At 63.1% G+C, this 57,671-nt stretch carries 49 protein-coding genes (2 of these 49 only partly in view); 28 read left to right on the top strand and 21 right to left on the bottom strand.

The features are described from left to right. The 3 genes in view from L0F51_RS02355 to L0F51_RS02365 are tightly spaced (at most 39 nt apart) and all read left to right on the top strand, a layout consistent with a single transcriptional unit that may run on beyond the window. Nucleotides 1-238, top strand: partial view of a phytoene desaturase gene (locus L0F51_RS02355; RefSeq protein ID WP_234627780.1) — the 3' portion only. The gene continues 1,256 nt to the left of window position 1, outside the view; the window shows 238 of its 1,494 coding nt (coding positions 1,257-1,494); the start codon falls outside the window, past its left edge; it ends in the stop codon at nt 236-238. Then, complete coding sequence (locus L0F51_RS02360) at nt 204-1,277, top strand: phytoene/squalene synthase family protein (protein ID WP_234627781.1); 1,074 nt, start codon at nt 204-206, stop codon at nt 1,275-1,277. Before L0F51_RS02355 ends, L0F51_RS02360 begins: the two co-directional genes overlap by 35 nt. 39 nt (nt 1,278-1,316) lie before the next feature. Continuing rightward, nucleotides 1,317-1,475 carry a hypothetical protein gene (locus L0F51_RS02365; RefSeq protein ID WP_234627782.1) on the top strand — a complete coding sequence of 53 codons (159 nt, stop codon included), beginning with the start codon at nt 1,317-1,319 and terminating at the stop codon, nt 1,473-1,475. Nucleotides 1,476-1,715: 240 nt separating this feature from the next. Here L0F51_RS02365 and L0F51_RS02370 read toward each other — a convergent pair whose 3' ends face one another. Continuing rightward, on the bottom strand, nt 1,716-2,639 hold the full coding sequence (locus tag L0F51_RS02370) for a carotenoid 1,2-hydratase (protein WP_234627783.1): 924 nt from the start codon (nt 2,637-2,639) through the stop codon (nt 1,716-1,718). Beyond that, nucleotides 2,579-4,120 carry a 1-hydroxycarotenoid 3,4-desaturase CrtD gene (crtD, locus tag L0F51_RS02375; RefSeq protein WP_234627784.1) on the bottom strand — a complete coding sequence of 514 codons (1,542 nt, stop codon included), beginning with the start codon at nt 4,118-4,120 and terminating at the stop codon, nt 2,579-2,581. Before crtD ends, L0F51_RS02370 begins: the two co-directional genes overlap by 61 nt. A 110-nt stretch (nt 4,121-4,230) precedes the next feature. Here crtD and L0F51_RS02380 point away from each other — a divergent pair, with 110 nt between their 5' ends. From L0F51_RS02380 to L0F51_RS02440, 13 genes are all read left to right on the top strand, one after another. Continuing rightward, nucleotides 4,231-5,103 carry a polyprenyl synthetase family protein gene (locus L0F51_RS02380; RefSeq protein WP_234627785.1) on the top strand — a complete coding sequence of 291 codons (873 nt, stop codon included), beginning with the start codon at nt 4,231-4,233 and terminating at the stop codon, nt 5,101-5,103. A 39-nt stretch (nt 5,104-5,142) separates the two neighbouring features. After that, complete coding sequence (locus tag L0F51_RS02385; protein WP_234627786.1) at nt 5,143-6,288, top strand: acetylserotonin O-methyltransferase; 1,146 nt, start codon at nt 5,143-5,145, stop codon at nt 6,286-6,288. 93 nt (nt 6,289-6,381) lie between these two features. Further along, on the top strand, nt 6,382-7,320 hold the full coding sequence (bchC, locus tag L0F51_RS02390) for a chlorophyll synthesis pathway protein BchC (protein ID WP_234627787.1): 939 nt from the start codon (nt 6,382-6,384) through the stop codon (nt 7,318-7,320). After that, a complete protein-coding gene (locus L0F51_RS02395) occupies nt 7,317-8,330 on the top strand; it encodes a chlorophyllide a reductase iron protein subunit X (RefSeq protein ID WP_234627788.1) in 1,014 nt (337 codons plus the stop codon). The genes bchC and L0F51_RS02395 overlap by 4 nt, the downstream gene beginning before the upstream one ends. Before the next feature lie 159 nt (nt 8,331-8,489). Further along, nucleotides 8,490-10,016 (top strand): chlorophyllide a reductase subunit Y, encoded by a 1,527-nt coding sequence (bchY, locus tag L0F51_RS02400; RefSeq protein WP_234629311.1) that lies wholly within the window; start codon nt 8,490-8,492, stop codon nt 10,014-10,016. Continuing rightward, nucleotides 10,016-11,473 (top strand): chlorophyllide a reductase subunit Z, encoded by a 1,458-nt coding sequence (bchZ, locus tag L0F51_RS02405; protein WP_234627789.1) that lies wholly within the window; start codon nt 10,016-10,018, stop codon nt 11,471-11,473. Before bchY ends, bchZ begins: the two co-directional genes overlap by 1 nt. 81 nt (nt 11,474-11,554) lie before the next feature. Beyond that, nucleotides 11,555-11,785, top strand: coding sequence for a hypothetical protein (locus L0F51_RS02410; protein WP_092814997.1), 231 nt, complete (start codon nt 11,555-11,557; stop codon nt 11,783-11,785). A 131-nt stretch (nt 11,786-11,916) separates the two neighbouring features. Further along, on the top strand, nt 11,917-12,141 hold the full coding sequence (pufB, locus tag L0F51_RS02415; protein ID WP_234627790.1) for a light-harvesting antenna LH1, beta subunit: 225 nt from the start codon (nt 11,917-11,919) through the stop codon (nt 12,139-12,141). Nucleotides 12,142-12,153: 12 nt separating this feature from the next. Continuing rightward, nucleotides 12,154-12,339, top strand: coding sequence for a light-harvesting antenna LH1, alpha subunit (gene pufA, locus L0F51_RS02420; protein ID WP_092814991.1), 186 nt, complete (start codon nt 12,154-12,156; stop codon nt 12,337-12,339). Nucleotides 12,340-12,465: 126 nt separating this feature from the next. Continuing rightward, nucleotides 12,466-13,290, top strand: a complete 825-nt coding sequence (gene pufL, locus L0F51_RS02425; protein WP_234627791.1) for a photosynthetic reaction center subunit L — start codon at nt 12,466-12,468, stop codon at nt 13,288-13,290. Nucleotides 13,291-13,305: 15 nt separating this feature from the next. Then, the gene (gene pufM / locus L0F51_RS02430) at nt 13,306-14,286 is read left to right on the top strand and encodes a photosynthetic reaction center subunit M (protein WP_234627792.1); all 981 of its coding nucleotides are present in this window, start codon (nt 13,306-13,308) and stop codon (nt 14,284-14,286) included. After that, nucleotides 14,283-15,635, top strand: coding sequence for a photosynthetic reaction center cytochrome PufC (gene pufC, locus L0F51_RS02435; protein WP_234627793.1), 1,353 nt, complete (start codon nt 14,283-14,285; stop codon nt 15,633-15,635). The genes pufM and pufC overlap by 4 nt, the downstream gene beginning before the upstream one ends. Nucleotides 15,636-16,346: 711 nt before the next feature. Next, a protein-coding gene (locus tag L0F51_RS02440; RefSeq protein ID WP_234627794.1) for an IS630 family transposase occupies nt 16,347-17,295 on the top strand; the annotation gives its coding sequence in 2 pieces (ribosomal slippage) (nt 16,347-16,682 and nt 16,684-17,295; 948 coding nt in all). A 336-nt stretch (nt 17,296-17,631) separates the two neighbouring features. Here the strand turns inward: L0F51_RS02440 and hemA are convergent. Genes hemA through bchF form a run of 14 tightly spaced genes read right to left on the bottom strand, consistent with a single transcriptional unit; the run spans nt 17,632 to nt 33,212 of the window. Then, entirely contained in the window at nt 17,632-18,843 is a 1,212-nt protein-coding gene (gene hemA, locus L0F51_RS02445) for a 5-aminolevulinate synthase (RefSeq protein ID WP_234627795.1), read from the bottom strand. A gap of 54 nt (nt 18,844-18,897) precedes the next feature. Beyond that, complete coding sequence (gene puhE, locus L0F51_RS02450) at nt 18,898-19,797, bottom strand: putative photosynthetic complex assembly protein PuhE (RefSeq protein ID WP_234627796.1); 900 nt, start codon at nt 19,795-19,797, stop codon at nt 18,898-18,900. Nucleotides 19,798-19,809: 12 nt separating this feature from the next. After that, nucleotides 19,810-20,877 carry a magnesium-protoporphyrin IX monomethyl ester (oxidative) cyclase gene (gene acsF, locus L0F51_RS02455; protein ID WP_234627797.1) on the bottom strand — a complete coding sequence of 356 codons (1,068 nt, stop codon included), beginning with the start codon at nt 20,875-20,877 and terminating at the stop codon, nt 19,810-19,812. Then, complete coding sequence (locus tag L0F51_RS02460; protein ID WP_092814973.1) at nt 20,874-21,179, bottom strand: hypothetical protein; 306 nt, start codon at nt 21,177-21,179, stop codon at nt 20,874-20,876. The genes acsF and L0F51_RS02460 overlap by 4 nt, the downstream gene beginning before the upstream one ends. Further along, nucleotides 21,176-21,637 carry a photosynthetic complex assembly protein PuhC gene (puhC, locus tag L0F51_RS02465; RefSeq protein WP_234627798.1) on the bottom strand — a complete coding sequence of 154 codons (462 nt, stop codon included), beginning with the start codon at nt 21,635-21,637 and terminating at the stop codon, nt 21,176-21,178. The genes L0F51_RS02460 and puhC overlap by 4 nt, the downstream gene beginning before the upstream one ends. 9 nt (nt 21,638-21,646) lie before the next feature. Continuing rightward, a complete protein-coding gene (gene puhB, locus L0F51_RS02470) occupies nt 21,647-22,312 on the bottom strand; it encodes a photosynthetic complex putative assembly protein PuhB (RefSeq protein WP_234627799.1) in 666 nt (221 codons plus the stop codon). After that, entirely contained in the window at nt 22,309-23,073 is a 765-nt protein-coding gene (gene puhA / locus L0F51_RS02475) for a photosynthetic reaction center subunit H (protein WP_234627800.1), read from the bottom strand. The genes puhB and puhA overlap by 4 nt, the downstream gene beginning before the upstream one ends. A gap of 22 nt (nt 23,074-23,095) precedes the next feature. After that, complete coding sequence (locus L0F51_RS02480; RefSeq protein ID WP_234627801.1) at nt 23,096-24,529, bottom strand: BCD family MFS transporter; 1,434 nt, start codon at nt 24,527-24,529, stop codon at nt 23,096-23,098. Next, nucleotides 24,526-25,227, bottom strand: a complete 702-nt coding sequence (gene bchM, locus L0F51_RS02485; RefSeq protein WP_128293894.1) for a magnesium protoporphyrin IX methyltransferase — start codon at nt 25,225-25,227, stop codon at nt 24,526-24,528. Before bchM ends, L0F51_RS02480 begins: the two co-directional genes overlap by 4 nt. Then, nucleotides 25,227-26,129, bottom strand: coding sequence for a ferredoxin:protochlorophyllide reductase (ATP-dependent) iron-sulfur ATP-binding protein (gene bchL, locus L0F51_RS02490; RefSeq protein WP_128293895.1), 903 nt, complete (start codon nt 26,127-26,129; stop codon nt 25,227-25,229). Before bchL ends, bchM begins: the two co-directional genes overlap by 1 nt. Beyond that, nucleotides 26,126-29,851, bottom strand: a complete 3,726-nt coding sequence (locus L0F51_RS02495) for a magnesium chelatase subunit H (protein ID WP_234627802.1) — start codon at nt 29,849-29,851, stop codon at nt 26,126-26,128. Before L0F51_RS02495 ends, bchL begins: the two co-directional genes overlap by 4 nt. Then, on the bottom strand, nt 29,826-31,409 hold the full coding sequence (gene bchB, locus L0F51_RS02500; RefSeq protein ID WP_234627803.1) for a ferredoxin:protochlorophyllide reductase (ATP-dependent) subunit B: 1,584 nt from the start codon (nt 31,407-31,409) through the stop codon (nt 29,826-29,828). Before bchB ends, L0F51_RS02495 begins: the two co-directional genes overlap by 26 nt. A 1-nt stretch (nt 31,410) precedes the next feature. Continuing rightward, a complete protein-coding gene (locus L0F51_RS02505) occupies nt 31,411-32,694 on the bottom strand; it encodes a ferredoxin:protochlorophyllide reductase (ATP-dependent) subunit N (RefSeq protein ID WP_234627804.1) in 1,284 nt (427 codons plus the stop codon). Next, nucleotides 32,691-33,212, bottom strand: a complete 522-nt coding sequence (gene bchF, locus L0F51_RS02510; RefSeq protein ID WP_370642294.1) for a 2-vinyl bacteriochlorophyllide hydratase — start codon at nt 33,210-33,212, stop codon at nt 32,691-32,693. Before bchF ends, L0F51_RS02505 begins: the two co-directional genes overlap by 4 nt. A 338-nt stretch (nt 33,213-33,550) precedes the next feature. Between bchF and L0F51_RS02515 the strand changes: the two genes are divergently transcribed. Then, a complete protein-coding gene (locus L0F51_RS02515) occupies nt 33,551-34,378 on the top strand; it encodes a B12-binding domain-containing protein (protein ID WP_234627806.1) in 828 nt (275 codons plus the stop codon). Between the two features lie 34 nt (nt 34,379-34,412). Beyond that, complete coding sequence (gene ppsR / locus L0F51_RS02520) at nt 34,413-35,861, top strand: transcriptional regulator PpsR (protein ID WP_234627807.1); 1,449 nt, start codon at nt 34,413-34,415, stop codon at nt 35,859-35,861. Nucleotides 35,862-35,909: 48 nt separating this feature from the next. On the opposite strand, the gene L0F51_RS02525 is transcribed toward ppsR, so the two are convergent. Next, nucleotides 35,910-36,965 carry an alpha/beta fold hydrolase gene (locus tag L0F51_RS02525; RefSeq protein ID WP_234627808.1) on the bottom strand — a complete coding sequence of 352 codons (1,056 nt, stop codon included), beginning with the start codon at nt 36,963-36,965 and terminating at the stop codon, nt 35,910-35,912. Between the two features lie 126 nt (nt 36,966-37,091). Between L0F51_RS02525 and chlG the strand changes: the two genes are divergently transcribed. The 5 genes from chlG (at nt 37,092) to argC (ending at nt 42,024) form a co-directional block, all read left to right on the top strand. Continuing rightward, complete coding sequence (gene chlG / locus L0F51_RS02530; RefSeq protein ID WP_234627809.1) at nt 37,092-38,000, top strand: chlorophyll synthase ChlG; 909 nt, start codon at nt 37,092-37,094, stop codon at nt 37,998-38,000. Nucleotide 38,001: 1 nt separating this feature from the next. Continuing rightward, nucleotides 38,002-39,369 carry a BCD family MFS transporter gene (locus tag L0F51_RS02535; protein ID WP_234627810.1) on the top strand — a complete coding sequence of 456 codons (1,368 nt, stop codon included), beginning with the start codon at nt 38,002-38,004 and terminating at the stop codon, nt 39,367-39,369. 2 nt (nt 39,370-39,371) lie between these two features. Next, nucleotides 39,372-40,610, top strand: coding sequence for a geranylgeranyl diphosphate reductase (locus L0F51_RS02540; RefSeq protein ID WP_234627811.1), 1,239 nt, complete (start codon nt 39,372-39,374; stop codon nt 40,608-40,610). Nucleotides 40,611-40,631: 21 nt separating this feature from the next. Then, nucleotides 40,632-40,895, top strand: a complete 264-nt coding sequence (locus L0F51_RS02545; RefSeq protein WP_234627812.1) for a hypothetical protein — start codon at nt 40,632-40,634, stop codon at nt 40,893-40,895. 76 nt (nt 40,896-40,971) lie between these two features. Then, on the top strand, nt 40,972-42,024 hold the full coding sequence (gene argC / locus L0F51_RS02550) for an N-acetyl-gamma-glutamyl-phosphate reductase (RefSeq protein WP_234627813.1): 1,053 nt from the start codon (nt 40,972-40,974) through the stop codon (nt 42,022-42,024). Nucleotides 42,025-42,107: 83 nt separating this feature from the next. Here argC and L0F51_RS02555 read toward each other — a convergent pair whose 3' ends face one another. Beyond that, nucleotides 42,108-44,756 carry a ribonuclease E/G gene (locus L0F51_RS02555; protein ID WP_234627814.1) on the bottom strand — a complete coding sequence of 883 codons (2,649 nt, stop codon included), beginning with the start codon at nt 44,754-44,756 and terminating at the stop codon, nt 42,108-42,110. 476 nt (nt 44,757-45,232) lie between these two features. Between L0F51_RS02555 and L0F51_RS02560 the strand changes: the two genes are divergently transcribed. From L0F51_RS02560 to prfB, 3 genes are all read left to right on the top strand, one after another. Further along, nucleotides 45,233-46,447, top strand: coding sequence for an N-acetylmuramoyl-L-alanine amidase (locus L0F51_RS02560; RefSeq protein ID WP_234627815.1), 1,215 nt, complete (start codon nt 45,233-45,235; stop codon nt 46,445-46,447). Nucleotides 46,448-46,596: 149 nt separating this feature from the next. Further along, the gene (locus tag L0F51_RS02565; protein ID WP_234627816.1) at nt 46,597-49,026 is read left to right on the top strand and encodes a penicillin-binding protein 1A; all 2,430 of its coding nucleotides are present in this window, start codon (nt 46,597-46,599) and stop codon (nt 49,024-49,026) included. 86 nt (nt 49,027-49,112) lie between these two features. Then, nucleotides 49,113-50,238, top strand: a protein-coding gene (prfB, locus tag L0F51_RS02570; protein WP_234627817.1) for a peptide chain release factor 2 whose coding sequence is annotated in 2 segments (ribosomal slippage) — nt 49,113-49,181 and nt 49,183-50,238 — 1,125 coding nt in all. Because the reading frame shifts where the segments join, the coding sequence is not laid out codon by codon here. Nucleotides 50,239-50,306: 68 nt separating this feature from the next. On the opposite strand, the gene L0F51_RS02575 is transcribed toward prfB, so the two are convergent. Both L0F51_RS02575 and bcp read right to left on the bottom strand, forming a co-directional pair. Next, nucleotides 50,307-51,659 (bottom strand): M23 family metallopeptidase, encoded by a 1,353-nt coding sequence (locus L0F51_RS02575; protein WP_234629312.1) that lies wholly within the window; start codon nt 51,657-51,659, stop codon nt 50,307-50,309. A 101-nt stretch (nt 51,660-51,760) separates the two neighbouring features. Further along, nucleotides 51,761-52,237, bottom strand: a complete 477-nt coding sequence (gene bcp, locus L0F51_RS02580; RefSeq protein WP_234627818.1) for a thioredoxin-dependent thiol peroxidase — start codon at nt 52,235-52,237, stop codon at nt 51,761-51,763. 197 nt (nt 52,238-52,434) lie between these two features. Between bcp and L0F51_RS02585 the strand changes: the two genes are divergently transcribed. Beyond that, nucleotides 52,435-55,686 carry an AsmA-like C-terminal domain-containing protein gene (locus L0F51_RS02585; protein ID WP_234627819.1) on the top strand — a complete coding sequence of 1,084 codons (3,252 nt, stop codon included), beginning with the start codon at nt 52,435-52,437 and terminating at the stop codon, nt 55,684-55,686. Nucleotides 55,687-55,741: 55 nt separating this feature from the next. On the opposite strand, the gene tyrS is transcribed toward L0F51_RS02585, so the two are convergent. Next, nucleotides 55,742-57,004, bottom strand: a complete 1,263-nt coding sequence (gene tyrS, locus L0F51_RS02590) for a tyrosine--tRNA ligase (RefSeq protein WP_234627820.1) — start codon at nt 57,002-57,004, stop codon at nt 55,742-55,744. Nucleotides 57,005-57,072: 68 nt separating this feature from the next. Here tyrS and L0F51_RS02595 point away from each other — a divergent pair, with 68 nt between their 5' ends. Beyond that, a protein-coding gene (locus tag L0F51_RS02595) for an anhydro-N-acetylmuramic acid kinase (protein ID WP_370642295.1) crosses the window boundary here: on the top strand, nt 57,073-57,671 show its 5' portion. It continues 517 nt past the right edge of the window; only the first 599 of its 1,116 coding nucleotides appear in the window; the start codon lies at nt 57,073-57,075; its stop codon lies beyond the right edge, outside the window.

Raw genomic sequence — 57,671 nt, forward strand, 5'->3', positions numbered from 1 at the left:
GCGCATGACGACGCCTTTGGACTTCCGCAATCGGCTCCTGTCGCTCAATGGCGCTGCCTTCGGGCTGGAACCCGTTTTCACGCAAAGCGCCTGGTTCCGTCCTCACAACAAGAGCGAAGAGGTGGACCGGCTTTATCTCGTGGGTGCAGGTACGCATCCGGGAGCCGGACTGCCGGGTGTTCTCTCTTCCGCCCGAATTCTCGATGAGGTCGTCCCTGATGCTGCCGCACTGGCCTGAGCAACGCCTGGCCACACCCGCCGATCACGCCGCCTGTCGCGAGCTCATTCGCACGGGCTCGCGCACGTTCTTTGCGGCATCGCTTCTTCTGCCTCCGGCGGTGCGCGCACCCGCTTATGCGCTGTATGGCTTCTGCCGCCTTTCCGACGATGCCGTGGATCTGTCGAACGGCAAGGCGGAGGCGCTCGACCGTCTGCGCGCCAGGCTCGATGCGGCCTATGCGGGCCGCCCCGCGGCCGTTCCGGCGGACCGTGCCTTTGCCGAGATGGTCCTTTGCTATGGCCTGCCGCGCGCCCTGCCGGAAGCGTTGCTCGACGGTTTCGCTTGGGACGTCGAGGGGCGCCGTTACGAGACGATCGGCGAACTCAACGCTTATGCGGCACGTGTCGCCGGCACGGTCGGCGCCATGATGACGGTGCTGATGGGCGAGTGCGATTATCCGGTCCTGGCGCGCGCCTGCGATCTCGGCGTGGCAATGCAGCTCACAAATATCGCCCGCGATGTCGGCGAGGATGCGCGCGCAGGCCGCATCTATCTGCCGCTCGAGTGGATGCACGAGGCCGGCATCGATCCCGATCTCTGGCTGGAAAATCCAGGCTTCTCTCCCGAGCTCGGCAGCGTCATTCAACGGCTCCTCGACTATGCCGACGTGCTTTACCTGCGTGCTGCGAGCGGTATCGCACGGTTGCCGTGGCGATGCCGGCCCGCCATCAGGGCTGCGTGTTATCTTTATGCCGAGATCGGACGTGAGCTCGAGCGCAGGGGTCTCGATTCGGTGTCGAGCCGCACCGTCGTTCCTGCCTCCCGAAAGGCCTTTCTGCTCGCGTGCTGTGCGGCCGGCCGATCGGCACAGGAGCATCTGGTGTTCGCGCCGCTTCCGGAGACACGCTTCCTGGTGGAAGCAGCCGCTGCCTCGTCAGCCTATCCATTCCGGGAGATGCCGGTACGGCGGCGTGGCTTTGGCGAGCAGGCAGAATGGGTGATCGACCTCTTCGCTCAGCTCAACGAAAGGGAAGCGGCAGGCCGGATTCACCTCTAGGGCAGCTGCGGCTGTCGATCTTTGCCTCGGGGGGAGAGCATGGACGCAACGACGATCGTCTTGATCGAACTCATCTTTTTCTTCGGTGGCGTCCTCGTTTTCGGCCTTTGGCAGATTGTCTCCGTGCGTCGCGCGGACAGGCAAGCGAAGCTTGAGGAAGAGAGCAAGCAGGCACTCGACCGGCGGCCGCCGCGCTGAGCGATATCAGCCGCTGTTCCCCGCGTGCGACAGGCCTTTGGTGAAACCTTCACGAAGAGCAGGGAGAGGAAAATGGGTGAAATGGCATTGTTGCCGTCGCTGACGTTGATGACGCTCGGCGGCCTGATCGCGCTGGCGATCGTCTTCGTCGTCTACAAAATGAAGAGCCGCCGGCCGCGGTAGGCCGTATCGGTAGTGCCGGCGACGAGCTGGTCGCCGGCGCCTTTTCTTTGCTGAAGCTCAGCGCAGCCGCGGCATGCGGAAGGGCAGCAGCATCTTCACCCATCGGGTTTTGAAGCGGTCGAGCGACAGGCTTTCGTGCACGGCTTTGACCGGGGCGCCTGCCAGATGCGTCGCCACGAGAGAGCGCGTGTAGAACGGCGTGTCTTCGAACGTGTCGAGCACGCGCGCCTCGCTGCCGACTTCGCAGTGCGTGCTGCGCGCAACGCGCCAAAGCGTCGAAGGCAGCGGAGCCGGGGCAGGAACGTCGAAATCCCGGGCATTGCCTTCACGGTCAAAGAGCAGCGCCAGCGTCTTGTTGCCTCCCTGCCGCCGCTGCATGTCGTAGAGGATCGCAGCGCCTTCTGGATGCGCGGAGCGCGACCAGTCCCACTGGCGAAAACCGTCTTCCAGCGGTTCGCTGCCCCAGTTGGAATCGAGATAGGCCTCGCCCTGCCAGACGCGCGACGGCTTTTCCATCGCCACCTCCGCATGGCCGCAAGGTCCGATGGGCCACCAGAAATGCTTGCCCGCCTCGTCGAGCTGATAGGGGCCCGGGGTCACCGCATGCGGGGTGATTCTCAGCGTACCCTTCAGGCTTGTGGGGATCGGCACGGTGGTCTCGTCGATGCGAATGGTGAGCGTTCGCCCGTCCCAGGACAGCGCGCTCGGTCCGATGACGAGTGCATCAGGACCCTGCTGCAGGCGTCCGCGGCCGCGTTCGGTGAGCGACCAGCGCTTGCCGCCGTCGCCGTACAAGGCGACGTTCAATCCGCAATGATCTCTGGGATCCGTCTCGCCGCGGTCCCGCGCCCAGGCGTAATAAGGTGAGAAGACGGAGCCGATGAAGGCGATGATGGTCAGCCCCTGGCGACCATCCTCGCTCAGCGCATCGACGTACCACCAGCGATAGCCGCGGGGCGGGACCGTCGTGTCGAAGCACAATCGTCCATCAGGCTCGTGGCGGCGATCTTGCCCGACAGCGCCGCCATCGGAACGCCCGCTCCCGGATGCACGCTGCCCCCGGCCAGATAGAGCCCCTTCAGCTTGGTTCGTGCCCCCGGCCTCTCGAACGACGCCTTCCACCCGTGTGACGCCTGGCCGTAGAGGGCTCCCCCCGTCGCCGGGAAAAGTCGATTGAATCCCTGTGGCGCCGTGATCACCGTCGCCTCTGCGCTGTGTTTGATCGTGAGGCCGCATTTTTCCATGAGTTGGAACGTCTGTGTCTCGCATGCCGCGATCTCGCTGTCAGTGAGGGGCGCGCTGTCGCCGCGCGCTGGTGCGTTGATGAGGCAAAACAGGCGCTCAGGTCCAGTCGCGACAGAGGCCGCGTTGTCGTCGCGGTCTTGAGCGCAGAGATAGACCGTCGGAACGTTCGGTGGCCGCCCGGCTTTGAAAATACGGTCGAACTCGCCCTCGTAATCGTTTGAAAAGAATACGTTGTGGCGAATGAGGGGGAAGCCCGCCGCCTCCGCTGTCATCGCCCAGGTGATGGCGGAGAGGGAGCGCTCGGCCGAGGCAGGGAGGCTGATGGCGCGGCGAGAGGCCTCACCGGCGAGCCCTGCCGCAAGAGCTGCGACATCGCCGTTGAAGATGACGGCATCGGCTTCCAGGCGTTCGCCCGACGCAAGAGCGACCCCTGTCGCTCGTCCTCCGGCGGAAAGGATTTCCGTGACCGTCTCCCCATAGAGGAAACGCGCGCCCCTGGCCTCCGCGAGGCGGGCGAAGGTCTCGGCCACTTCGTGCATGCCGCCATCGACCATCCACACACCTTCCTGTTCGACATGGGCGATGAGCATCAAGGTGGCGGGTGACGAAAACGGCGAGGAGCCGCAATAGGTGGCGTAACGGCCGAAGAGCTGCTTGAGGCGCGGATCTTTGAAGTAGTCACCGAGTGCCCGCCACATCGTCGTAAACGGGCTGATCTGCATGAGCCCCGGCAGACCGAAGAGACCGACGCCGCGTACGAGACTTTCGACGCTCGGCCGTGGCGTGCGGATGAACGGTTCGTCGAGCGTTTCGAAGATGCGTTTGGCCCGCTCGCAAAAGCGGCGATAGCCGCGCCCTTCTTCGGGGCCGGCAAAAGCTGAGATCGCTTCGGCGCTTTCGTCGATGTCGGCGAAGAGGTCGAGACGCTCCTCCGCGCTCCAGGCGTGACGGGCGAGGATCGACAAGGGTTTGAGCGAAAGCGCATCGCCGAGATCGACACCGGCATCCGCGACGATCTCCTCGAAGAGACCTCGCATCGTGAACACGGTCGGACCTGCGTCGATCCGGCGGCCTCCGGCTGCGACTTCTCGCATCTTGCCGCCCGGCGCGTTTTCTTTATCCACGACCGTCACGGCGCAGCCTTTGGCAGAGAGGATGAGGGCCGCCACAAGGCCCCCGATCCCGGCCCCGACGATCACCACCCTCTCGCTGCCCACCGCGACATTTACTCCTACAGGACTTTGTTGACTTCAGGCTAGCATCTGTCCATCGTAATTGACACTCCCTGTGACAATAGGGACTTACAGACAGCGCGAAGGGGGGCGTTATGGAAGCCTTGGTCCGCATCGAGCAGGCGCTCGACATGGCTGTGGCCTATGCCGAAGCACCAGGGGCCCCGCCACAATTGGCGCAGGCGATGCGCTATTCTGTGTTTCCGGGCGGCGCACGTATCCGTCCGCGGCTTTGTCTTGCCGTTGCGCATGCCTGCGGGGACGACGAGCCTGATCTTTCCAATGCGGCGGCAGCGGCGATCGAGCTCTTCCATTGCGCGTCGCTCGTTCACGACGACCTTCCTTGCTTCGATGATGCAGAATTGCGGCGCGGCCGTCCTTCGGTCCACCGTGCCTTCGGCGAGCCGCTGGCGGTTCTTGCTGGCGACGCTCTCATCGTGCTTGCTTTTGAGACGCTGGCGCGGGCAGGAGCCTGCGCCCCTCAGCGGCTCGCCGGTCTCACTTTGACGCTCGCCCGTTCGGTCGGCATGCCGGCCGGCATCATCGCCGGTCAGGCGTGGGAAAGCGAGCCGAGGGTTTCCGTCTCCGATTATCAGCGGGCGAAGACGGGGTCGCTCTTCGTGGCCGCGACCGCCGCTGGCGCTCTCGCCGCGGGGGCCGATCCGGCGCCATGGCGCGCGCTCGGTGATCGTCTTGGGGAGGCCTATCAGGTCGCCGACGACATTGGTGATGCCGTCGCTGCCGAGGAAGACAACGGCAAGCCGGTCGGTCGAGACATCGCGTTGGGACGCCCGAGTGCGGTCGTCCAGCTCGGTCTCGCCGGTGCCATGGAGCGCCTGCGTGATCTCGTGAAGGGCGCGGTCGCCTCGATCCCGGAGTGTCAGGGATCCGACGAGCTCAAGGCGCTCGTGATGTCGGAATCGACACGGCTCGTACCGAAACAGCTCTCCGATCGCGTCGCCGCCTGAGCCGGCGGAAGAATCGGGGGCAACCGGGTCGGCCGCAAGATGAAGGCCTCGAAACTGCGTGCATCGGTGCTCGACCGGATCTACGCCCTGCGGGATCGTCTGGTTGGGAGCAAGGAGTTTCGCGAGCGGGCTTCGCGCAATCTTCTGACGCGCCCGGTTGCACAGCACAATGCGCGTTCGCTTTTCGATCTCTGTGCGGGGTTCGTTTATTCGCAGGTCCTTTTCGCCTGCGTGCGGCTCGACCTGTTTCAGATTCTCTCCGAGGGACCCCAGGATCTCGCAACGCTCGCCAGACGGTTGAAGCTCGAGGAGAGCGAGGCGCGCCGGCTTCTGCGGGCCGCCGCTTCTTTGGGGCTCGTCTCCGTTCGGGGAGAGGGGCGCTATGGCCTTGGCACTCTCGGTGCGGCGATGGTCGACAATCCGGGCGTTGCCGCGATGGTCGAGCACCACGCGCATCTTTATGCCGACCTCGCCGATCCGGTGGCTCTGTTGAGGGGCGAGGCGCAGGAGAAGCGGCTTGCCCGATACTGGGCCTATGCCGAAGCCGAAGATCCGCGCGCGCTGCCGGCGGAGGCGATCGACGAATACACGGTGTTGATGGGAGCCTCCCAGGCCATGGTCGCTCAGGAGGTGCTGGCGACGAACGCGCTCGCGACCCGGCGGCGTCTTCTCGATGTCGGTGGAGGCGACGGCACATTCCTCATGGAGGTGGCCAAGCGGGTTCCCGATCTTCAGCTGATGCTTTTCGACCTGCCGAGCGTCGCCGCCCGAGCCGAGGTGCGTTTTGCCCAGGCGGGGTTGAGCCAGCGCGCGGCCGCCGTCGGCGGGGATTTCCTGCGCGACCCTCTGCCGCTTGGCGCCGATGTCATTTCGCTCGTACGCATCCTGCACGATCACGACGATGCGTCGGTGATGACGCTTTTGCGCGCCGCGCACGCTGCGCTGCCGCGCGATGGCATGCTTCTGATCGCCGAGCCGATGGCGCCGGTCCCGGGCAGGGATGCCGCTGCGGAGGCTTATTTCGGCTTCTATCTGCTTGCCATGGGCAGCGGTCGGCCGCGCTCTGTCGGCGAGCTTCAGGCCATGTTGCGGGAGGCGGGGTTTGTGCGTTCCCAGCAGCTTGGAACACCGACTCCAGTCCTGGCGCGCGCTTTGGTCGCCTTCCGTGGCAGGGCGTCTGTGTAAATCTAGCTTGACGTATCGGTGGGTCAAGTTAGACTTACACTCCATAAATCGCGCCAAAACAGAAGCGTGAACACACATTTAGGAGAGGCCGGTTTGAACACTCTCGCCGTCGTTCTGGAACAGCCTGAGCATCTTGCTCTCAAGGAAGTCGCGCTTGTGACGCCTGGCGCGGACGACGTGGTCGTGGATGTGGAATGGAGCGGCATCTCGACGGGAACGGAGCGTCTGCTCTGGTCGGGGCGGATGCCGGACTTCCCGGGCATGGGATATCCGCTGGTGCCCGGATACGAATCCGTTGGACGGGTGAGTGATGCAGGCGAGGGGGCTCGCGCCAGAATCGGCGAGCGGGTCTTCGTGCCGGGATCGCGTAGCTTTTCGGACGTACGCAGTCTTTTCGGTGGCGCCGCCAAGCGGCTGATCGTGCCGGCGGCGCGGGCCATCACCATCAAGGAAGATCTTGGCGAGCGGGGGACGTTGCTTGCCCTGGCCGCGACCGCATATCACGCGATCGCGGCCGACGGGGCGAGAAAGCCGGATCTGATCATCGGCCACGGGGTTCTCGGGCGTCTTCTGGCGCGCGTGACCGTCGCGCTCGATGCCGAGCCGCCCGTTGTCTGGGAGCGCAACGCCGAACGCGCGGAGGGTGCGCTCGGCTATGTCACCATCGATCCGGACAAGGATGTCCGGCAGGATTATCGCGCGATCTATGACGTGAGCGGCGATTCGACGATCTTGGATCGGCTGATTGCGCGTCTTGCGCCCGGAGGCGAGATCGTCCTCGCCGGTTTCTACTCTGCGCCGCTGTCTTTCACCTTCCCGCCTGCATTCCTGCGCGAGGCGCGACTGCGCGTCGCGGCCGAATGGCGTGAGCCGGATCTGGTGGCGGTCAAGGAATTGGTGGAAACGGGGCGCCTGTCGCTCGACGGTTTGATCACGCATCGCTGCCCGGCACAGGACGCCGACGGCGCCTATCGAACCGCATTTGGCGACGCCGCCTGTCTCAAGATGATTCTGGATTGGAGAGCTGCATGACCCTTGACGTCAACGCGCCAGGCTTCAACCGCCGTGGAATGCAAGACTATCTGCGGGACGAGGCGGCGATCGAGCCTGATCCGGTTGCGACGGGTCCCGTCACGCGCGAGACCCAGATCATCGCCATCTACGGCAAGGGCGGCATCGGCAAGAGTTTCACGCTCGCCAACCTCTCGTACATGATGGCGCAGCAGGGGAAGAAGATCCTCCTGATTGGCTGTGACCCGAAGAGCGACACGACCTCGCTCCTGTTCGGTGGGCGCGCCTGCCCGACGATCATCGAGACCTCGGCGGTCAAGAAGGCCGCCGGCGAAGAGGTCAAGATCGGCGACGTCTGCTTCAAGCGTGATGGCGTCTTCGCGATGGAGCTGGGTGGTCCGGAAGTCGGGCGTGGCTGCGGCGGTCGTGGCATCATCCATGGCTTTGAGCTTCTGGAAAAACTCGGCTTTCACGATTGGGGCTTCGATTACGTCCTGCTCGATTTCCTGGGCGACGTGGTCTGCGGCGGCTTCGGTCTGCCGATCGCGCGCGACATGTGCCAGAAGGTCATCGTCGTCGGCTCCAACGATCTGCAATCGCTCTACGTCGCCAACAACGTCTGCAATGCGGTCGATTACTTCCGCAAGCTCGGCGGCAATGTCGGCGTGGCCGGCATGGTGATCAACAAGGATGACGGGACCGGGGAGGCGGCCGCCTTTGCCGAAAAGGTCGGCATCCCGATTCTTGCCGCCATCCCTGCGGATGAGGACATCCGGCGCAAGAGCGCTGCCTATCAGATCGTCGGACGCCCCGGCACGCAATGGGCGCCGCTTTTCGAAGGGCTCGCGACCAATGTCGCCGATGCGCCTCCGATGCGGCCGGACCCGCTCAGCCAGGAGGATCTTCTCGGTCTCTTCAAGAGCGACGAGGTCGGGCGCGACGTGGTCTTGGAGCCTGCCACCATGGAAGACATGTGCGGCAAAGCTGCCCAAGAGAAACCGTCGCTCGAAGTGATATACGACACAGTGTGACAGCCGTCTTGGGGGGCTAAGACGATGGCAGATACCGAAGACCGGAAAGGTGGGGACCGCAAGACGACGGAAGTTGTCTACGACGGTGCCGCTGCCACGCCGATGGCGAATGATCTCGCCGCGGCGTCCGGGACCGGTATGCCCGCTCCAGGTGAAAGCATGACGAAAAGCCCCTCGAACGCTCCGTCTCCAGAAGGGGACGGCCTTGGTTGCCATGGCGGTCAGGCCGAAATGCGCGCTGCGGCCGAAAAAGCCGGCCAAAGCGAGATTTTGGATCGTTACGCTGCCGATTATCCGAAGGGTCCCCACGACCAGCCGCAATCGATGTGCCCGGCCTTCGGCTCGTTGCGCGTCGGTTTGAGGATGCGTCGTACGGCGACGGTTCTCTCAGGTTCTGCCTGCTGCGTGTATGGCCTGAGCTTCGTCTCGCACTTCTATGGCGCGCGGCGGACCGTCGGCTACGTCCCCTTCGATTCGGAGACGCTCGTCACCGGCAAGCTCTTCGAGGACATTCGTGAAGCCGTCCATAAGCTCGCGGACCCCGAAAAATACGATGCCGTCATCGTCACCAATCTCTGCGTGCCGACGGCCTCCGGCGTGCCGCTCAGGCTTTTGCCGAAAGAAATCAACGGTGTGCGCATCATCGGCATTGATGTGCCGGGATTCGGCGTGCCGACCCATGCAGAGGCGAAAGACGTCCTCTCTGGTGCCATGTTGCGTTACGCGCGCACCGAGGCCGAGCTTGGTCCTGTTCAGGCGCCGCGTGCTGGGCCGAGCGACAAGCCGACCGTTACGCTCCTGGGCGAAATGTTTCCGGCCGATCCGGTGGGGCTCGGCATGATGTTGGAGCCGCTCGGTCTTGCCGCCGGCCCGGTCGTGCCGACACGTGAATGGCGCGAACTCTATGCCGCGCTCGATTGTGCCGCGGTCGCCGCGCTTCATCCGTTCTATACGGCGAGCATCCGAGAGTTTCAGGAAGCCGGGCGGCCGATTGTCGGCTCCGCACCGGTCGGCCATGATGGAACGGCCGCCTGGCTCGACGCGATCGGCGAGGCGTGTGGCATTTCCCGCGACTGTGTCGACCAGACGAAGAATCGCTTCCTGCCGATGATCAAGGGAGCGCTGGCGAATGCTCCGATCAAAGGGCGCGTGACGCTTTCCGGCTACGAAGGCTCTGAGCTTCTCGTCGCGCGGCTTCTCCTCGAGAGCGGGGCGGATGTGCCCTATGTCGGCACGGCCTGCCCGAAGACGCCTTATTCGGCTGCCGACTGCGATTGGCTCGAAGCCCGAGGCGTTCACGTCGAATACCGCGCGTCGCTTGAAAAGGACATCGCCGCGGTCGAGGAATTTCGGCCGGACCTCGCCATCGGCACGACACCGGTCGTGCAGAAGGCGAAGGAGATGGCGATCCCGGGTCTCTATTTCACCAACCTCATTTCGGCGCGGCCGTTGTTCGGTGTCGCGGGCGCGGGCTCGCTTGCGCAGGTCGTTAATGCTGCGATCGGCAACAAGGCCCGCTTCGACGAGATGCGTGAGTTCTTTGAGGGCGTCGGCCACGGCGATACCGCCGGCTTGTGGGAAGAGATCCCCGCCGACCATTCAGATTTCCGTCGCAAGGAACTTGCCAAGGCGGAGAAAGCTCGGAAGGCCGCAGACCCGAAACGGGTCGCGGAATCGGTGGTCTGATGCTGGTCCTCGATCACGATCGCGCCGGCGGCTATTGGGGCTCCGTCTACGTTTTTACCGCGATCAAAGGGCTCCAAGTTGTCATCGACGGCCCGGTCGGCTGTGAGAACCTGCCGGTCACCTCGGTCCTGCATTACACCGATGCGTTGCCGCCGCACGAATTGCCGATCGTCGTCACCGGGCTGTCTGAAGAAAATCTCAACCAGACCGGCACGGAAGGCGCGATGCGCCGGGCGCATGAAACGCTCGATCCCGCGCTCCCTGCCGTCGTGGTGACAGGCTCGATCGCCGAGATGATCGGTGGCGGTGTGACGCCGGAGGGGACGAATCTCCAGCGCTTCCTGCCGCGTACGATCGATGAAGATCAATGGCAGAGCGCCGACCGCGCGATGACGTGGCTCTGGAATCAGTTTGGCGCCAAGAAGGGCAAGATGCCGAAGGCGCGCGCCCGCAAGGAAGGCGACAAGCCGCGCGTCAACATCATTGGTCCGATCTACGGCATGTTCAACATGGCCTCCGACCTCGCCGAAATCAGGCGGCTGGTGGAGGGAATCGGTGCCGAAGTGAATATGGTTTTCCCGATGGGCAGCCATATCTCCGAGGTCGGCCGGCTTGTCGACGCGGACGTCAACATCTGCATGTACCGCGAGTTCGGCAGGCTCCTCTGCGAGGCGCTGGAAAAGCCCTATCTGCAGGCGCCGATCGGGCTGCATTCGACGACGAAGTTCCTGCGCGCCCTGGGCGAGCTTCTGGGTCTTGACCCGGAGCCCTTTATCGCGCGCGAAAAACACACGACGATCAAGCCGATCTGGGATCTGTGGCGCTCCGTCACTCAGGATTTCTTCGGCACGGCGAGCTTCGCCATCGTCGCGAACGAGACCTATGCGCGGGGCGTGCGCCACTTCCTCGAATCGGAAATGGGCCTGCCTTGCACCTTTGCCTTTTCGCGCCGTGCGGGCGTCAAGCCCGACAACGAATCAGTGCGCGAATCGGTCAAGGAGAAGACGCCGCTCGTTCTGTTCGGCAGCTACAACGAACGCATGTATCTGGCCGAAATCGGCGCACGCAGCGTCTACATTCCGGCCTCGTTCCCGGGAGCCATCATCCGGCGGCACACAGGCACGCCGTTCATGGGCTATTCGGGTGCGACGTATCTCGTTCAGGAAGTGTGCAATGCGCTTTTCGACGCACTCTTCCATATTTTGCCCCTGGCAAAAGACCTTGACGAGATCGATGCGACGCCCTCGCGGCTCCACGATGAGCTGCCGTGGGATGACGATGCCAAGAAGTCATTGGATTCATTGGTAGAATCGCAGCCGGTTCTGATCCGCATCTCTGCAGCGAAGAAGCTGCGCGATCAGGCTGAGCGCGAAGCCAGGCGCGTCGGCACGCCCCGCGTCACCATAGCATGTGTTCGTAGGGCTGCGACCGGTTTAGAAGAAGATGAGCTCGTATGACGGGGGGTCATCCGCAGCACGAAATCTTAACCGGACTGGCGCGGGGGCGCGCTGTCCGAAGAGTTTGATGTGGAGAGGCATATGGCTGCAATCGAAAAATCGAACGTAGCGCTGCTGCGATCCAAAGAAGAGCGCGATTTCCGTCTCATCGTGATGGTGAGCTTCGCCTTCTTCTTGGTGGTTTGCATCATTGCGCGGCTTCTGCCGCCGCAATGGCGTCCCTTCCCGCCGGGACCGAATGGTCGCCGGTCGGTGATTGAAGAGGCGCGCGTCGCGGCCAACACGACGATCCCATTCGCTTTTATGCGCTGAGGCGCATTCGCTGGAATTCGTCCGGCATTGCTGGGCGGAGATGTGTCACGGCCTTCGTGTCGTGACCATTCCCTGCCGCGCGGGAGGTGCGCGGTAACGGCCGAAAGGCTGATTTTAACGAGGGTAGATCAATGGCTGAAATCGATAGGCCGGTCTCGCTGTCGGGTCTGACGGAAGGCGAGGCTCGCGAATTTCACGGTGTGTTCATGACCAGCTTCATGGTCTTCATCGCCGTGGCAATCGTCGCTCACATTCTTGCTTGGATGTGGCGTCCTTGGATCCCGGGGCCGGAAGGCTACGCGTTCCTTCAAGACCTGCCGACGACCGCTTCGGCGTTCCTGTCAACTCTCGCATAGGGGGAGAGAGAAATGTGGAAAGTTTGGCTCCTGTTCGATCCGCGTCGCACGCTGGTCGCGCTGTTCACGTTCCTGTTCGTTCTGGCTCTGCTCATTCACTTCATTCTGCTGAGCACCGACCGGTTCAACTGGATGCAGGGCGCCCCGACGGCCCCGGCGCAGACCAGCCAGGTCGAGCTGATCACGCCGCTCGCCTAATCGACGAGACGGAAGGTTTTGCGAATGGCAGCGGACTGGGTTCCAGTCCGCTGGGATTTCCAGCCCGCTGCCATCTTCACGCAGGAGCGACTTCGCTCCTCGTCTCGTTGACCGGAGGATTGAGCAATGGCGATGCTCAGCTTTGAAAAGAGGTATCGCGTTCGTGGCGGTACGCTAATCGGAGGGGATCTCTTCGATTTTTGGGTGGGGCCGCTTTACGTCGGCTTTTTTGGCGTAACGACGGTCTTCTTCTCAGCGTTGGGCACCGGGCTCATTCTCTGGGGCGCGGCGCTGGGACCAACCTGGAACATCTGGCAGATCAGTATTGCTCCGCCAGATCTTTCATACGGCTTAGGCTTGGCGCCGCTCCGCGAGGGCGGGCTTTGGCAGCTCATTACCATATGCGCCTTGGGCGCATTTGTTTCCTGGGCACTGCGTCAGGTCGAAATCTCCCGCAAGCTTGGCATGGGCTATCATATTCCTATCGCCTATAGCTTTGCGGTCTTTGCCTACTTCACGTTGGTCGTCATCCGGCCCGTGTTGATGGGTGCGTGGGGGCACGGTTTTCCTTATGGCATCATGAGCCACCTCGATTGGGTGTCGAACGTCGGGTACCAGTACCTGCACTTCCACTACAATCCGGCTCACATGATCGCCGTCAGCTTCTTCTTCGCGACGACGCTCGCGATGGCGTTGCACGGAGGCGTGATCCTTTCCGCCGTCAACCCGCAGCCTGGTGAGGCCGTCAAAGGCCCGGAGCACGAGAACACCTTCTTCCGTGATGTGGTGGGCTACTCCATCGGTTCGCTTGGCGTGCATCGTCTGGGATTGTTCCTGGCGCTGTCGGCAGCGTTCTGGAGTGCCGTCTGCATCGTCATCAGCGGTCCGTTCTGGACCCGCGGATGGCCCGAGTGGTGGGGATGGTGGCTCAACCTCCCGATCTGGAGCTAGGGCAGGGGGACTATTATGGCTGAGTACCAAAACATCTTTAACCGGGTGCAGGTCCACGGACCTGTTTACGCCGGTGTCCCGGTCGCTAGCTCTGCTACCGGTCGGGCAGGACAGCCGATTGTCTCCTATTGGCTAGGCAAGATCGGCGACGCACAGATCGGACCTGTCTATCTCGGACTGACCGGTGTCGCTTCGTTGATCTTCGGCTTCCTGGCCTTTGAGATCATCGGTCTCAACATGCTGGCCTCGGTGAACTGGAGCCCGATTGAATTCGTGCGCCAACTGCCGTGGCTTGCGCTTGAGCCGCCGCCTGCCGAGCTTGGTTTCTGCGTGCTTTGCCCGCTCGACCAGGGCGGCTGGTGGCAGATGGCCGGCTTCTTTATGACGACGTCGGTTCTTCTGTGGTGGGTGCGCACGTACCGCCGGGCTACCGCGCTCGGTATGGGCACGCACGTTGCCTGGGCGTTCATGGCGGCGATCTGGCTGATGATTGTGATCGGCTTCTTGCGCCCGCTGCTTCTCGGCAGCTGGTCTGAGGCTGTTCCGTTCGGCATCTTCCCGCACCTTGACTGGACTGCGGCTTTCTCGATCCGCTACGGCAATCTGTACTACAACCCGTTCCACATGCTCTCGATCGTCTTCCTTTATGGCGCGACGCTTCTGTTCGCCATGCATGGTGCGACGATCCTGGCTGTGAGCCGCTTCGGTGGCGACCGGGAAGCTGAACAGGTCGTGGATCGTGGAACTGCAGCGGAGCGCGCTGCGCTCTTCTGGCGCTGGACCATGGGCTTCAATGCCACCATGGAATCCATCCATCGCTGGGCCTGGTGGTTTGCGGTTCTTTGCCCGATCACCGGCGGTATCGGCATGCTTCTCACGGGTACGGTTGTCGACAACTGGTTCCTGTGGGGCATCAAGCACGGGCTCGTTCCCGCCTATCCGCAGGTCTTTGACGCCATCCAGGATCCGGCTCTTATGTCAGGAGGGGCGCAATGACCTTCGCGATGAAAATGGCCGTCGCATTCTGCGTGCTAGTTGGCGGCCTCCTGCTGTTCACCCTTAATCTGCCGCAGCCGGATCATATCTGGCCTCTGGCACAGGGTACGCAGCTGGGTTATCGGGGCACCGGCATGCAGCAGGTCAAGTCTGTCGAGGACCTGCGCAAGGCGGCGGACCAGATTCCCGATCCGTTTCCAGCGGTTTCGGCTGAAGGTCCCCGCGCTTCGGAAGTCTACCAGAACGTCCATGTTCTCGGTGATCTTTCGGAAGAGCAGTTCCTGCGCATCATGACCGTGATCACGGAGTGGGTGTCGCCGGAACAGGGCTGTGCCTACTGCCACGATGAAAACGACCTGGCCGCCGAGCGGCCTTACACCAAGATCGTGTCGCGTCGCATGCTTGAGATGACGCGCCACATCAATTCCGACTGGACGAGTCACGTCGCCCAGACGGGCGTGACCTGCTACACCTGCCACCGCGGCAATCCTGTCCCGACCGAGATCTGGTTCAAGGACGAGGCTCCCACGAAGGCAGTCTATGCGGGCTACAGCCCGAACGGGCAGAACCATGCGAACGAAGTTGCCGGCCTCACCTCGATGGCCTCCAACCCGTCGGATGTGTTCCTGACCGGTCCGTCCAATCCTCGTATCGTTCCGACGACCGCTCTTCCGGCTAAGGGCAGCGGCCTCGGCGCGAGCATCAAGGATACGGAAGACACCTATGCGCTGATGATCCATCTGTCTGACGCGCTTGGCGTGAACTGCACCTACTGCCATGACAGCCGGTCGTTCATGTCTTGGAATGAGAGCAGCCCGCCGCGGCTCACGGCCTTCCACGGCCTGGACCTGGTGCGCGATCTCAATGCGAACTACCTCGTGCCGCTGCAGCCTGAATATCCGGCGATGCGCCTCGGCCCGACGGGAGACGCTCCCAAGGCGAACTGCGCGACCTGCCATCAGGGCGAGCCCAAGCCGCTTGGCGGTGCGCCGATGGTCCAGGACTATCCTGAGCTGATTTCCGCTCAGGTTTCCCCTGACCAGGCCCCGGCCGAGCAGCCGCAGGCTCCGGCAGCGCAGCCAGAGGCTCAGCAGCCGGCCCAGCCTCAGGCTCCGGCTCAGCAGCCCAAGGCTCAGCAGCCGAAGGCCCAGCAGCCGGCTCAGCCGAAGGCTCCGGCTCAGCAGCCTCAGGCTCAGAAGCCTGCCCAGGCTCCGGCCCAGCAGGCTCCGTCTGGCGAAATGTCGCCGCAGCAGCAGCTGATGCAGCAGCAGATGCAGCTGATGCAGCAGCAGATGGAGCAGATGCAGCAGATGCGCCAGCAGATGGAGCAGATGCAGCAAAATCAGTAAAGACGGCGGCGTCTTCGGACGCCTCCTCAACCTCGATCCGGGAGATGTCTCATCTCCCGGATTTTTTTTATCCCGGTTTCCGGTCGGCCCGGGTGTGCGGCGAAATGCGCAGCTCGAGCTCGATCGACGTGAGGATCGGGACGAGAGCGGCATAGAGCGGCATCGTCCCCCGTCTTCGTGGCCGTTGTGGAACCCGCAAGAATTGCCGAAGCCGTCGCCCGCGTTGGCGAGGATCCCGGAAATTGCAACGTCAGTCGGAGACAGCTGGCGACCGCACCCCGCCATCGCGCGTGAGGCCCATGAGCGGCGCTTTGGGGGCGGGGCGCCGAACCGCGTCACCCTTGAGAGGTGCCGTCATGTGGGGCGCAGCTACAAAAAGACGGGGCTGAGTGTTGCGCGGCGGCTGCACGTGAGGCGTTTTGCGCAAACGCGACAATTCTGGCGGTCGGACCGCAGGCGCTGACGCAGCTTTGGATGAGGCGTCTCGTTGCATGCATTCGTGGTCGCAGGTGCCGTGTCAGGAAACGGCGAACCGTGCGGATTGCCTGCCGGATCGCACGAGGGGCACGGCTTGGCGCGAGACACGTCACTTGAATCAATCGTTGAAGTTCGTCCCCTAGAGCATGTCATTCGGGTTCTGAATCGGAATTGGGATTCCGTTGAGGAAGCAAATCTGATTCAAGCTGCATGCTGGGTCGGAGGCCGGCATGCATGACCAGAGCTTATTCCATTGATCTGCGTGAACGTGTCGTTGCGGCTGTGAAGGCGGGGGAAGCGGTTCGATCTGTCGCCGCCCGCTTCGATGTTGCCGTCTCCTCGGTGGTGAAGTGGCATCAGCGCTATCGGGCGACCGGCTCGGTGGCTCCGTCCCGGCGTGAGGGGCCCCGCGTGTTCGTCCTCGACGCGCACCGCGCTGTGATCCTGGATGCGATCGCCACGACACCGCATCTGAGCGTGCGCAAGCTGCAGGCGATGCTGGCCGATCGGGGCGTGTCGGTCTCCCACCATGCGGTCTGGCAGTTCCTGAAGCGCGAGGGGCTGAGCTTCAAAAAAAACGCTGTTCGCCCTGGAGCAGGCGCGAAGGGACATCGCCCGCCGGCGTGAGCGCTGGAAGAGCTGGCAGGCCCGGCTCGATCCGAAGCGCCTGGTGTTCATCGACGAAACCTGGATCAAGACCAACATGGCTCCGATCCGGGGATGGGGGCCGAAGGGCAAGCGCCTGCGCGGCTATGCCCCGCACGGCCACTGGCGCACCATGACCTTCCTCGGGGCCTTGCGCTACGACGGGCTCACCGCACCCTGCGTCTTCGACGGCCCGATCAACGGCACCTCGTTCCGCGCCTATGTCGAGCAGGTGCTCCTACCTACCCTCCGGCCCGGCGACATCGTCGTCATGGACAACCTCGGCTCCCACAAGGCCGCCATCATCCGCCAGACCATCAGGTCTGCTGGCGCGCGCCTCTGGTTCCTGCCGCCCTACTCCCCCGACCTCAACCCGATCGAGCAGGTCTTCTCAAAGGTCAAACACTGGATGCGCATGGCCCAGAAACGAACCATCGACGACACCTGGCGCCACATCGGACACCTCGTTCAGACCATCGCCCCTCAAGAATGCGCCAACTACCTGCGCAACACCGGATACGCTTCCGTCACAAAATGACAGGGTCTAAGCGGCACAGAGAACGCGCCAGGGGCGTCGCCAAACGTGAATCAAGACGTGAGCGGTTCCGGGCAAGTGATTCTTCAAAAAGGGTAACCACGGCATCAAAAGCTGCGGACCGGGGCGTGGGCGACGACCCGGAGCACGGTCCGGTCCAGAGGTGCAACTGTCCAATCGGGTGAGGGCAAGCCTCAGATGGCGGGGCCGCGACCTGCGAGAGCGTGCCGAAAGAGCGGGTGTACGGCTTGCTCTTGTGCGGCAGCTGAGATCTCGTCCGGCCGCAAAAAAGCGCCGGCGAGGGGCCGGCGCTTTGACAGACTTGCGATAAGGAAAAGGTCAGGCGGCGCGTTCGAGGCCGATCTCGGACCATATCGCCTTCAAGGCGTTGATGAGGCGGTCGACGTCCCAATCGGAATGAAGAGGCGAGGGCGTCACACGCAGCCTCTCGGTGCCGCGCGGGACGGTCGGATAGTTGATCGGCTGCACATAGATCCCGTACTGCGTGAGAAGCCGGTCGCTGATCTGCTTGCACAAAACGGCGTCGCCCACCATCACCGGAACGATATGGCTCTCGTTCATGAGATGCGGCACGCCGATCTCGTCAAGGCGCCGTCGAACGGTCGCGACGCGCTCCTTCTGTCTGTCGCGTTCGGCCTCGCTCGCCTTCAGATGCCGGATGGAGGCGAGCGCACCCGCCGCGACAGAGGGCGGCAGAGCGGTCGTGAAGATGAAGCCGGAGGCAAAGCTGCGAATAAAGTCGCAGAGTGCTGTCGAGGCGGCGATATAGCCCCCCATGACGCCGTAAGCCTTGGCGAGGGTGCCCTCGATGACGGTCAGACGATGGGCAACCTCGTCACGCTCGGAGATGCCACCGCCGTGCGGGCCGTAGAGGCCGACGGCGTGGACCTCGTCGAGATAGGTCATGGCACCATGCGCATCGGCGACGTCGCAGATTTCGGCGATCGGCGCGATATCGCCATCCATCGAATAAACGGATTCGAAAGCGACGAGCTTGGGCCGCGCCGGGTCGATCTCGGCGAGCTTGCGGTTGAGATCTTCCGGATCGTTGTGCGCAAAGATCATGCGGTCTGCGCGGCTGTGGCGGATGCCCTCGATCATCGAGGCGTGGTTCTTGGCGTCTGACAGGACGACGCAGCCCGGCAGCTTCGCGGCAAGCGTGCAAAGCGTGGCCCAGTTGGAGACGTAGCCCGAGGTGAAGACGAGGGCGCTCTCCTTGCCATGAAGGTCGGCGAGCTCGTTCTCCAAAAGCACGTGATAGTGGTTGGTGCCTGAGATGTTGCGTGTGCCGCCGGCACCCGCGCCGCAGCGATCGAGTGCGAGATGCATCGCATCGATGACCAGAGAGTTCTGGCCCATGCCGAGATAATCGTTGGAGCACCAGACGGTCACCTCGGCGCGGCCGCGTTCGCGATAATGTGTGGCACGCGGAAACTCGCCCGCATGACGCTCAAGGTCGGCGAAGACGCGGTAGCGACCTTCGTGGCGCAACGCCTCGAGTTCCTGCCGAAAGAAATTTTCGTAATCCATGGATCGCCTCCCCAAATCCGCGCTGACCTCGCGTGCCATCCCGATCGCTCCCGATTATTCCCGCGGCGGTGACGCGCCATACGTGCTCAAGGCCGGCTGCGCGCGCAATCGGCTGCCGGGTAATGCTGCGGCTGTCCGCGCTGAAAAGGGCGTCGACGGCCGTGCCTGTGAAGTCTGGTCATTGGGCTGCTGCACCTCATGGGTCCGCAGCCCCCATTTCCAAAGCGCTTCAGCCGGCAGCGGCAGCACCATGAACCAGTGCTCCAGGACGGCGAGCGCCATCAGTGTGGCGAGGAACGTATAGGCGGTTGCTTCGAACGGGCTTGCCACATCGGCGATGGCGCGCTGCGCAAACAGCACGGTGATCACGGTTGCAACCGTAATGGAGATAGGGAAGAGCGGATTCATGGACTTCTTGACCATGAAGCTTTTCAGATAGGCGAGGCTGTCCGGCAGGAACTGCTCGGAGAGATTGCGCACCCCGAGGAAGAGGTTGAGCTTGGCGCTGGCCCTCATGCCCCACAAGAGAAAGAAAATGCCGGTCCCGAGCTGATTGGGGCCTCCCCAGGTGAGGGCGACGATCACGGCCGCCGAGAGGAAGATGGCGAGCTCGTGATAGAGGATCGTTTGGACAGCGAAGAGGAAGCGCTTCCAACCTGAAATGTCGCTCGGGCACAGGCTCTTTCTCGGCCCGGTCACGTACCCCATGAGGAAGCTGATCTCATGCCAGCCCCAAGCGGTCAGGCCGCAGGTGAAGGCGACAAAGGCGCCCGAGACGCTCGCATCCCGACTGGAGACTGCCAGGCCGTAAAAGGCGGCGCCGAGCAGAACCGTCGCGCCGGCGAGACTCCAACGAAACGTCCGCCGGGGCAGGCCGTCGAGATACAGAATCGCCCCCGTCGAGAACCACCAGGTAAACAACGCAAAGACGATGGGCAGAGCGTAGAGCGACACTCTGATGCCTCCCTACCAGGCCGGAACGAGCCGGCTCTCGGCCGGCGGGGCATTGTCCTTGACCGGCAGGAAATAAAGACGGGCGATGGCGACCCCTGCGCCGGCGCCGTAGAAGAGCTGCTGTAGGCCGCCGACGAGGCCGCCCTTGCGTTTGGCTGCCGCCATTCTCTCGCTCGCCTGCCGCAGCCTTTCGAGGCCGGCGCGAAAGCGGGGATTGTCGATGTCGAGCGTCAGCGGGAAGACCTGCTTGCTGATTTCCGACGTGATCCGAAAGACGGTGAAATCATATTCCGTCGGGTCGATGTCGAGAGCCTTGTGGAACGCAGGGCGTGCATGGTCGCGCACATACATGGTCGCGAAAACGGCGAGCACGAAGAAACGGACCCAGTACTTATTGAGGCCCCGCGTGACATGTGGGTTCGCACGCATCAGGAGAGCGAAGGCCTCGCCGTGCCGGAACTCGTCGTTGCACCATTGCTCGAACCACTTGAAGATCGGGTGGAAGCGCTTTTCCGGGTGCTTTTCCAGATGCCGGAAGATCGTGATGTAGCGCGCATAGCCGATCTTTTCGGAAAGATAGGTGGCGTAGTAGATGAATTTCGGGCGAAAGAAGGTGTACTTTTTCGTGCGCGTCAGAAAGCCGAGATCGACGCCGATATCAAAATCCTTGAGCGTGTCGTTGATGAAGCCCGCATGGCGCGCCTCGTCGCGGCTCATATAGCGGAAGAGCTCGCAGATATCGGGGTTGTTGCCGCGCTTCTTCATTTCCGAATAGAGCACGCAGCCCGAAAATTCCGCCGTGAGCGAACTCACCAGAAAGTCGACGAACTCCTTTTGGAGATCCTCTGGCAGATCGGAGAGTTTCACGTCGTCCCACGCTTCCGTGCGCTTGAAGTGGCCCTTGTTGGGGTCGCTCTTCATCTCTGCGATGAGCGCGTCCCACTCCAGGCGAATGTGACTGACATCGATGGCGTCAAGCTCATCGAAGTCCGTCGTATAAAAGCGCGGACTCAAAACCGTGCTTTCTTGAGCCTTGAGGGTGGTGTCGTTCGGAGAGAGGGAGAGGGTCTCGATCGTCATAGCCTGCTTTCGGAAGAGAAGCTGAACTCAAGGAGCTCCATGAACTCCATGTCACCGGTCATGCGTGTCCAAAGCCGCTCCAAAGCGGTCGCCCGCACCACCGTCGCGCGGCGGCGAAACGTGGCCGTCTCGCCGTAGGGGACGGTGATCGGCTCACCATGGACCCGCACCGCATCGCCCGGGCGGATTTCGATGCCACCATCGAGATCCACATGAGCGTGCAGGCTTTCGAAGGTGTTTTGCACCTCGATGGTGCACTCCACTTCGATCTCTTCGCGTCCGCCGACCCAATTGCCAATCATTGCGCCTGCCTCGTCTTGGAGAGGAAGCGGGCGAAGACCTGCGCGTTGGTCGGTCCGAAAGCTTCAAGTGCGACGAGCCGGCCGGTCGAGGGATCCTCGAGCGACAATTGTCCGTCGTCCCAATAGGTCAAACGAAAGGGGCTGTCGGGGCTGATGCCGCGACGTTCCCGTTCGTGTGCGAGGCCGCGCAAGGTTGCGCGCAAAAAACCATTCGTGCCGGGAGCGGCAACGGCGATCTGGCTGCCGTCGGAGGCGTCGAAAATGCCGACGCCCCCGTTGGCCAGATCTTTGAATTGCAGAAGACGCACCTCTACGGCCGTCGTCCCCGGCATCGCGGTGCTGTGGTCTCTACGGTCAAATGCGCTCACGGCTGCGAGGACGATCGAAACCGTCAGCAGCGCCGCGACGGCCAGAAGGGGGCCTCGCGGAAATGGCGCAGTGTTCGTAAAGCCGCTCACCTTGATCTCCTATGCCACCGCACTCGCGTGCGATGACCATTGTGCGTGCGTATCCGTCTCTGCCTCGGGGGCAGCTTCGCCCGCCTGGTCGCCACGTCCGGCCGTTGCTGCGAGCGCACCTGCCAGGATCTCCGCGACGCGCTCTGCATCGGCAACAGACCTCAGCATGGGCTCAGGCTGCTTGATTTTCCAGGGCCGAGCGTGCGGCCACAAAGCGTAATAGGCAACACGGTGGTTGGGAGAAAGAACGAGCGGAATGTCGCCAATTCCCTGCCCGTAGAGCCGCAATGCGGCCGATTCCACCGCCACGAAAGGGATGTTGAGCGTCATCGGCAAGACGACACCGCTGCGGATGACGAGACGCTTCTCCGTGATCGTGTAGACCGTGGTGCGGGCGATCAGCCAGCCATAGACGGTGAGAATAACGACCGCGAGAGCGGCGACCGGCAAAAGCCAGGTCGCCGACAGGATCGCGTCTTTGACTGTTCCCCCCGCCGAGAGAGCCAAAATGGCCCGCAGGGCGAGAAGAACAGCAAAATAGACGACGAGGGTTGGAAGGTGGAAAAGGCGCCGGGCAAGACTTGCCCAGCGCGGTTCCCCCTGCCAGAGGATCCGTTCCCCCTTCGGCAAGCGCTGAGGCAGGCCGCGGATAGGCTCGGATTCGTATTCGTTCACAGCAGCGGCTCCTGCCGTGCCGGCGTCGCATAAAGATTGCCACCGGCGAAGTAGCCCTGGATACGGTCTTCTTCCACCATGGTGATGCTCCTCGGGCTGGTCGTGCGCGGCGCGTCCGCGAACTGCTTGCCGATCAGCGCGTTCACGCGGATCTGACGCTGGCGAGCGTTGAGGGTCGCCATCACGAACGGAACCAGCACAGTGCCGGCGCCATCGAGCGCGACCTCGAGATAACGGATCATCACGTCGGAACGATCGACCCAGACATCTTCAACGCTACCCACGACTTCACCGTCGGCGGCGATGACGAGCATGCCCCGAGGATCCGGATCCTTCGGATCGAGATAGAAGCTCTCGTCGCTGGAGAGCGGCACGATCTTCGGATCGCCGTCGAGCGTCAGCTCCGGCTCATGGGCACGATCGGCATAGGCGGCCGGGCCAACGCCATCGACCAGCGGATTGCCGACGGGACGGAACGGTGCGCCGTTCGACGGGCCGGCCGGCGTCAGACGCACGTCGCGGTCGTCGCTGCGGCCGGACTGTGCCGTGCCACCGCCATGAAGTTTGAAGTATTTCGGTGCCGGTGCGTCGGGGAACCCGACAATCCGGTCATTGGTCTCACCGCGTTCCGCAACAAGCGGATAACCTTCGCGCTTATCTTCGCGACGAAGGTAGATGATGAGACCGGCAAAAAAGATCCAGAACGCATAAAGCGTCATCTGGGCCACATCCATATACCCTGTAAGTGCTCCGGCGGGCATTGATAACCTCCATTGACAACGGCTAGCCGGGAAACTCGGCTAGACCGAAGGACGATGATGGATCGGAGCGTGTTCGCCCCCCCGACCCCACGAGCGGCCCGATCGCCACGAGCGTGACGGCGAGCAGCGCGATTTCGAAATGGTAGACAAAGCTGTAACCGGTGGCCGGGCCCGTCAGAGCCGACCCGAGAACGCCTTGTTCTGCCAATGTGGAGAAGGTGTCGCGAACGACGCCACCGAGCGCGATCGAAAGACCCGCGGCGGTCGCCTGAACGGCGCCCCAGGCGCCGAGGGCGAGACCGCTCTGCCCATTCTCCGATAATTCCATAGCGGCTGTGAGCGTGCCGACCGAGAAGAGGCCGCCGCCGAAGCCGATGATGATGGTGCCTGCCCGGAACAGCATCGCCGATTCCAGGGGCGCGGCGAAGATCACGGCGACGAACGCCAGGACGCCGGCAAGCGCGCCATAGGCTGCAAGCTTGTGCGGATCCTGGCCGCGTCCGAGACTGCGGGCGGCGAGGGCAAATCCGACGAGCGAGCCTCCAGCGAGGAGAGCCGTCAATGTTGTCGTGCCGCTCACGGTCAGGTGCAGGACTTCGCCGCCGTAAGGCTCGAGCAGAATGTCCTGCATGCTGAAGCCTGCCGTGCCGAGGCCGACAGCGACGAGGAGGCGGCTTGCGCGTCCACCTTTGGCGAAGGAGCCCCAGGCTTCACGGAAGCTGGTTCTCGGCGCGTCTTTTGCGGTGAGCGCGGGATTGCGCGCCTCCTGCTTCCACAAGGCGACGACGTTCAAGACCATCGTCAGGAAGGCGGCACCCTGAATGACCTGGATGAGCCGGAACGGGCTGAAATTGTCGAGAACCACACCGAAGACGAGGGCACTCACCATCATGCCGAGAAGCAGCATGACATAGAGCAGCGCCACGACGCGCGGGCGGGATTCGGCCGGCGCGATGTCGGTGGCCAGAGCAAGTCCGGCTGTCTGCGTTGTGTGCAGGCCAGCGCCGACGAGCAGGAAGGCGATGGCAGCCCCGACCTGACCTGCGATGATCGCCGGGCCCTGGCCTTCGGAAAGAACCAGAAGCGCAAACGGCATGATCGCGAGACCGCCGAACTGGATCAGCGTGCCCATCCAGATATAGGGCACACGCCGCCAGCCGAGCAGCGAGCGATGGGTGTCCGACTTGAAGCCGATCAGAGCACGGAACGGCGCGAAGACGAGCGGCAGCGACACCATCAAGGAAACGAGCCAGGCATGCACGCCCATCTCGACGATCATGACGCGGTTCAAGGTGCCGTTCAAAAGCACCACCGCCATGCCGACGGAGACTTGGAACAATGACAAACGCAAGAGGCGGCCGAGCGGAAGCTCGGCCGTTGCAGCATCCGCAAACGGCAAAAAGCGGGGGCCGAGACGGCTCCACGCTGCGCTTACCGAATTGTTCAGCCGCTTCATGCGGGCACGAGCTCCATAGCCTGTGACGTGTAAAATCCGCTTACGATACGACGGCTTCGACCCGGCCGCCATGCCGTTAGCTCAGGTGTCGCAGCGACCAGCTGGCGCAGCCGCGCTTCGCTGATCGGTTCGATGGAAGGTGCGCGGTCGCTGCGCGGAAAAAACCGCCCCGCCATGTGCATGGCCGCGAGCAGCGCTGTGCGGGGCGCGAAGGTGAAAACCACCCCCTGCCGGGCCCGCGTCGCCATCCGGGCGAGAATATTCGCGAGGTCCTGATCACGGTAATGGATGAGCGAATCCATGCCGACGATGAAGTCGAAATCACCGAGCGCGGGATCGAGCATGTCTCCGACGTGGAAATCGATCTTCTGTGCCTCCGGCTCGTCCTTGGTGCGCTCCTTGGCGAGTGCGACGAGCGACGGCGACAGATCGATTGCGACGATATCGCCGCCGCGGCGCGCCGCTTCCAGGGACAGCGCACCGGTTCCGCAACCGGCATCGAGGAGCCGCAGCCCAGAGAGGTCGTCCGGCAGATAGCTCAACAGGGTCGCCCGCATCTGGTCGCGGCCGGCGCGCACGGTGGCCCGAATACGGCTCACCGGCGCGTCGGACGTGAGTTTGGACCAAGCATCGGCCGCGGTGCGGTCGAAATAGGTCTCAAGCTCTCCGCGGCGCTCCAAATACGAGGCTGTTGGCATCAATCGAATCCCAGAAAGTCGAAGATCTCGCGATCTTTCATCGGTGTCGCTGCAAGCGGTTCGACGCCTGCCCAGAGCTGAGCGGCAAGGCGCAGATATTCGTTCTGCACCTGCTCCAGTTCCGGGGAGGGTTCCATTTCAAAAAGCGTCGACTTCTTCAGACGGCTGCGCCGGATCGCATCGAGATCGGGCAGATGCGCCAGACGCTTCAGTCCTGTCGCTTCGTTGAAGCGGTCGATCTCGTCGGTTCCAGCGCTGCGATTGGCGATGACGCCGCCGATCCGCACGTCGTAGTTCTTCGCCTTGGCGAGGATCGCCGCGGCAATCCGGTTCATCGCGAAGATGGAATCGAAATCGTTGGCGGTGACGATAAGCGCGCGCTCGGCATGCTGCAGCGGCGAGGCGAAGCCGCCGCAGACCACGTCGCCCAGGACGTCGAAGATCACGACATCTGTGTCTTCCAGGAGATGATGCTCCTTGAGGAGCTTCACGGTCTGGCCGACGACATAGCCACCGCAGCCTGTGCCGGCAGGCGGTCCGCCGGCCTCCACGCACATGACGCCGTTATAGCCTTCGTAGACGAAGTCTTCGACGCGCAGCTCTTCGGAATGGAAGTTCACAGACTCCAAAACGTCGATGACCGTCGGCACGAGGCGCTTGGTCAAGGTGAAGGTCGAATCGTGCTTCGGGTCGCAACCGATCTGCAGAACCCGTTTGCCGAGCTTCGAAAAAGCCGCCGACAGGTTCGACGAGGTCGTCGACTTGCCGATCCCGCCCTTGCCATAGACGGCGAACACTTTCGCCGTTTCGATATGGATCGACGGATCGAGCCGAACCTGAACGCTGCCTTCTCCGTCCTCGTTCTTCGCGATCGGTGGCATCGGTCTCAGAGGGATGTTCATGCGGCTCTCTCCACGGGTATGCCTTCGAGCTGGTCTTCCAGTTCTTCACCCGCCTGCCGCAGGGCTTCCACCACGGCCTCGTCGGGTTGCCAGTACTGGCGCTCATGTGCCTCCAGAAGCCGGTGCGCGACCTTTGCCGACGCGACCGGATTGAGGGCGGCCATGCGCTGCCGCATTTCCGGATCAAGCACGTATGTCTGCGTGATCTGCTGATAGATCCAAGGCGCGACCTGACCTGTCGTGGCCGACCAGCCCATCGTATTGGTGACCGCGGCCTCGATCTGACGCACGCCTTCGTAACCGTGCTTCAGCATGCCTTCGTACCATTTCGGGTTGAGCATGCGGGTGCGGGTTTCGAGTGCGACCTGCTCCGACAAAGAGCGAACCATGCCTTCTGAACGGGTCTGGTCGCCGATGTAGACGGGAATCTCGCCGCCCTTGGCCTTGCGCACCGAGCGGCTGATTCCGCCGAGCGTGTCGAAGTAGTGATCGACGGTGGTCACGCCGAGCTCGACCGATTCGAGGTTCTGGTAGGCGAGTTCCACATCGCTGAAGATCGTCTGCAGAAGAGCGGCCTGCTGCTTGGGCGCGCCCTGGCGTCCGTAAGCGAAGCATTTGCGCTTTGCGTAGGTGTCGGCGAGCTCGTCCTCGTCCTCCCAGCGCCCGGAATCGAGCAGCATGTTGACGTTGGAGCCGTAGGCACCGTCGGCGTTGGAGAAGACGCGCAGCGCGGCCGTCTCCAGGTCGCATTGATGCTCTTCCTGATAGCGCAGGGCGTGCTTGCGCACATAGTTCATTTCAAGCGGTTCATCCGCCGTGGCGGCAAGATAGGCGGCCTCGGCGAGCAGCTTGGTCTGCAACGGCAGGAGGTCGCGGAAGATGCCCGACAGCGTCATGACGACGTCGATGCGCGGCCGACCGAGATCTTCCAGGCGGATGAGAGCAGCCCCACAGAGACGACCGAAGCTGTCGAAACGCGGCCGCGCGCCGAGCAGCGCCAAAGCCTGGGCGATCGGACCGCCTTCGCTCTTCAGATTGTCGGTCCCCCACAGGACCATCGCCACCGATTCCGGGATTGGATGTCCGTCTTCGACATAGCGGTCGAGGAGGCGCTTCGCCTGGCGCGCCCCATCCGTAACGGCGAAAGCGCTCGGCATGCGGAAGGGGTCGAAGCCATGCACATTCCGGCCCGTTGGCAGGATCGCCGGCGTGCGCAGAAGATCGCCACCGGGGGCAGGGCGCACGAAGCATCCGTCGAGCGCGTGGATGAGAGACGGGAGTTCGTGGTCCTCCGACAGGAGCTTGTTGGTCGAGGCGAGCTCATCGAACAATTCGATGTTCGCGTCGTTCTCGTCCATTCCGCCAACGACCAGAGCCTGCCGCGGCTGCCGCCCGGCGACGAGCGCCTCGACAGCGTCCTTCTCCGGCTTGGTGCCGAAACGGGCTTCAGCCACCGCGAGGAGGAGATCGGCACGCTCTTCCGCCGAAGGTGGCTCGCCGATGACGTGCAGGCCGTGCGGGATGAGGCTGTATTCGAGGTCGAGAATGGCCTCGCTCAGCTTCGCCGTCTCTGCTGCGGGATCCTCCCAGGCGGGCTCCGGAGCCGCCAGGTCGAGCTCCGCCGCCTGAGCCTGAATGAGCGGGGCGAGCTGCTCGCGCTCCTTCGTCTCGTCCGGTGGCAAAGCCCGCCAGCGGTCGAGAGAGGCTTTGAGATCGAGAAGGCCGCGATAGAGCCCGGCACGGGCCACGGGAGGCGTGAGATAGGAAATCAGTGTTGCTGCGGAGCGCCGCTTGGCAATTGAGCCTTCCGACGGATTGTTGGCCGCATAGAGATAATAGTTCGGCAGATCTCCGATCAGCCGGTCGGGCCAGCAGGCATCCGATAGCCCCGTCTGTTTGCCCGGCATGAATTCGAGCGCGCCGTGCATGCCGAAATGCAGAACCGCGTCGGCACGGAAATCTTCGCGCAGATAGCGGTAGAAGGCGGAGAAGGCGTGCGTCGGGGCAAAGCCCTTCTCGAAGAGAAGCCGCATCGGATCGCCTTCATAGCCGAAGGCCGGCTGCACACCGACGAAGACATTGCCGAGCTGAACACCGAGCACGAAGATCGAGCTGCCGTCGCTTTGTTGCCGTCCGGGCGCCGGGCCCCACTGCGCTTCGATGTCCTTCAGATAGCGCTCGCGCCTCACGTGATCGTCGGTCGCGATCCGATCATGCACATTGGCGTCCGTGCCGTAGCGGCTCGCATTGCCCTTCAAAATCATGTCGCGCAGGGCATCGACGCTTTCAGGCACGTCGACCGTATAACCCGCTTCCTTGAGGGATTTCAGCGTGTTGAAAAGCGAATGATAAACCGAAAGGTAAGCCGCAGTGCCGGTGCTGCCGGCGTTCGGCGGGAAATTGAAGAGAACGACGGCGAGCTTGCGCTCCGCGCGCTTCGTGTGACGAAGCCTGACGAGCTTGTCGACACGCGAGGCGAGCATTTGGGCGCGTTCTGAATGCGCCTGCATATCGCGCGTCTGTTCGGCATTCTCCGAACGACCGCCGAAGAGCATCGGCCCGGTTGCCCCGTCGAGCTCCGGGATCGCGACCATCATGGTCGTTTCGACGGGAAGGAGGCCGCGGTCGGAGCCCTCCCATTGCTCGAGCGTCTGGAACTCGACAGCCTGTGCCGAAATGTAAGGGACGTCGAGATGCGTCAGCATCTCTTCGGCCGCCTTGGCGTCGTTGTAGGCGGGGCCGCCGACGAGCGAGAAGCCCGTCAATGACACGACGGCATCGACAACCGGGCGTCCGTTCGGCGTGAAGAAAGCTTCAACCGCAGGCCGGCTGTCGAGACCACTCGAATACGCCGGCACTGCCTGCAGGCCATGGGCCTCCAGCGCGTCGATCACGGCGTCGTAATGCGCCGTGTTTCCGGCAAGCACATAGGACCGCATGATGAGGAGGCCGACACGGCCCTTGCGCTCCTTCGACGGGGAGGGCAGGGCTTCCAGGCGCTCCGTGATGCGTCCCTTGAGTCTCGGATGATAAAGCCCGACCTCCGGATAATTGACCGGCGGCTTGGCCTTCAAATGGTGGCGCAGCTGTTTGCGCGGGCCCTCGGCGTAACGCTCGATGAGAAGCCGCACCATGTTGACGATATTGTCTTCCGAACCGGCGAGCCAGTACTGCAGAACCAGGAAGTAGGCGCGCACATCCTGGGCTGTGCCGGGGATGAACCGCAGGAATTGCGGGATCCGGCGCAGCATCGCCATCTGCTTGGCGCCCGAATTGGCGGCCTGCTTGGCGCCTTCCTTGTCGCGCTTGTCCGAGCCTCGAAGCCGCTTGAGAAGTGCGAGCGCGCCACCCTGCGAGCCGTCCATCTTGAAGCGGCCGATGCGGGTGAGGCGGATCACTTCGCCCGCCGACATGAAGCCGACGATGGCGTCGCATTCGTTCTGCCGCGCCTTCAAGGCGGGCATCACCGCCTGAATATGGTCTTCCATGAAGAGCATATTGGCGAGGATGATATCGGCCTCGGCGATGTCGGCCTGGCAGCGGCCGAGTGCGGTTGCATCGTCACCCCATTCGGTGGCGGCGTGCAGATTGAGGATGAGACCGGGGATCTCTTTCTGGAGAATCGGGCGTGCGCGCTCGACTGCGCTCGCCAAATGGCTGTCGAGTGTCACGATGACGACGCGCAGAGGCGTCGCGTTATCGGCCGAAATGGGCTTTGGCATCGTAGAGTGTCTCAACTGTAATCGTCGCTAAGCCGCGTTCTTCGGCGAAGCGTTCGGTATTGCGGCGCGCCTTGCCGCGGACGAAGAACGGTATTTTGCGCAGTTCCTGCTCCGCTTCTGCCGCCCAGGTGACAGCTTGGGCGACACTGGCAATCTCAGCCTTTTCGATCTCCGTTTCTTTGATCTGAGTCTGGTCTTGCGCCGGTGCGGCGCCGTGCCCCAGATGCGATGGCTGGACCTCGTCGTGGAACTCGAAATCGCCGCGGAACATGCCGAGAAGGTGCTCTTCGAGGCCCATCATCAACGGATGCACGAAGGTGTCGAAGATCACATTGGCGCCTTCGAAGCCCATCTGCGGCGAATAGCGTGCCGGAAAATCCTGGACGTGGACCGGCGCCGAGATGACGGCGCACGGCACACGCAGCCGCTTCGCGATATGCCGCTCCATCTGCGTGCCGAGAACGAGCTCGGGATGAAGCTCTGCCACCTTCTCCTCGACTTCGAGATAGTCGTCGGTGATGAGCGCTTCGACGCCATAGCTTTCGGCGGCGGCGCGCACGTCGCGGGCGAATTCCCGCGAATAGGTGCCAAGGCCCACGACCTTGAAGCCGAGCTCCTTGTCGGCGATGCGCGCGGCTGCAACGACATGCGTCGCATCGCCGAAGATGAAGACGCGCTTGCCGGTGAGATAGGTCGAATCAACGGAGCGCGAGTACCACGGAAGACGCGATGGCGCGCCCGCGAGAACGGCGGTGGGATCGACGCCTGCGATCTCGGCGACTTCTTTGATGAAGTCGATCGTCGCGCCGAAGCCGATCGGGACCGTTTTCGTTGCCGGCTGGCGGAACGTGCGGGTGAGCCAACCGGCGGCCGTTTGCGCAATTTCCGGATAGAGCACGACGTTGAAATCGGCCTCTCCGAGCCGCGCGATATCGGCCGGAGTGGCGCCGAGCGGCGCCGTCACGGCGACATCGATGCCGAGGCGGTCGAGAAGGCGGGTGATCTCCGCCACGTCGTCGCGGTGCCGAAAGCCGAGAGCGGTCGGTCCGAGCAGATTGCACCGTGGCCGGCGGCCCGCATCCCGTTGCGGTCGTTCCGTGCCGGGCGCCGGCGCATGCGGGCCGGCGAGGGCCCGAACGAGATGATAGAAGGTCTCCGACGCGCCCCAGTTTTCCTTCCGCTGATAGGACGGCAGTTCCAGCGGAACGACCGGGATCGGCAGGGCCAGTGCTTTGGCAAGGCCGCCCGGATCATCTTGAATGAGCTCGGCCGTGCAGGACGCGCCGACCAGCATCGCCTGCGGCTGAAAGCGCTCGTAGGCCTCGCGTGCCGCGTTTTTGAAGATTTCGGCCGTATCTGTGCCGAGGTCGCGCGCCTCGAACGTCGTGTAGGTGACCGGTGGGCGCTTGTTGCGCCGCTCGATCATCGTGAACAGGAGATCGGCGTAGGTGTCGCCCTGCGGTGCGTGCAAGACGTAGTGGATTCCTTCCATGGCGGTGGCGATGCGCATCGCTCCGACATGCGGCGGTCCCTCATAGGTCCAGACGGTGAGCTGCATCTCACACCTCCAGCCGGGCGGCGCGGTTGAGCGGGCGGGCGAAGAGCTCGGCGAGATCGCCAGCCTGCTCGTAGCCCTGGATCGGCGTGAACACGAGCTCGATCGCCCATTTGGTCGTCAAACCCTCCGCCTCCAGCGGATTGGCGAGGCCGAGCCCGCACACGGTCAGGTCCGGGCGCGCGGCCCGCGCCCGGTCGAGCTGCCGGTCGACGTCCTGGCCTTCGGACAAAACGGCGCCTTCCGGCAGCAGATCAAGCTCTGCCGCGAGATTCTGGCGATGCAGATAGGGGGTGCCGATTTCGGCGATCCGCATCGACAGCTCCCGCGACAGAAACCGTGCAAGCGGTATCTCGAGCTGAGAATCGGGGAAGAAAAAGATGCTCTTGCCGGCGAGCTGCTCCTGATAGTGCGACAGCGCGCGTTTGGCGCGTTCGCGGCCAAGCGCCGTGACCGCCGTGAACCGGCTCTCGTCGACGCCGAAGCAATCCGCTGCAGCTTTCAGCCAAGCGGTGGTGCCTTCGGCGCCGAAAGGGAAGGGCGCCTGCAGGGCCTTTGCCCCGCGGCTCTCCAGGATCCTCCGCGTGTCGGCAAGATAGGGCTGAGCCATCAAAAAACGGGTGTTCGGACCGACCTCGGGCAGCTCTGTCGACGATCGCGGCGGCAGGAAGCCGACTGGCCCTACGCCGAGATCGTCGAACAGCCGCCGGAACTGGTCTTCCACCACGTCGGCGAGTGAGCCGACGACGAGGAGGGAGGCGGGCGCCTGTGCAGACGCTTCGGGCATCTGCGGGACAAGTGCGGCGAGGCATGCATCCTCGCCCTGCGTGAAGGTGGTCTCGATGCCGCTGCCGGAATAATTCAGGATGCGGGTCGTCGACGCGAATTTCTCGTTGAGACGATCCGCGGCCCGCGACAGATCGAGCTTGATGACTTCCGACGGGCAGGAGCCGACCAGGAACAGAAGCTTGATCTCGGGACGACGCGCCAGAAGCTGCGTGACGACGCGGTCGAGCTCTTCGTTGGCATCGGCCATGCCGGCAAGGTCGCGCTCTTCGATCACAGCCGTCGCAAACCGCGGCTCGGCGAAGATCATCACACCCGCCGCCGACTGCATCAGATGCGCGCAGGTGCGAGATCCGACGATCAGGAAGAAGGCGTCCTGGATCTTGCGGTGCAGCCAGATGATGCCGGTGAGGCCACAAAATACCTCACGCTGGCCGCGCTCCCGCAGGATCGGCGCTTCACTGCAGCCCGTCGTGACGCGTGCGACGCCGGCTGGGTTCATCGTGCGAACTCCATATCCGTCTTGGACGCGGCCGCCGCATCGCGATTCGCCTGCTCCTGCAGCCGCGCGGCGCGCAGCTTCAGAACGAACTGTGTCGCGTTGATTACGTATGCGAGATAGGCGGCGAGCGCCAAGATCATCTGCCCCCAAGCATCCAGGAAACCGGTCCAAAGCGCGCCGAGATAGGCCGTGTGAAGGGCCAGAACGAGCATCGAGAAGACGTCTTCCCAGAAGAAGGCTCGTGCGAAGAGATAGCGGCCGAAGACCACCTTCTCCCAGATCGAGCCCGTGATCATGATCGTATACAGGACCGCGGTTTTGACGACGATGGAGGCAGTTGCGACAAAATACCCTTGGCCGGTCGTCAAATACCGGATCACAAGGGCTAAACTGATGAGAAATACGAGGAATTGAATCGGCGCCAGCACACCCTGAACCAACGTCCAGGAGGTCGTGTCACGCCGCCGACGTTCTTCCTCCGTATAGAGAGAAATGATTGTTTTATTTGGCGTTTTCACCGCGCCCCGTCTCCCCAACCGGCACAACGTAGAACCGACTCTAGGGCTGCGGCTCGGCTACTGTCAACAACACTAGACGTAAATCTTACTTTACATTTTCACGGGGTGGGGCGTACGCTCCAGCTCTATCGCGGAAGGTCCGAAAGTGCTTAAATTCGCGCGTCGACCGGCAGAGGTATGGGGCCTCGGCCGGGATTCAGCCGCCCGCAGGTGAGGCGGCTCACGAGCCGTTTTGGCCAGTTTGAGCTCGGGGGGTGCGAGAGATGGTCGACCTTAGGCAACACACTGAGGACCGCTGCGGAAGCTGGGACGGGAAAGGGCCGTGGGACGATGTCTCCATGCGCTCGATCCAGGTTTCGGACATTGAGGCGGCGTCCAGCCAGAGCGCCTGGAGTGGTCGCATTCTCACGACGATCGAAGGTGAGATCATCCCGCGGTTGATGCTGGCCCATCGGGTCGGGTGGGGAGAGCCCCATCTCAATTGCGTCGAGGGGACCGGCGTCGACGCGGTCGATATCGACGAATTCGCCCGTCTTTTGCTGGCGCGTGATGCGAGCGTCGCCTTCGCTTATGTGGATATGGCACGCGCGCGCGGTGTCGGGCTCGAGGCACTTCTGCTTGAGCTGATGGCGCCTGCAGCAGCGCGGCTTTGGGATTTCTGGAACGATGATCGCTGCGATTTCGCCGAGGTGACCATCGGTATGTCGCGGCTTCAGCACCTTTTGCGGGAGCTCGGCCCGGCCTTTTACAGCCAATCGGCCGATTGCGGCGACGGACGGCGCATCTTGCTCGCCTCTGCACCAGGCGAGCGGCATTCCTTCGGCATCTTCTTGACGGAGGCTTTCTTCCGTCGCGGTGGCTGGGATGTATCTGTGGAACTGGACGCGAACACCGCCGATCTTGTCGGAATCGTCAAGCGCGAATGGTTTTCGATGGTCGGGTTGTCGCTGTCGAGCGCGCGGGGGATCGACGAGCTGGCGGCGACGATAAAGGCGATCCGCCTGGAATCTCGTAACAAATCCATCGCTGTAATCGTTGGTGGACAGATCTTTATGGAGCATCCGGAGCTTGTGGCATCGGTAGGTGCCGATGTAGGAGCGACGGATGCGCGCAGTGCAGTGTCTCAGGCCGAGCGTATGCTCGGGCTCCTAGCTATGCGTTGCTGATGATTCACGCCTGATGCGGGACTAAGTGCAACAGATGGACGGCTTGGTTACAAAATCAGCCCCAAGCGAGTTTGCGGTCCCGCATAAGTCGGTCGGAGACCTGGACGCCGAGATCGCCGGAAAGCTCATCGCCCACGCGGCAGACATTGCCCTTGTCCTGGACAAGGAGGGCGTCGTTCAGGATCTCGCCTTCGGCGACGAAGAATTCTCTCACGAGGGTGTTTCGGACTGGGTCGGAAAAGCGTGGCGCGATCTCGTCACGCCCGACAGCGAAAAAAAGGTTGCGGCTCTGCTGAGCGAGGCGGGCGCAAAAGGCGTTTCGCGCTGGCGTGAGGTCAATCACCCTTCAAACCGTGGCCCCGATGTAGCCGTCCGTTATTTCGCCATGCAGGTGGGCGGCGGTGAGCGTTACATCGCGATCGGCCGCGATTTGCGTCCGGTCTCCGCGCTGCAGCAGAGGCTGATCGAAGCGCAGGTGGCGCTGGAGCGTGAATATTCGCGCCTGCGCCAGGCGGAGACACGCTACCGGCTGTTCTTCAAGATGGCCTCTGAGGCCGTTTTGATCGTCGATGCCAACAGCCAGAAGGTCGTCGAGGTCAATCCCGCCGCCAGCCGGCTGCTCGACCAGTCCCCGGAACAGCTTGTCGGTGCACCGCTGCGCAGGCTCTTTGCCGACGAATCGGAGCGCGGCGTGCAAGCACTGCTCGCGATGGTGCGGGCTGCCGGGCATGCGGAAGATGCGCGCGTGCGGCTTCCCTTCAGCGAGCAGGAATGCGTTCTCTCCGCTTCGCTTTTCAGGCAGGAATCCTCCGCCCATTTCCTCATCCGCCTGTCGCCGGTCGACGGCGAGAGAGTGAGGCAGGATGCCGGGACGACCTCGCTTCTGGTCGATATCGTGGAGCATCTGCCCGACGCCTTCATCGTGACCGACCCCGACCGGCGGATCCTGGCGGCCAACATCGCTTTCCTTGATCTGGCGCAGACCGCGAGCCTCGAGCAGGTTCGTGGAAAGCGCTTGGAACGTTGGGTCGGGCGGCAGGGGATCGAACTCGACGTTCTCATCGCCAATCTGCGCGAACACGGTTCGGTTCGGCATTTTCGGTCGATCCTGCGCGGCGAATACGGCTCTGTCGTCGATGTCGAGGTTGCCGCGGTCTCGGTGCTCGAGGGGGAGCAGCCCTGCCTCGGTTTCGTTCTTCGCGATGTCAGTGCGCGGGTGGAAAGAGAGCGCCCGGCGGCGAGGCAGTTGCCCCGCTCGGTCGATCAACTGACGGAACTCGTCGGCCGCGTGCCTCTCAAGGATCTCGTTCGTGAAACCACCGACGTGATCGAGAAGCTCTGCATTGAGGCGGCCCTCGAGCTGACCGGCGACAACCGCGCCTCTGCCGCCGAAATTCTCGGTCTCAGCCGGCAAAGCCTCTATTCGAAGCTTCGCCGGTACGACCTAGTGGACTTCACGCCGGAAAACGGCAGCGACCACTGAACTTCATTGCGGTCTTGGGCCGGGCCTGAGACGCCTGCGCGAGACGCCTCAGGCTTTTGCGGACGCCAGAAATTCTTCGAAGCTCGCGAGGAAGGCCTCCGGCTGCTCGAAATAAACCATCGCACCGGTCTTGAACGGCTTCACCGTCCAGTTGGGTTGTGCGCGCAGCCAATCGACCTCGGAGAAATCCTGAAAATCCCCGCGGGTGCCATGCGCGAGGAAGATCGGCAGGGTGAGCTTCTCGTAGATGCGCCTGATATCGTTGGCGAAGAGGCATCCCGAAACGAAGGCATACGGCGCGTGACGCGCCCCGTCCTGATGCGTCGTCTCATAGGCGTAGTTGAAAAGCCCCTCGTCGATGTCCTTGCTGCCGAAGGTTTTTTCCAGGAAGAAGCGAATGCTCGGGCGGGTGGTGAGAAGGCGAAAGGCCCCCTTGCTCCAAAGCGGCACGTTGAGCGTTTCGTAGAGAAACGGCACCTGCCGTGTCGAGCCTTCGGGGCCACGACGTTTGCTCGACCCTGTCTCGAAGCCGGTTGGCGTGACGAAGGTGAGGGTGCGAAGACCCTCCGGCCGTTCGGTCGCGGCGCGCGCCAGAAACTCGGACGACAACGACAGGGCCATGGTGTCGATGGCGTGCGAGCCGGTTTCCGCTTCGATGAGATCGAGCATGTCGTGGACCGCGTCGACGAACAGCCGAATATCATACGTGCGGTCGGAGCGATCTGAAAATCCGAAACCCGGAAGATCGACGGCATAGACGCGGTGGCGCGCCTGTGTGTGCATGAAAACCGGCCGCACGTCGTAGGCAGAGCCTGCGGCGTTGATGCTGTGGATGAGGAGGAGGGGGCTCCCTTCGCCTGCGACATAGTAGGAGAGGCGGCCGGCGCGTCCCGTGATCTCGCGCCGTTCGGCGGGAAAGGCCTCAGGCAACGAGGGCATCGGCGCGGCAGGTCGGCTGTCGCTGACCGGCGAGACGCTTTTCGCGGCGGGCTCGGGGCGCATGTGGGCGCCATTTCCCAATGCTGCGCTGCCTTCAGTTTCGTTCTGCGATGTCATCGCCTTGTCCTCGCTCGTCATCCGCTCCGCCGTTTTGCTCTGCAACATTCGGGATGCTCTCGCAACGTCCGGCAGTGACGCGGGTTCCCCGCCTCTGGGGGCGCGAGATTCCGCCGCGGGGGCGAGTGTAAAGTTGAGTTGACGGTGCGCGAGGCGGCCAATACTGTCCCGGCCATGTCTCGTTCGGCTTCGATTGCATCCGATACTTTAACCCGCCCGAAACCGGCGGCCGTGCTCGAATTGTTGAAGCCGATCACATGGTTCGCACCCATGTGGGCGTTCGGCTGCGGCGTCGTCTCCTCAGGCGTTCCGATCTCTGAGCGCTGGCTGGTGATGCTGGCCGGCATCGTGCTTGCGGGACCGATGGTCACGGCGACGAGCCAGGCCGCGAACGACTGGTACGATCGCCATGTCGACGCGATCAATGAGCCGAACCGCCCGATCCCGTCTGGACGCATCCCGGGCCGTTGGGGCCTTTATATCGCACTCATTTGGACGGCTTTGTCGCTCGTCCTCGCAGCGTTTCTCGGCATCTGGGTGTTCTGGGCGGCGGTGGTCGGCCTCATTCTCGCCTGGGCCTATTCGGCGCCGCCGTTTCGGCTGAAAAAGAACGGCTGGTGGGGCAATACGGCGGTGGCCGCCTGCTACGAGGGGCTTCCGTGGTTCACCGGCGCTGCTGTCATGGTGGGCGGGCTGCCGGACTGGCGGATCATCACGCTTGCCGCGCTCTACAGCCTCGGCGCCCACGGGATCATGACCCTCAACGACTTCAAGGCGGTCGAGGGCGACCTCAAGATGGGGATCCGGTCGCTGCCGGCGCAATTGGGCGTCGCGCGCGCCGCAAAATTCGCCTGCTTCGTCATGGCTTTCCCGCAAGTCATTGTGATCGCACTCTTGTTTTCGTGGGGAAAGCCGATCTATGCGGCCGCCGTCTGCGTCTCCTTGCTGGTGCAGTTCGTGCTGATGGCGCGCCTGTTGCGTGAGCCGAAAGAGCAGGCCGCCTGGTACAATGCCACCGGCACCACGCTTTACGTTCTTGGCATGCTGATTTCGGCTTTCGCACTGCGTACGATTGGAGCGTGACATGCAGACAGCCACGTTGGGCTGGGTCAGCATCGTCCGTCTCGGACTGGTGCAGGCGGCGCTTGGAGCGATCGTTGTCCTGACGACGTCGACTTTGAACCGGGTGATGGTTGTCGAGCTTGCGCTCCCGGCCACTTTGCCCGGCGCTCTGGTCGGCGTCCATTATGCGGTGCAGATGCTGCGCCCGCGCTGGGGTTATGGCTCGGACATCACCGCGCGCAGAACGCCGTGGATCATCGGAGGCATGGCTGTCCTCGGGGGCGGCGGCTTCCTGGCCGCGGTCGCGACCGCCTGGATGAGTGTCAATCTCGCCGGTGGTATCGCGCTTGCCGTCATAAGCTTCTTTGCAATCGGCATCGGCGTCGGCGCGGCCGGCACCTCGCTTCTGGCCTTGCTTGCCGCAAAGGTCGATCCCGGCCGTCGCGCGGCGGCAGCGACGCTCGTCTGGGGGATGATGATCGTCGGTTTCGTGGTGACGGCGACATCGGCCGGCCATTTCCTCGATCCGTTTTCTCCGCAGCGACTCGTTGCCGTGACGGGAGGGGTCGCTCTGGCGGCTTTCCTGGTGACACTCGCGGCCGTCTTCGGCGTCGAAAAGCGCGTTGCCCGGCCCGATGATGCGCATCCCGCGGGGAAGGACTGGGCGGAGGAAAAGCCCGCATTCCGCCAGGCGCTGAAAGAGGTCTGGAGCGAGACGACGGCCCGTCGCTTCACCATCTTCATCTTCGTGTCGATGCTCGCTTACAGCGCCCAGGATCTCGTGCTTGAGCCTTTCGCGGGCACGGTCTTTGGAATGACGCCGGGCGAATCGACGAAGCTCGCCGGCGTCCAGCACAGCGGCGTCCTTGTCGGCATGCTGCTGGTCGGCGCTCTCGGCAGCAACGTGATCGGCCGGCGCATCGGCACCATGAAGAGCTGGACCATCGGCGGCTGCTTCGCCTCCGCTTTGGCGCTCTTCGGGCTGGTCGCGGCAGGCTTCTGGGGCCCCGGTTGGCCGATCAGGGGCTCGGTCTTCTTTCTGGGTGCGGCAAACGGCGCCTTCGCTGTGGCCGCCATCGCGTCGATGATGGGTCTTGCGGGTGCCGGGCGCGAGCGCCGTGAAGGTGTGCGCATGGGCCTGTGGGGTGCCGCGCAGGGCGTGGCTTTCGGCCTTGGTGGATTCCTGGGCACGGTAGCCATCGATACGACGCGCACGATCTTTGCTTCGCCGGTACCGGCCTATGCCATGGTCTTTGCGATCGAAGGCGTGTTCTTTGTGATTTCGGCCTGGCTTGCATACCGGGTCGATCGCGCGGGGGAGGTGATCTCGGCCCCGCTGGATGTGACGGCCGTGGGCGAGGAGACGCTCGCCGGTTTAGGGGGACGGTAATCATGCCTGAGAGCAAAACGTACGATGTGGTCGTCGTCGGGGGTGGCCCGGCGGGTGCGACGGCTGCAACCGATCTTGCCTCCAAGGGGCATTCGGTCCTGCTGCTCGACAGGCAGGGCCGCATCAAGCCGTGCGGTGGCGCGGTGCCGCCACGTCTTTTGCGCGATTTCAACGTCCCGACCTCGATGCTCGTCGCGCAGGTCTCCTCCGCGGAGATCGTCTCGCCGACGGATCGGCGCGTGAACATGCCCATCGAAGGCGGCTTCGTCGGCATGGTCGATCGCGAACATTTCGATGAATGGCTGCGTCAGCGCGCGGCGGAGGCCGGCGCTGAGCGCTGTGCCGGCACGTTCGAAGCTTTCGACCGCGACACCGACGGGGTGGCGCGCATCCATTACCGGCCGAAAGACGGCGGACGCGACGCGTCTCTCGAAGTCGTGCGCGCACGCGCCGTGATCGGCGCGGACGGGGCGAATTCCGCCGTCGCGCGCGAGGCCGTGCCGCGGGCTGGCCGGGTGCCGTACGTCTTCGCCTATCATGAGATCGTTCGCTCGCCGCAAGACGGCGCCGCGCATTTCGATCCGAAGCGCTGCGATGTCTATTACAATGGCCGCATGTCGCCGGACTTTTATTCCTGGGTCTTCCCCCATGGCGACACGACGAGCATCGGTACCGGTAGCGCCAACAAGGGCTTTTCGCTGCGCAACGCCGTCGCCGATCTGCGCGGCATCACGGGCCTCGACGCGGCCGAAACGATCCGCAAGGAAGGTGCGCCGATCCCGTTGAAGCCGCGCCGGAAATGGGACAACGACCAGGATGTGCTTTTGGCGGGTGATGCCGCCGGTGTCGTGGCACCGGCTTCCGGCGAGGGCATCTATTACGCCATGCTCTGCGGCCGCTTCGCCGGAGAGGCTGTCGAGGAATTCCTGCGCACCAACGATGCGAAGGCGCTCGCGGGTGCACGCAAGCGCTTCATGAAAGAGCATGGGCGCGTCTTCTGGATCCTCGGGATCATGCAGTACTTCTGGTACAAGAACGACAAACGGCGCGAACGCTTCGTGTCCATGTGTGCCGATCCGGACGTGCAGCGGCTGACCTGGGAAGCCTATATGAACAAGAAGCTCGTGCGTGCCCGCCCGGGAGCGCATCTGCGGGTCTTTTTCAAGGATGTGGCGCATCTTCTGGGGCTCGTGCAGCCGGACGAGGCGAGCAAGCTCGGCCCCCGTCGCGGCGTTTCCTAAGCCCTTTCGAGAGCCGCGCTCATGGCCGGTCTCATCGAAAGCGGTCGGATCGCCGACCTCATCCTTCTGCTCGTGCTCGCGGAGGCTGTCGGGCTCGTCTACTTTTATCGGCGGACCGGGCGGGGCGTTCGCCCGCTCGATCTTCTCGTCAATCTTGCCGCGGGCGCGACGCTGATTCTGGCGTTGCGTGCCGCACTGGTGGGGGCGGAGTGGCAGGCGATCGCCTTCTTCCTGGCGCTCGCGGGCCTTGCGCATCTCGGGGACCTCGTCCGCCGCTGGCGTTGAGCGGCTCTGCATCGGCCTTCGTTGACTTCGCCTCGGCCTGACGGGTAAAGCCGGCGGCTTGAAGCGAGGGTTTGATATGCACGAGAAGATTCGCATCGGCGTCCTTGGCGCCTCCGGCTACACCGGCGCCGATCTGGTGCGTCTCGCGGCGCGCCATCCGCATGTCGAGATCGCTGCGCTGACCGCCAACACCCATGCCGGCAAGGAGATGGGGGCGGTGTTTCCGCACCTCGCAATCCTCGATTTGCCGCGTCTCAAAGCCTGGGAAGAGGTCGATTGGAGCGAGCTTGACGCCGTTTTCTGTGGCCTCCCACACGGGACGACGCAGGAGATCACGGCGGCGGTTTTGAGCGCCAATCCGAAAGCGCGCATCATCGATATGTCGGCCGATTTCCGTCTCCGCGACGCGTCCGTCTATGCCGAGTGGTACGGCCATGAGCATCAGGCGCCGGAGCTTCAGGAGGAGGCGGTTTATGGCCTGACCGAGCACTACCGCGCTCTCATCAAGGATGCCCGGCTGATCGCCTGTCCCGGCTGCTACCCGACCGCCGTGCTGATGGCACTCCTGCCGCTCGTGCGCCAAGACATGATCGATGCGAGCGATCTCATCATCGATGCGAAATCGGGCGTGACCGGTGCCGGCCGCGGTCTCAAGCAGAACACGCTCTTTGCCGAGGCGGGCGAGGGGCTGTCACCCTATTCCGTCGGCAAGCATCGCCACGCGCCGGAGATCGAACAGGAAATCGGCGTTGCCGCGGGGATGCCCATCACCGTGAATTTCACGCCGCATCTCATCCCGATGAGCCGGGGCGAGCTCGTCACCTGCTACGTGCGCCTTGCCGAAGGCGTGACGGCGGGCGATCTTCGCCAACGGCTCGTGGAGGATTACGCGCCGGAGCCGTTCGTGCACGTCCTGCCGGAAGGGGGCATTCCCCAGACGCAGAATGTCCGCGGCTCCAACTACGTGCAGATCGGCGTTTTCCCTGATCGCATCAGCGGGCGCGCCCTGGTCATTGCCGCAATCGACAATCTCGTCAAAGGCTCCGCCGGCCAGGCCCTGCAGAACATGAATGTCGCTTTCGGCTTCGAAGAAGGCGAAGGCCTCTTGCAGCTGGCGCTGTTTCCTTAAGGCGTTCTTTTCCGCGAGACGAAAAGAGCCCGTCCGGGTGTCCCGGGCGGGCTCTTTTTTAGCTCAACGAGCGATCGCTATGTTCAGAGGAATGAACGACGCTGCCACCAGCCGACGCGCTTCGGCCGGTTCGGGTCGTCCTTCGGCTCGTCGTCCCTGGCCTTTTCGGCAACGTCCGCCTGTGCCGAAGCGGTCTCATCGGACTGCCGCTCTTCCGGCGTGCCGCTCGAGGTAGCGCCGCTTTCCGCTGCCTCCGGTTCGGCAGGCATTGCCGCTTCCGCCACGCGATCGGCGTTCTCGTCCTTGGCTTCTTCGTAGCTGGAACGGTTTTCGTCTTCTTCGGCAGCTTCTTCGCCGGCGTCCGAGCTGGTGTCAGATTGCGCCTTCGGCTCGCTCTCAGCGCCCGTTCCGACCTGTTCTGACGCGGCCGGGAGCGGAGGCTGCTCGACCGCCGTCTCCTCGGAAGGCTCGGCCGTCGCGGTTTCCTGCATCGCTTCGACGGCCGGAGAGGTCTGCTCCGCCGATGGGGCTTCCGCAGTTTCCGAGGGGCTTGCTACTTCGTTCTGCTCTTCGGTCTCGGGCCGGCGTGCATCTGCGCGATCGTCGTCCTCATCGTCGTCATCGGAGCGCGAACCGCGATCTTGCCCATTGTCGCCATTCGCTGCGCCTGCATCCTGCTGCTCGTCCCGATTGCGACCGCGCCGCCTTCCGCCACGGCGACCACGGCGCCGCTTCTTCGGCTTCGTCTCGTCGCCATCGTCGTCTTCTGAGTTGTCGTCCCGCCGGCTTTCGCCGCCATTGGCCGCGGCGGCTTCCGACGTGGCGGCCTCCGTCTCCGAGCGGTCGCTTTCGGCTCTCTCGCCCTTCGGACGACGACGCTTGCGCCGCCGGCCTCCGCGGCGGCCACCATCCTCGCCGTCCTCATCTGCGCTCGCTTCGCTCTCGTCTTCGACTTCAGCCGGAGCCGGCTCGTCGAGGTCAGACACGTCGAGCATCGCAACGGCGGCCGAGTGCGGCGGCTCCTCTTCGGAGAGGTCTGCGCGATCGATGGTGAAGCCCGAGGCCGCATCTGGGGCATCCCCGGCGACGCTGATCGAAACCGCGAAGCGGCGTTCGAGGTCGGCGAGATGCGAACGCTTCTGGTTGAGCACGTAGAGCGCAACGTCTGGACGCGTCGACACTTCGAGATTGCGGCTGCGGTCCTGAATGAGGTGCTCTTCCAGCATACGCAGGAGCTGCAGCGCGAGAGAGGCGACGGAGCGAACCTGGCCGGTGCCATGGCAGGCATGGCAGAGCGCCGTCGAACTCTCCAAGACGCCGGTCCTGAGGCGCTGCCGCGACATCTCCATCAGACCGAAATGCGAGATGCGCCCGAGCTGAATGCGCGCCCGATCGAAGCGCAGGCAGTCCTTCAGCTTGCGCTCGACCGCCCGGTTGTTGCGCTTCTCCTCCATGTCGATGAAGTCGATGACGATGAGGCCTGCCAGATCGCGCAGCCGCAATTGACGCGCGACCTCTTCGGCCGCTTCGAGGTTCGTTCGAACCGCGGTGTCTTCGATCGAATGCTCGCGCGTCGAACGGCCTGAATTGACGTCGATGGCGACGAGCGCTTCGGTCTGATTGATGACGATGTAGCCACCCGAGCGCAGGGTGACCTGCGGCAGGAACATCGCTTCGAGTTGACGCTCCACCGAATGCCGCGAAAAGATCGGGGCCGCATCGCGGTAGGGCTGAACATTCTTCGCATGGCTCGGCATGAGCATGCGCATGAAGTCCTTCGCCTCGCGGTAGGCTTCTTCGCCGGCCACCATGACCTGGTCGATCTCGCGCGAATAGAGATCGCGGATGGAGCGTTTGACGAGACTGCCTTCCTCGTAGACGAGGGTGGGGGCCGCCGATTTCAGCGTCAGATCGCGAACGTTCTCCCACAATCTGAGGAGATACTCGAAATCGCGCTTGATCTCCGTCTTGGTTCTGGAGGCGCCCGCTGTGCGCAGGATGACGCCCATTCCTGACGGCACCTCGAGCCCCGCCGCAATGCTCTTCAAGCGCTTGCGGTCGGCCGGGTCGGTGATCTTGCGGGAAATGCCGCCGCCACGGCCCGTATTCGGCATCAGGACCGAATAGCGGCCGGCGAGCGACAGGTAAGTCGTCAGCGCAGCGCCTTTGTTGCCGCGCTCCTCTTTGACCACCTGCACCAGCAGAACCTGGCGGCGCTTGATGACTTCCTGGATCTTGTACTGCTTGGCCCGTTGGCGGCGCCGCTCCGGCACCTCCTCCAGCGCATCCTCCGCCCCGACGCTCTCAACGGCATGATCGGCGTCGTTATCGTCGCCGTTGCCGTCGTCGCCGTTGTTGTCGGCCGCATCGTCGTCGGAAGACTTCTCGGCCTTGGCAGGGGCTTCATCGCCGTCGCCACCATTATTCTCCGAATCCTCCTCGCGGTCGGATTCTTCTGCGTCGAGAAGCGCCTGCCTGTCGGCGAACGGGATCTGGTAATAGTCTGGATGGATCTCCGAGAAGGCCAGGAAGCCGTGCCGGTTGCCGCCATAATCGACGAAGGCGGCCTGCAGCGACGGTTCGACCCGCGTTACCTTCGCCAGATAGATGTTGCCTCGAAGTTGTCTTCTTTCTGCTGATTCAAAATCGAATTCTTCAACCTTGTCGCCGCGCAGGACCACGACCCGGGTCTCTTCCGGGTGGGCCGCGTCGATGAGCATCTTGTTCGACATAGTGTGTGACTCCGCCCCGGGCCGAATATGCGTTAGGCGCGCCAGTTGCTCTTGGCGCGCGGCCGGGGCCAAATGTGAATAAGGGGAGAACAGGCGCCAGCGCGTGTCGCCGCGGAAGCATCGGCTGCTGCGCGATCTGCCTTTGCGGCAGAACCATCAGCTGCTGAGCGTTGCGGGCGCGGTCACCCATGGGCTGCCTTTCCAAGTCGTTGCGGCTCATGCCGCCTGAGACCAGCGGTGCGTCCGGCTGGTCCGTCTTCGCCTCCGTACAGTCGGTTGAAGGGCGTTGATCTTTACAACGCCGCACCCGATGACAGCCGGAGAAGAATCCGTCATTCTCTCTCTTATAAACGAGCTTCGTTCGATTCAAGAGAACGTTGCGACGTGGAGACGCGAAAACCACATTCGCTCGCCTTTGCCTTGCCACATCCTTTAGAGAGAAGCGAGGCGTTTTCTAAGAACTGAAGAAGGTGGGCATGGTCCGCTTCGCCCTCATGCTGCTCGTCTTGCCTTGGCTTGCAGCTTCTCCAGCCCTTGCCGCGAAGGTTTCCGACATCCGTGTTGTCGGAGATAGTGAGCGCACGCGCATGGTGCTCGACGTGGAAGGAGAGCCGCGCTTTCACATCTTGCGGTTACGCGCGCCCTATCGGCTTGTTGTCGATCTCCCCGATACGGAATTTGCCGCGCCGGCCTCCAAGACCAAGGCGATCGGGCTCGTCAGCGATTATCGCTTCGGCCAGATCGCGGCCTCGCGCGGTCGCGTGGTCCTCGACCTGACGGGTCCGGTGGAGGTGGAAAAATCCTACCTGATGCCGGGAGTTGCCGAACAGCCGGCTCGTCTCGTCCTCGATATGGTTCCCTCTACGGCGGAGGCCTTTTCGGAGGCGGCCGCGCCGATCAGCGAACCCACGCCGGCGCTCGCCTCGCTTCAGGAAGGGGAGGAGGGCGCATCACCCGAGGCTCACGAAATCCCGATCGATCGGCCCGACGCGGCCGACAGCCGTCCGGTCGTCGTCATCGATCCTGGCCACGGTGGCATCGATTCCGGCGCGATCAGTTCAGATGGGCTGTTGGAAAAGGACATCACGCTCGGCTTCTCGAAGGCGTTGCGCGAAGTTTTGATCGAGCGCGGCAAGACGATCCCGATCCTCACGCGCGACGACGACGTCTTCCTGTCCCTCGGCAAGCGCGTCGCCTTCGCCAGGCGTGAGGGGGCGGCGCTCTTCATCTCGGTGCATGCCGATACCGTGCCGCAGGATTACGTGCGTGGCGCCACCGTTTACACGCTCTCGGAGGAAGCCTCCGACGTGCTTGCGGCGCGGCTCGCCGCACGTGAGAACCGGGCCGACATTCTCGCGGGCCTTGCCATCGAAGATCAGCCGGACGAGGTGGCGACGATCCTGTTTGATCTGGCGCGGCGCGAGACCCGCAACCTCTCGATGCGTTTCGCTGCCGATCTGGTGAAGGATCTGAGCGCGGAAATGGTCCTGAACAAGAAACCTCGGCGGGGTGCATCCTTTCGTGTTCTCAAGGCTCCGGACGTGCCCTCGGTGCTCTTGGAACTCGGCTATCTTTCCAATAATGTGGACGAGAAGCTTTTTCAGTCGGATGAATGGCGAGAGCGCACGAGCGAGGCGGTGGCCAGCGCCGTGGAGAAGTATCTCGCCTTGCCGGGCGTCGCGCGGCGCTGACGAAGATCACGAGAAAGCGTGTGGCTTATTGGCGACAGAGCCAGCGCCGGGGCGGTCCCGCCGGGGAACCGCCTCAGTTTCATCACAAAACTGGATGAAGCCGATCTTTAGCAATCTCGGCTTTTCCGAATAGGTGGGGCAGCCCCTTCATGTTCTTGCGATTAATCGGCTATCTGTTCGGCATCGGCGCGCTTCTGGCGCTGTGCGTGGCGGCTGTGGCCGGCTTCCTGTTGCATCGCTACAATCAGGATCTCCCAGATTACGACGTGCTCGCCAAGTACGAGCCGCCGGTGATGACGCGCATCCATGCCGATGACGGCCAGCTTGTTGCCGAATATGCGCGCCAGCGTCGGCTCTATCTGCCGATTCAGGCCGTGCCGGACCTGGTCAAGGCTGCCTATCTGTCCGCCGAGGACAAGAATTTCTACAACCATCCTGGGATCGACGTGGAGGGCATCCTTCGCGCCATCGTCTCCAACCTCAGGAACAGCGGCTCTGGCAAACTCCAGGGTGCCTCCACCATCACCCAGCAGGTGGCGAAGAATTTTCTTCTCACCAACGAGCGCACCTACGAGCGCAAGATCAAGGAAGCGCTTCTCTCGCTGCGCATCGAACAGGCCTATTCCAAGGACCGCATCCTGGAGCTCTATCTCAACGAGATCTATCTCGGCCTCGGCTCCTACGGCATCGCGGCCGCGGCTCTCAACTATTTCGACAAATCCGTGAACGAGCTGACGCTGGCGGAGGCGGCCTATCTCGCCGCTTTGCCGAAGGCGCCGGAGAACTACAATCCGTTCCGCGACACCGAGCGCGCCGTCGATCGCCGCAATTGGGTGATCGATCAGATGCTCGAGAACGGTTACATCCGGGCCGAGGATGCGCAGAAGGCAAAGACCGAGCCGCTCGACGTCAATCCGCGTCCGCGCGGGCAGTATCTTTTCGCCTCCGAATATTTCGCCGAAGAGGTGCGCCGTCGTCTGATCGATATGTACGGCAGCGAAAAGCTCTACGAGGGCGGGCTGTCGGTGCGCACCACGCTCGACCCGCAGCTTCAGGCGCTCGCCCGCAAGACCCTCCAGAAAGGCCTGATCGCTTTCGATGAAAAGCGCGGCTTCCGTGGGCCGGTCGATCGCATCGATATCGCCGGCGACTGGGGCAAGAAGCTGGGTGAGGTGGACGGTCTCTCGGACGTTCCGGAATGGCACCTTGCCGTCGTGCTGGCGACGGGCGACGGCGAGGCCGACATCGGTCTGAAGCCGAAGCGGCTTATCTCGGGAAAACTGTCCGATGAGCGCGAGACCGGCGTCCTGCCTGTCTCGAACATGAAATGGGCGAAGCGCAGCGTCAAATCCGCGAGCGATGTGCTGAGCGCCGGCGACGTCATCTTCGTCGAAGAGGATGCCGATAAGAAGGGCGTCTACAAACTCCGGCAGGCGCCGAAGATCCAGGGCGCCATGGTCGCCATGGATCCCTATACGGGCCGCGTCCGCGCACTTGTCGGTGGATTCTCCTTCGACCAGAGCAAATTCAACCGCGCGACGCAGGCCTATCGCCAGCCGGGCTCGTCCTTCAAACCGTTCGTCTACGCGACGGCTCTCGACAATGGCTACACGCCGTCGTCCGTGGTCATGGATGCTCCGATCGAGATCAAGGCCGGCGACAAGATCTGGCGGCCGCAGAATTACTCGAACAAATATTACGGGCCTTCGACGCTGCGCATCGGCATCGAGCATTCCCGCAACGTCATGACCGTGCGTCTGGCGCAGGATATGGGCATGCCGCTGATCGCCGAATATGCGGAACGCTTTGGCATCTATGACGACCTGAAGCCGTATCTGCCGATGGCGCTCGGGGCGGGCGAAACGACCGTCCTGCGGCTCGTCACCGCCTATGGCACGATCGCCAATGGCGGGCGTAAGATCAACGCCACGCTGATCGACCGCATTCAGGATCGCTACGGCAAGACCATCTATCAGCACGATCAGCGCGAATGCATCGGCTGCGAAGCTCAGGACTGGCACGGACAGGCCGAGCCGGAGCTGATCGATCAGCGCGAACAGATCCTCGATCCGATGACGGCCTACCAGATCACCTCGATGATGGAGGGTGTCGTCCAGCGGGGCACCGGCAGCCGCGTCAAGGCCGTCGGCAAGCCGATCGCCGGCAAGACCGGAACGACGAACGAGGAAAAGGATGCCTGGTTCATCGGCTTCTCGCCGGATCTCGTCGTCGGTGTCTTCATCGGCTACGATCAGCCGAAGCCGATGGGTCGTGGGTCGACGGGTGGTGTGCTCGCGGCGCCGATCTTCACGGATTTCATGAAGGTCGCTCTCGCCGACGAGCCGGCGAAGCCCTTCCAGGTGCCGCCGGGTATTCAGCTCATCCCGATCGATGCGCGCACTGGCCTGCGCGCGAGCGGCGCGGAAGGTGAGAAGGTCATTATGGAGGCCTTCAAGCCGGGCACCGCACCTCCCTCCAGCTACTCCATCATCGGCTATCAGGATTCCTCCGGTCAGCCTTTGACCGTGACGCCCGAGGCCGACAGAGCGATCAGCACCGGGACGGGTGGCCTTTACTAGGTCGGCGCAAAAGCGTTACGCCTCCCTCTTTCATCAGGCGGCGCTCCTCTGGGGCGCCGCCGTCGGTACATTTGCATGAGGACAAGATGCGCGCCGAAATCGAAAACCTCGTTGACGAGATCAGGGAGGCGCTGACCCTGATAAGGAGGCATCTTTGACTGGGATGTCTCTCAGAAACGTCTCGCCAAGCTGAACGAACGCGTCGAAGACCCGACGCTCTGGGATGATCCGCAGGAAGCTCAGAAGGTGATGCGCGAGCGCCAACGGCTGGAGACGGCCATTTCCGGCGTCCGCGAGATCGAAGCGAGCATTGCCGACAGCATCGAGCTGATCGAGCTTGCCGAGGAAGAAGACGACGACACCGTCATCGCCGAGGCCGAGAAGTCCCTCGTCGCTCTGCATAAGGACGTGCAGAGAAGGCAGGTCGAAGCTCTGCTTTCCGGCGAAGCCGATGCGAGCGATGCCTATCTCGAAGTCCACGCCGGCGCGGGCGGCACGGAGAGCCAGGACTGGGCCTCGATGCTGTTGCGCATGTATACGCGCTGGGGCGAGCGCCGAAAATTCTCCGTCGAACTCATCTCGCAGACCGACGGGGAAGAAGCCGGCATCAAGTCAGCTACCCTCCTGCTCAAAGGCGAGAATGCCTATGGCTGGCTGAAGACCGAATCGGGCGTGCATCGGCTCGTCCGGATTTCGCCCTTCGACAGCCAGGCTCGCCGGCATACGTCCTTCTCGTCTGTCTGGGTCTATCCGGTCGTCGACGACAACATCGAGATCGAGATCCAGGACAAGGATATCCGCATCGACACCTACCGGTCTTCAGGTGCCGGCGGACAGCACGTCAACACCACCGATTCGGCTGTGCGGATCACCCACTTGCCGACGGGCATCGTGGTGACGTCATCGGAGAAGTCGCAGCACCAGAACCGCGCCAACGCCATGAAGGCGTTGAAATCGAGGCTCTATGAGATGGAGCTGAAGAAGCGCGAGGAATCGATCCAGGAGGCTCACGAAGCCAAATCCGAAATCGGCTGGGGCCATCAGATTCGCTCGTACGTGCTGCAGCCGTACCAGCTCGTCAAAGATCTGCGCACATCCGTGGAGCACACGACGCCGTCGGAGGTTCTCGACGGGGATCTGGATGACTTTATGGAAGCGGCTCTCGCCCAGCGCGTGGGCAGCACCGACAATACCGAGGAAGCGGCCGAATAGCCGCTTCCTTTCCGCGAGCCATCCCTCTCCAAAACCCAAGGTCAGGTGAGGGATGCGCTTTGCGGCGTTTAGCTGAAGCGTTCGGTTTTCAAGAACGGGGTCGGGTCTTCCGGCCGTCCGTCGCGCCTGGTCTCGTAGTGAAGATGCGGGCCTGTTGAGCGCCCGGTCGAGCCGACGCGACCGATCAATTCACCGGCGGTGATTTTGTCGCCGACCTTCACATCGATGCGCGACAGATGCCCATAACGCGTGCTGACGCCGTGCGCGTGGCGGATCTCGACCATCTTGCCATAACCGCCGTTCCATCCAGCCTCGACGACTTCACCCGGAGCCGTCGCGCGAACCGGCGACCCGCTCACCGCCCGAAAGTCGATGCCCGTATGCAGGGCCGGCCGCTTCAAAAACGGGTCCGTGCGATAGCCGAAGACGGACGACCGCGGCGCGATGATGGGGCGCCCGAGAGGCAGAGACGCAAGTTTTCGGCGCATATCCTGCAAATTGGCGAGCGTGGAATCGATCCCGTCGATGGTTTCCACGAAGGCGAGCCCCCGCAACGCGGCGTCACCGTCGACCGGAACGAAAGGTCCGCCTGTGGCATCGTCGCCTGAAGATCTGTTCTTCCTCGGAACAAGGTCGGAAAACCCGAGATCGTTCAGCGTCGTTTCGAGGCGTTCCGTTTCAGCGTGAGACGCGGCTGAGAGAACCGCTGCGGCATCCAGTTGGGTCGCAAAGCTGTCCCGCAAGGCTCCATCCATCGATTTGAGGAGAGGGCGAAGTTTTTCGCTCTCGAGATCGCTCGTCCTTGCAGCTGCCGGTTTGATCTGCGCCTCGCCCGGATGAGCGAAGATGCTGCCGGTGATGATGTCCGCCCGAGAGGGGCCATCCTCGGCATAGCCGAGCGCCGGGCCTTCCTCTGGATTCGCAACCTCTCCTGGCGCGGCTGCCAATTGCTGGGATGGTCGGTCGGGGCGCGGTCGCGGCGTCGTCATGCGTGTTTCGGCAATGCTGATGCCGGCAGCCTCGGCCTTTTGCATGACATCGTCGAGCAGGGACTGGCGCCGGAAGATCGCCTCCTGGCGGTCGAGCAGCGTTGCCAGCTGCTCCTCCATCGATTGTGTCTCGACGAGATGCTTGCTGGTGACCTTGTCGATTTCACCTCGAAGCCGGGCAATCCTGTCTTCATAGACATGTTGCAGTTCCGCCTGGCGTGCGGAGGCCGCATCGAGAAGGCCGTCGCGGTAAAAGAGGTAAGCGGTTCCGCCGATATAGCCGGTGCCGAACAGGACGAAGACGCTGGCGATCGAGCCGAAAAGCCAGGGTCGAAGCGTATAGGACGTGAGTCGTCCGCGCCGAGCGATGATGACGCGGGGCGGTTCTTTTCGGCGTTTGGAAGCAGGCTGAGAACTTGAGAAGGGGACCATGAGCACGAAGGCGCGATATGGTTGCGAGGAGGTAAAGACCCTCGCAGCCCATGGTTAATATCGCGTTTCCTTAAGAGCGATTAGCGCTCTCGGTGGCCTCCTCAGGTCGCCATCATCCGCGCGGCCTCCAAGACGTCATCCACATGGCCCGGAACCTTCACCTTGCGCCAGACGCGCGCGATCACACCGTCGCGGTCGATCAGAAAGGTCGAGCGCTCGACACCCATAAAGCGGCGGCCGTACATGGATTTTTCCGCCCACACGCCATAAGCCTCGCACACCTTCGTGTCTTCGTCGGCGACGAGCGTGATTGAGAGATCGTGCTTCGTCTTGAACTTGTCGTGGCTCGATGCGCTATCGGGTGAAATCCCGACCACGGAAATGCCGGCGGAGCGGAAGGCGTCTATTTCGGAGCTGAAGGAGATCGCCTCTTTGGTGCAGCCGGGCGTGTTGTCCTTCGGGTAAAAGTAGAGAACGACCGGTTCGCCGCGATGCGCGGCGAGCGAGAATTCGCCGCCGCCATCGGTTGGAAGAGTGAAGTCCGGGGCCGGATCGCCCACATCGGGGGCCTTCGCCATCTCGTCATCCTTTCGACGTGTTTGGAAATCAGGTGAACTCTAGGGTGCGATTTCGTGCCTGCGCTCGCCAAGTTGTCTATCGTTGGCAGCCACCTTGGGAAGAGCGAGACCCGATTCGGAAGAAAATGCTGTCGCAGGAACCCAAGTCAACGACCGAGAAGCCAGGGAAGAACGCCCCGCGAACGACACGTCGTGTCATGCGTCGGATCCTTCGTGTCGCATTTCTATCCTTGCTTGTGGTCGTCGGCCTGTTGGTTTTGGTGACGGGCGGCCTCGTTTACAGCGTGAGCGGGGAGGGCTTCGGCCCGAACTGGATGCGCGATCGCCTCGAGGCGAGACTCCAAGACCGTGTCCCGCCCGGGGCGCACGTCGAGCTTGGCAGCATCCGTGCCTACTGGGAATCAGGCAGTGGCCTCGTGCTCGAAGCGGGAGACGTCGATTTCAGCTTCGGCCCGGCTTTGCACATCAAGGCCAAGACAATGGCCGTTTCCTCCTCGCTGCGTGACTGGCGCGAGACCTGGATCAAGCCGCGTCATGTGCGGATCTCGCAGGTGGAAGTCTCCCTGCAATTGCCGGAAAGCGCGACCGAGGCGCAGCCGCGCGCCGAATTGATCCGCCAGTTCGCACGGTCTTTTGCGGAAGGTGTCGTGGAAGCGGACGTGACCCTGCGCGAACTCGGATTTGAGGATTTCGAGGTTGAGAACATCAAGCTCGAACTGCCGCGTTCCGACCTGCCTCCTCTAACCGGGCAGATTTCCGATTTCACCTGGCAGCCGTTGGGAGAGGCGCGCAGCAAGCTGTGGCTTCAGGCCTCCGCGGCCGGGGCTTTCTGGTCGCTGACCGTGGAGCGCACGCGCGAGAGCGGCGCCGACATCGTGGAGCTCAATCTCGATGATCTGCCGCTTGCGACGCTCGTTCCAACACTGGCGAACCCGCAGACGCAGCAAAGCTATGCCGGCCGCCTGCAGCTTCATGCGCGTTTCCAGGCGGGTGTGGATGATGTGCAGCTTTTGGGCGAGATCGGGCTGACGCCGGGGCTCGTCACCGTCGACGATGCCAGTTCCTTCTATCTGAACGATGCGCGCTTTGCCTTTACGCTGCCGCCCAAGGGCGACGAGATACTCTTCAAGCGGGCCTATGTGGCGAGTTCTGCCGGCCTCTTCGGGCTGGCTGTGGCGCTCGATCTCAACGATGTCGACGAGCCGGTGGAGGTGCGTGCGCAAATGCCCTCCGGCGTGGTCTTCGCCCCAGGCGGGGTGCGGGAACAGGTGCGGGGCGAATTCGACGTCACATTCGATCCCGCCCGCGGCAGCGTCTCGATCGATCGTTTCTCGGTCGCCAATCCCGCCGGCAACATCAGTGTCGTTGGCGGCTGGCATCCCGATGGCGCCTCGCCGGGCCTTGCGCTTGCCGTATCCATCAGCGAGATGCCGAGCTCGCTCTTCGTGGCGCTATGGCCCGGATTCCTGGCACCGGGCGTGCTCCACTGGCTTGAGGACAATCTCAAAGAAGGCGTCGTCGGACCGGTCGAGTTGCAGGTTGCATTGCCGCCGGATCACATCGGGCCCGAGGGCAAGGACAAGATTCTGCCGAAGTACGGTTTGTCCGGCGATGTGCCGTTCCGTTCTGGACGTTTCACGCCCGCCCCCGAATTGCCGGACTTCGTCAATGCGAAAGGCTCCGTCAGGCTGGCCGATGCGACGGCGACGATCGCGTTGGATTCGGCCGATGTCGCCGTGCCGAACTATCCGGCTCTCTCGGCCGGAGGGTCATTGCTCGTTATTCCCGACCTCGGAGGCAAGGACGCCGTCGGCGACCTCACCCTGCGCCTCATAGGTCCGGCGCCTGCGCTTGCCGCGCTTTCCAATACCGGACCGCTGGATGTGGCGGCGTCGAAGGGCATTTCGCCGGATGATTTGTCGGGCGAGGCGGAGCTTTCGCTCGTCGCGGCGGTGCCTTTGAAGAAAGAGGCTTCGCTTCTCTCGGTGGAGCCGAAGTTCGAGCTCGTCTTGCGCGGTTTCGGGAGCAAGGCTCCGATAGAAGGCCACTCCGTCGCGGATGCTGATTTGACGTTGAGTGGTGTCCCCGACGCCTACCGGGTTGCGGGCAAGGCTCGCCTCGACGGGATTGAGGCGAACATCGACATGACGGGAGGCGAGGCCGGCAAGTCCGACACCGATGTTGCCCTCATCCTCGACAAGGCGGCACGAGAGCGCCTCGGCATCGATCTTGAAGACTATCTTTCCGGACCCGTGATCGCGTCGATTTCTGCCGAAGATGACGGATCGCAGCTCATCAACCTCGATCTGACGAAAGCGCGCGTGCGCCTGCCGCCGATTTCGTGGGAAAAGGGCGCGGGTGTTGCTGCCAGTGCTGAGTTCCGCGTGAAGACGAGCGCCTCTGGTCGCGATGTTGAGGGACTTTCGCTGAAAGGCGAAGGCTTCCACGCCTCCGGGTCGCTGAAGCTGACCTCGGACGGAAAGCTCGACAGCCTCGACCTTCACGATGTGGCCCTGCGGCCGGGGGATGATTTTGCGCTCAAGGCGAACGTCTCCGGCGGCAATGGGAGCATCAGTGTGAGCGGGGCTCAGCTCGATGCGCGTGGTCTCATCCGAGCGCTGAAAAGCAGCAAGAAAGGCGCGGGGGCCGGCATGATGCCGCTACATCTCGATGTCGCGCTCGATCGGGTGAAGGGCGAAAACGATGTCACGGCTTACGGCATCAAGGGCTCTGCGGAGATCGCTGGCGGTCGCCTCCACGGGCTGAACCTTTCAGGCGTGCTTGGGGATGCCGCCGGTGGTGCCTTCAATTGGCGCATCACCGAAAACTCGAAACTGCGAGAGCAGGTGCTGGATGCCGCCGATGGCGGAGCGGTCCTGCGCTTTGTCGATCTCTATGCACGTGTCCGCGAAGGACTTTTTACCCTCGTCATGCGCGGTCCGCCGGGTGGCGACAGCGCCTCTGGAGAGGCCTGGCTGCGAGACTTCCGCGTTGTGGAAGAGGCCGCACTCGCCGAAGCCGTCCGTCCGGCGACGCGCAAACGCGACCAGCCGGGGTCGCAGCGGGCGCGCGAACAGATCTCCGAGGAGGTCGACACCTCCAATATGACCTTCACGAAGCTCCGCATCCCCTTCCGCATGGAGAAGGGAGTGGTCGCGATCGATGAGGCTTATCTGCGTGGGCCGATGCTGGGAGCGACCGCGAGCGGGACCATCAATCTGACCGATGAGAAGATTGCCTTAAGCGGAACCTTCATCCCGGCCTTCGGCATCAACAACATGGCGGGTACGATCCCGATCTTCGGACAGATCCTCGGGGGCGGTCAGAACGAGGGCCTGGTCGGCGTGACCTTCAAACTCTTCGGCAATCTCGACAATCCATCTCTCAAGATGAACCTGATGTCGGCGATCGCACCCGGCATTTTTCGCAAGATCTTCGAGTACCGCTGAGGCCGCCGGAATGCGGCCTCGATGGTGTGTGGCGCCGTGACGGCAGGCGGGCGCCTTAGGCCGCCCCGCCCATACGCAAAAGCGCGTGTTTCTTGCGGCCGCTCGAAAGCTTCACGGCACCGTCCTCGGAGAGGTCGGAAAGGCCAATGAGGGCGCGCTCATCGCTGACTGGCGTATCATTCACCTTGATACCCCCGCTGCGGATGAGACGCCGGACTTCGCCGTTGGAAGTGGCAAGACCCGCACGCACAAAGGCGGAAAGCACGCCGATCCCGGCCTCGAGCTCGCTGCGCTCCACTTCGATACTCGGCAAAGCATCACCCGTCTGACCGGCTTCGAAGGTGCGCCGCGCAGTGTCTTCGGCGTCCTTCGCCGCGTCGCGGCCATGAAGGAGCGCCGTGGCCTCCGTGGCGAGAACCTTCTTCGCCTCGTTGATCTCTTCGCCTTGCAAGGCTGCCAGGCGTTCGATCTCGTCGAGGGGAAGGATCGTGAAAAGCTTCAGGAAGCGACCGACATCCGCATCGGCGGCGTTGCGCCAAAACTGCCAGTACTCGTATGCCGACAGCATATCGGGGTTGAGCCAGACAGCTCCCTCCGCGGTCTTGCCCATCTTGGCTCCCGTCGCAGTCGTCAGGAGCGGGGTGGTGAGGGCAAACATCTCCACTTGTTCCATGCGGCGTCCAAGATCGACGCCCGAAACGATATTGCCCCATTGGTCGGAGCCGCCCATCTGCAGGCGCGCGCCATAACGGCGGTGAAGCTCGACGTAATCGTAGGCCTGCAGCACCATGTAATTGAACTCCAGCAAGGAGAGGTGCTGCTCGCGCTCCAGCCTCAGCCGCACGGAATCGCGCTGAATCATCTGGTTGACGGAGAAATGCCGCCCGACATCGCGCAGAACGTCGATGTAGTTGAGTTTCAGAAGCCACTCGGCATTGTCCGGCATGATGGCGTCGTTGCCGCTCTCGCCGAAATGCAGAAGCGGGTCGAAGGCGCGTCGGATGCCCTGCTTGTTCGCCTCGATCTCGGCATCGGAGAGGATTTTGCGGCTTTCGTCGCGGCCGGACGGATCTCCGATCCGCGTTGTGCCTCCGCCCATCAGCGCGATCGGCCGATGCCCCGTCTGCTGCAACCAGTAAAGCATCATGATCTGCACGAGGCTGCCGGCATGGAGGCTCCGGGCGGTGCAGTCGAAGCCGATATACGCGCTCACCATCTCCTTCGACAAAAGGCTGTCGAGCCCTTCCGGATCGGAGATCTGATGGATGAAGCCCCGGGCCTGGAGCGTGTTGAGGAAATCGGATCGAAACGTGGTCATGGGTTCGTTAGTTGCAGGAATGATATGGGGTGCTCCCTTAGCACCTGAAATCACGGAGCGCGAAGGGCGTGACAAAATTTCGTAGCACTTTGGGGGTGATCAGCGGCACGTCGATGGATGGGGTCGACGTTGCGCTGCTTCAAAGCGACGGCGAAACGCTCGGCGATATCGGCCCTGCCGCGACTTATTCTCTCGATGATGCGCACCGGGCGCTGCTGAGGCGCGCGATGGCGGCCGCAAAAGGCGGTGCTGTGCGAGGCGAGCCGATCATCGACGAGGCGGAGGCTGCTGTCACCAAAGCGCATGAGTTCGCTCTTCGTCGCTTTGTGAGCGATCACGCGTTGCGGCTTGAAGATATCGCCTGCGTTGGGTTTCACGGACAGACCGTTTTTCATGCGCCTGAACGCGGCATCACGCTCCAACTCGGAGACGGCCAAGCCCTCGCCGATTCGCTTGGCGTTCCAGTTGCCTGGGATTTCCGAACTGCCGATGTGATCGCAGGCGGCGAGGGTGCGCCGCTCGTACCGGTCTATCATCGTGCGCTCGCCCAACGCCTGGGCCGCGGATTGCCGATCGCCTTCGTCAATATCGGCGGCGTCGCCAACGTGACCTATGTCGGCGAGGGCGACACCCTGATCGCGCTCGACACGGGGCCGGGCAATGCGCT

This window comes from Afifella sp. H1R, assembly GCF_021462425.1.
GTDB classification, from domain to species: Bacteria; Pseudomonadota; Alphaproteobacteria; order Rhizobiales; family Afifellaceae; genus Afifella; species Afifella aestuarii.

Excerpts from the sequence above, each read along its gene's own strand:
- L0F51_RS02480 (WP_234627801.1), bottom strand. The coding sequence starts at position 24,529 with ATGAAGCGGCTGAACAATTCGGTAAGCGCAGCGTGGAGCCGTCTCGGC.
- L0F51_RS02410 (WP_092814997.1), top strand. The coding sequence starts at position 11,555 with ATGGCTGCAATCGAAAAATCGAACGTAGCGCTGCTGCGATCCAAAGAA.
- bchM (WP_128293894.1), bottom strand. The coding sequence starts at position 25,227 with ATGCCAACAGCCTCGTATTTGGAGCGCCGCGGAGAGCTTGAGACCTAT.
- pufB (WP_234627790.1), top strand. The coding sequence starts at position 11,917 with ATGGCTGAAATCGATAGGCCGGTCTCGCTGTCGGGTCTGACGGAAGGC.
- pufC (WP_234627793.1), top strand. The coding sequence starts at position 14,283 with ATGACCTTCGCGATGAAAATGGCCGTCGCATTCTGCGTGCTAGTTGGC.
- L0F51_RS02395 (WP_234627788.1), top strand. The coding sequence starts at position 7,317 with ATGACCCTTGACGTCAACGCGCCAGGCTTCAACCGCCGTGGAATGCAA.
- L0F51_RS02575 (WP_234629312.1), bottom strand. The coding sequence starts at position 51,659 with ATGGTCCCCTTCTCAAGTTCTCAGCCTGCTTCCAAACGCCGAAAAGAA.
- bchY (WP_234629311.1), top strand. The coding sequence starts at position 8,490 with ATGACGAAAAGCCCCTCGAACGCTCCGTCTCCAGAAGGGGACGGCCTT.
- L0F51_RS02505 (WP_234627804.1), bottom strand. The coding sequence starts at position 32,694 with ATGAACCCAGCCGGCGTCGCACGCGTCACGACGGGCTGCAGTGAAGCG.
- argC (WP_234627813.1), top strand. The coding sequence starts at position 40,972 with ATGCACGAGAAGATTCGCATCGGCGTCCTTGGCGCCTCCGGCTACACC.
- L0F51_RS02380 (WP_234627785.1), top strand. The coding sequence starts at position 4,231 with ATGGAAGCCTTGGTCCGCATCGAGCAGGCGCTCGACATGGCTGTGGCC.
- bcp (WP_234627818.1), bottom strand. The coding sequence starts at position 52,237 with ATGGCGAAGGCCCCCGATGTGGGCGATCCGGCCCCGGACTTCACTCTT.
- hemA (WP_234627795.1), bottom strand. The coding sequence starts at position 18,843 with ATGGATTACGAAAATTTCTTTCGGCAGGAACTCGAGGCGTTGCGCCAC.
- L0F51_RS02585 (WP_234627819.1), top strand. The coding sequence starts at position 52,435 with ATGCGTCGGATCCTTCGTGTCGCATTTCTATCCTTGCTTGTGGTCGTC.
- chlG (WP_234627809.1), top strand. The coding sequence starts at position 37,092 with ATGTCTCGTTCGGCTTCGATTGCATCCGATACTTTAACCCGCCCGAAA.
- bchZ (WP_234627789.1), top strand. The coding sequence starts at position 10,016 with ATGCTGGTCCTCGATCACGATCGCGCCGGCGGCTATTGGGGCTCCGTC.
- L0F51_RS02515 (WP_234627806.1), top strand. The coding sequence starts at position 33,551 with ATGCGCTCGATCCAGGTTTCGGACATTGAGGCGGCGTCCAGCCAGAGC.
- bchB (WP_234627803.1), bottom strand. The coding sequence starts at position 31,409 with ATGCAGCTCACCGTCTGGACCTATGAGGGACCGCCGCATGTCGGAGCG.
- L0F51_RS02495 (WP_234627802.1), bottom strand. The coding sequence starts at position 29,851 with ATGCCAAAGCCCATTTCGGCCGATAACGCGACGCCTCTGCGCGTCGTC.
- tyrS (WP_234627820.1), bottom strand. The coding sequence starts at position 57,004 with ATGACCACGTTTCGATCCGATTTCCTCAACACGCTCCAGGCCCGGGGC.
- pufA (WP_092814991.1), top strand. The coding sequence starts at position 12,154 with ATGTGGAAAGTTTGGCTCCTGTTCGATCCGCGTCGCACGCTGGTCGCG.
- L0F51_RS02360 (WP_234627781.1), top strand. The coding sequence starts at position 204 with ATGAGGTCGTCCCTGATGCTGCCGCACTGGCCTGAGCAACGCCTGGCC.
- pufL (WP_234627791.1), top strand. The coding sequence starts at position 12,466 with ATGGCGATGCTCAGCTTTGAAAAGAGGTATCGCGTTCGTGGCGGTACG.
- L0F51_RS02565 (WP_234627816.1), top strand. The coding sequence starts at position 46,597 with ATGTTCTTGCGATTAATCGGCTATCTGTTCGGCATCGGCGCGCTTCTG.
- bchL (WP_128293895.1), bottom strand. The coding sequence starts at position 26,129 with ATGAACATCCCTCTGAGACCGATGCCACCGATCGCGAAGAACGAGGAC.
- L0F51_RS02460 (WP_092814973.1), bottom strand. The coding sequence starts at position 21,179 with ATGATTGGCAATTGGGTCGGCGGACGCGAAGAGATCGAAGTGGAGTGC.
- L0F51_RS02365 (WP_234627782.1), top strand. The coding sequence starts at position 1,317 with ATGGACGCAACGACGATCGTCTTGATCGAACTCATCTTTTTCTTCGGT.
- L0F51_RS02535 (WP_234627810.1), top strand. The coding sequence starts at position 38,002 with ATGCAGACAGCCACGTTGGGCTGGGTCAGCATCGTCCGTCTCGGACTG.
- L0F51_RS02560 (WP_234627815.1), top strand. The coding sequence starts at position 45,233 with ATGGTCCGCTTCGCCCTCATGCTGCTCGTCTTGCCTTGGCTTGCAGCT.
- L0F51_RS02545 (WP_234627812.1), top strand. The coding sequence starts at position 40,632 with ATGGCCGGTCTCATCGAAAGCGGTCGGATCGCCGACCTCATCCTTCTG.
- L0F51_RS02540 (WP_234627811.1), top strand. The coding sequence starts at position 39,372 with ATGCCTGAGAGCAAAACGTACGATGTGGTCGTCGTCGGGGGTGGCCCG.
- pufM (WP_234627792.1), top strand. The coding sequence starts at position 13,306 with ATGGCTGAGTACCAAAACATCTTTAACCGGGTGCAGGTCCACGGACCT.
- L0F51_RS02555 (WP_234627814.1), bottom strand. The coding sequence starts at position 44,756 with ATGTCGAACAAGATGCTCATCGACGCGGCCCACCCGGAAGAGACCCGG.
- acsF (WP_234627797.1), bottom strand. The coding sequence starts at position 20,877 with ATGACGATCGAGACCCTCTCCCTCTCTCCGAACGACACCACCCTCAAG.
- L0F51_RS02525 (WP_234627808.1), bottom strand. The coding sequence starts at position 36,965 with ATGTTGCAGAGCAAAACGGCGGAGCGGATGACGAGCGAGGACAAGGCG.
- puhA (WP_234627800.1), bottom strand. The coding sequence starts at position 23,073 with ATGCCCGCCGGAGCACTTACAGGGTATATGGATGTGGCCCAGATGACG.
- ppsR (WP_234627807.1), top strand. The coding sequence starts at position 34,413 with ATGGACGGCTTGGTTACAAAATCAGCCCCAAGCGAGTTTGCGGTCCCG.
- L0F51_RS02385 (WP_234627786.1), top strand. The coding sequence starts at position 5,143 with ATGAAGGCCTCGAAACTGCGTGCATCGGTGCTCGACCGGATCTACGCC.